Here is a 54,810-nt window from a genome sequence, read left to right as displayed (position 1 = left end):
CAACAAAACGCAGACGATTTGCGGTTCCTTGGCCCAAGCGTCCAACTGATCGCGCAGGGCGCCAATCATCGGTAGGGACAGGGCGTTCAGCGACTTTTCGGCATCCAGCGTGGCGACGCCGATGCGGGCGCCGTCGGTGCCGGTGAGTTCTTCGAAGTGCAGATTCATCGTGACCTCGATCGGGAATTTGAGGGTTAAGTATGATCGCTGTGTGGGAAAGTGCCGGATCTGCGTCAGATCAATTGACAAGCGTTGTGGGCTTTCCTAGGGTTCGCCCCATTGATTTTTCCGGGTATGACCATGACTGCTGACGACCGTATCAAACTCGAACCGAGCTGGAAGGAGGCACTGCGTGCCGAATTCGACCAGCCCTACATGGCGGAGTTGCGAAACTTCCTGCAAGAGGAGCGGGCGGCCGGCAAGGAGATCTATCCACCAGGCCCAATGATCTTCAACGCACTCAACTCGACGCCGCTGGACAAGGTCAAGGTCGTCATCCTCGGTCAGGACCCGTATCACGGCCCGGGCCAGGCCCATGGCTTGTGCTTCTCGGTACAACCGGGCGTGCCGGCGCCACCGTCGTTGGTGAACATCTATAAAGAACTGAAGCGCGACCTGAACATCGACATCCCCAATCATGGTTATTTGCAGAGCTGGGCGGATCAGGGCGTGTTGATGCTTAACACCACCATGACGGTCGAGCGTGCCAATGCCAACGCGCACAAGGACAAGGGCTGGCAGTTTTTCACCGATCGGATCATTGAAGTGGTCAGCCAGCAGCAGCCGCATCTGGTGTTCATGCTGTGGGGCGCCCATGCCCAGAGCAAGCAGAAATTGATCGATGCGACCAAGCATCTGGTGCTGACCTCTGTACACCCGTCGCCACTGTCGGCCTATCGCGGCTTCCTTGGTTGCGGGCACTTCAGCCGGACCAACAAGTTTCTGGAACAGAATGGCGAAACGCCGATCGAGTGGCGATTGCCGCCGGTTTGAAGGTGGGGATAGGGGCTTTTGTGGCGAGGGAGCTTGCTCCCGCTGGGCTGCGAAGCAGCCCCAAATCCTGTTACCTGATTTCTTCTGACAGACCGCGCACATAGGTTTTACGACTGCTGCGCAGTCGAGCGGGAGCAAGCTCCCTCGCCACCGGTCTAACTGTCTGAATCGGGATTTCGGTTCCAATACTTGAACAACGGCTCCGCCAGAAACAACACAAACAACAGCCGCATCACCTGCATCGCCGTCACCAACGGCACCGACAATTGCAGGGTCTCTGCCGTCAGGCTCATCTCCGCAATCCCGCCGGGCATCATGCCCAGCGTCAGCGAGCGCAGATCCAGATGGGTTAACGCACTCAACCCTAATGCCGCCGCCGAGGCGATCAGCATGGTCAACACCGTGCCGATCAACGTCCGCCCCATGAACGAAGGCGCACGCCGGAAAAACTGCCGGTTGAAGTGACAGCCCAACCCGCTGCCGATCAGCCATTGGCCGATCTGGCTGCCTCCGTTGGGCAACCCGATATGCAGATCCCAACCGATACTCACCGCTGCACTGAGCAGCAATGGTCCAAACAGCCAAGGATTGGGCTGACGCAATCGCTCCCAGATCCACGCCGCCAAAGCACCAGCGGGGAACAGCAGAGCCAGCCAGCGCCAGTCCACAGCAGTGGCATGCAGCACCGGCGCACCGTCGCCCAACAAATACTTGAACGCCGCCGGCACGCAGAGCACCACCACCAACACCCGCAAACTCTGCCCCGCCGCCACACGGCTGAGCACCGCACCATTGCGGGCGCCGAGGTTGACCATCTCCCCGGAACCGCCGGGCATGCTGGAGAAAAACGCAGTGGCGCGATCCTCCCCGGTGCGGCGCATCAACCAGACCCCGACCACAGCGGACAAGCTGGTGACCAACGCACCAAAGAAAATCAAACCGAAATGACTCAGAACCTGTTCCATCACCACCGGGGTGAAGTGCAGGCCGATGCCGATCCCGACAACCCACTGGCCGCATTTGCGGCCGCCAGGGATTTCCGCCAGTTGCCAGGGTGTCAGGCAGCGAACGAGGATTATCGCCAACAACGAGCCGACCATCCACGGCAAAGGCCAGCCGACCTGGCTGGCGAGGAAACCGCCCAGCAGGCCGACCAGCGGGGTGCCCCACCAGGCTTTGAACGGTGTTCGATCAGACATCGGCAATTGCGCGTTGCGCGGCCGAGCGTTTGCGCCAGATGCGCACGACCGGCACCAGCAGCATGACCACGATCAACGCCCAGACACCGACGGTGATCCCGCTGGACCAGAGGATGTCCAGCGAGCCGTTGGAGATCGACAGCGCCCGGCGCAGGTTCTGTTCCATCAAGCCGCCCAGGATGAAACCCAGCAGCACCGGCGACAACGGGAAGTCCAGCTTGCGCAGGATGTAGCCGAAGATGCCGATACCGATCATCAGGAACAGGTCGAACGTGGTGGCATGCACCGCGTACACGCCGATCGCAGTGATGATCGCGATCATAGGCACCAGTGCCCAGTTCGGTACGGCAAGGATTATGGTAAAGATGCGGATCATCGGGATATTGAGGATCACCAGCATGATGTTGGCGATGAATAACGACGCGATCAGGCCCCAGACGATGTCCGGTTGCTGTTGAAACAGCAGCGGACCTGGCGTGATGTTGTACAGCGACAGTGCGCCGATCATCACCGCCGTGGTGCCAGAACCTGGAACGCCGAGGGTCAGCATCGGCACCAGCGCGCCGCAGGCTTCGGCACCGATGGCGGTTTCCGGGGCTGCGAGGCCGCGCTTGTCGCCCTGGCCGAATTTACCGCTTGGGCCGGCAATACGTTTCTCGGTCATGTAAGCCACGGCACTGGCCAGCGTCGCACCGGCTCCCGGCAGTACGCCCATGATGAAGCCGAGCACACCACAACGCATGTTCACCCAGAACACCGAAGCGGCTTCCTTGAAGTTGAACAGCATGCGCCCGGTGGCCTGGAAGGCTTCCTGGCCACGGTGGGTTTTTTCCAGCAGCAGAAGGATTTCGCTGATGGAAAACAGGCCCAGCACCAGCACCACGAATTGAATGCCGTCGGTGAGGTGGATGTTGTCGCCGGTGAAGCGGTACACACCGCTGTTGGCATCAATGCCGACCGTCGACAGGAACAGCCCGATCAGTGCGGCGATAAAGGTCTTGAGCGGACGATCGCCGGCCATTCCGCCCAGACAGACAATCGCAAACACCATCAGCACGAAGTATTCCGCCGGGCCAAAGGCAATTGCCCATTTCGCCAGTATCGGCGCGAACACCACCATGCCGCAGGTGGCGATGAACGCGCCGATGAACGAACTCCAGGCCGACAGCGACAGCGCCACACCGGCCAGGCCTTGACGGGCCATCGGGTAGCCGTCGAGCGTCGTCATCACGGTGGAGGCTTCGCCGGGAATGTTCAGCAGGATCGAACTGATGCGGCCGCCGTATTCGCAACCCAGGTACACCGCCGCCAGCAGGATCAGCGCCGACTCCGGTGGCAGGCCCAGTGCGAAGGCAATCGGGATCAGCAACGCCACGCCGTTGATCGGCCCCAGCCCCGGCAGCAGGCCGACGACGGTACCGATCAATGTGCCGCTGAGCGCGGTCACCAGGTTGTAAGGGGTCAGTGCGACGCCGAAGCCGTGACTCAAATAACCAAGGGTATCCATATCAGTTCTCCAGAACGTCGAGCAGGCCCAGAGGCAGTGGCACGTCCATGACTTTGTCGAACAGCAGGTACAGGCCGACGCTCATCAGGCTGATGATCACGACGCCCGGCAACCAGCGCCCGCCGTACAGGCGCGCCATCGGAATGCCAACCAGCATGCTGCTGAGGATGAAGCCCAGCGGTTCGAACAGCCCGGCAAAAACCAGCAACAACAGGACGCACACACCGATTTTGGTCAGGGTTTCACGATCCATCGGTGGATCTTCATCGGTGTGCTTGATCGGCGAAGGGCGAAACACCATGTACACCAGCGCGAGGCCCATCAGCCCCAGCATCAACAGGGGAAAGGCACGCGGGCCGATAGGTTCGTAGGAAAAAGGCGCCTGGTAAGGTATGGCCATCGCCACCAGGCTGAGGCAGGCCAGCAACAGCACCGAAGCAAAAATGCGTTGTAAGAGCATGAGGAACTCCTGTGCCGCGACCCCGCCAAACGGAGCCGCAGCCGCTAGACAGAGGCGATCACTGGATCAGGCCGAACTCTTTGGCCAGCACTTTGTAGTCCGCAACCTGCTTCTTCACGTAGGTGTCCAGTTCCGGGCCGGTCATGGCGAACGGGAACAGCTCACGCTGATCACGCAGCTTGGCGAACTCAGGCGAAGCCAGCAGTTTGTCGAAGGAGTCTTTCCACCAGGCGTAGTCTTCATCGCTGACTTTCGGCCCGAGGTAGAAACCGCGAACCACTGGCCAGACGATGTCGTAGCCTTGCTCTTTGGCGGTCGGGATGTCTTTCATTTCCGGCTCGTCCAGACGCTTCTCGGAGAACACCGCCAGCAGGCGCATGTCGCCGCTCTGGATGTGCGGCATGGAGTCGGAAATGTCGGTGCTGCCAACCTGAATGTGGCCGCCGAGCAGGGCCGTGGCGATTTCGCCGCCGCCTTCGAGTGCGACGTAACGCAGGTCACGCGGGTTGATCCCGGCGGCCTTGGCGATCAGGGCGGTTTGCATCCAGTCCTGGCTGCCGACGGTGCCGCCGGAACCGATCACCACTTTGCTCGGATCTTTCTTCAACGCCTGTACCAGATCGTCGAGGGTCTTGTAGGGCGAATCGCTTTTCACTGCGATGGCGCCGTAGCTGGTCCCGACGGCAGCGAGCCAGCGCACGTTGGTTTCATCGAAGCGACCGAACTTGCCTTGGGCCAGGTTCAGCAGCGAACCGCTGGACCAGGCCACCAGCGTGCCAGCATCGGCCGGACGCTGGGCGACCACCGCGTTGTAGGCCACGGCGCCAACACCGCCGGGCATATAGGTCACGCGCATCGGCTTGGTCAGCAGTTTTTCGTTGAGCAGCGCGCTTTGCGCCAGCTTGCAGGTCAGGTCGAAACCACCACCCGGGGAGGCCGGTGCGATGCATTCCGGGCGTTTAGGCTCGGCCATCAGTTGGCCGGCAAACAGCATGCAGCTGGCGGCGAGGGCGAAACGGCGCAGTGATCGATTCATTTTTTTCTCCACGGGAGTTGTTGTTATAGGGGATGTTTCAGGTGCGGCGGTTTCGCTTCGCGCAGCCGATAACGGCGCCGGCAAGCGTAAACGATGGGGAGCGGGAAAAGTGGCGGGGCGGGCAAATCTGGGGCTGGGTGGACAGCATGACGAAGTACCTCGTTATTGTTCTTATTGGCGAAAACGCATCGAGGCGTTTTTCGGGAGCTACATTTCAAAGCAGGATCGATGGCTGCGATTGAAACCATCCGTGCATCGACTCTAACGGTCGAACCTTTCGCTAACCTTTCATCGGGCTTTCACGGTTTTTCGGGCTTCACAGCAACGGATGCCGCTGTAAACTCCGCGCCAAAGAATGGCGTCGACCATCCCTGAATGAGGTAAAGATCCATGCGTGTCCTGCTCGTCGAAGACCATCTGCAGCTCGCTGAAAGCGTCGCCCAGGCGCTCAAGAGCACCGGCCTGACCGTGGATGTGCTGCACGACGGCGTGGCCGCCGACCTGGCGCTGGGCAGCGAGGAATACGCCATGGCGATCCTCGATGTGGGCCTGCCGCGCATGGATGGTTTCGAAGTGCTGGCGCGCTTGCGCGCACGGGGCAAAAACCTGCCGGTGTTGATGTTGACCGCGCGCAGTGACGTCAAGGATCGGGTCCATGGCCTGAACCTCGGCGCCGACGATTACCTGGCCAAGCCGTTCGAACTCACCGAACTCGAAGCCCGGGTGAAAGCCTTGCTGCGCCGCAGCGTGTTGGGCGGTGAACGCATGCAGCGCTGTGGCGTGCTGGCCTATGACCTGGACACTCGGCGCTTCACCCTCGGCGAAGAATTGCTGACCCTGACCTCCCGCGAGCAGGCCGTGCTCGAAGCGTTGATCGCCCGTCCAGGTCGGGTGATGAGCAAGGAACAACTGGCCTCCCAGGTCTTCGGCCTCGACGAAGAAGCCAGCCCCGATGCCATCGAAATCTACGTGCACCGCTTGCGCAAGAAACTCGACGGTCAACCTGTCGCCATCGTGACCTTCCGCGGCCTCGGCTACTTGCTGGAAAGCCGCGATGCATAAGCCCAGCAGCCTGCGCTGGCGGTTGCTATGGAACCTCGCGCTGTTGCTGGTGGTGCTGATGCTGGCGAGTGGTTTGAGCGCGTACTGGAACGGTCGCGAAGCGGCTGACACGGCCTATGACCGAACTTTGCTCGCTTCGGCGCGGACCATCGCGGCGGGCCTTTCCGAACGCGACGGCAGCCTCAGCCTCGACGTGCCCTACGTGGCCCTCGATACCTTCGCCTACGACAGCGCCGGGCGGATTTTTTACCTGGTCAATGATATCAACCAGAAGCTGATTTCGGGATACGAAAACCTGCCGGGCCCACCCCCGGGGACGCCGCGCACTGATGATTATCCGGCGCTGGCGCGGTTCTATAACGCGACTTATCGGGGGCAGAACGTCCGCGTGGTCAGTCTGCTCAAAGCGGTCAGCGAACCGAACATGAACGGCATGGCGGAAATCCGCGTGGCGGAGACCGATGAGGCGCGCGTCAGCATGGCCCGCAGCCTGGCAGCAGATACGTTGTTGCGACTGGGCATGCTGGCGGTCGGGGCACTGATGATGGTGTGGTTTGCGGTCAGCGCGGCACTGCGCCCATTGGAGCGCTTGCGCACAGCGGTGGAAGAACGTCAGCCGGATGACCTGCGGCCATTGCCCTTGGTGGAAGTGCAGCACGAATTATGGCCGCTGGTAAGCGCGCTCAATCACTTTACCGAACGCCTGCGCGGGCAGTTCGAGCGTCAGGCGCAATTCATCGCCGATGCGGCCCACGAACTGCGCACTCCGTTGGCCGCGCTCAAGGCGCGTCTCGAACTGGGCTTGCGCTCAACCGAACCGCAAACCTGGCGCGACACGCTGGAAACCGCCGCCCAAGGCACCGATCGCTTGACTCATCTGGCCAATCAATTGCTCTCGCTCGCGCGTGTCGAAAATGGCGCCCGGGCGATTGCCGAGGGCGGCGCTCAATTGCTCGATCTGAGTCAACTGGCGCGGGAATTGGGCATGGCCATGGCGCCGCTGGCCTATAAGCGCGGCGTGGCGTTGGCGCTGGAAGCGGATGAACCGGTGTGGATGCGCGGCGAGCCGACCTTGCTCAACGAACTGCTGAGCAATCTGGTGGACAACGCACTGGCCCATACGCCTCCGGGCGGCAACGTCATTCTGCGGGTCTCGGCACCGGCGGTGCTGGAGGTCGAGGACGATGGTCCGGGGATTCCAGTTGATGAGCGTGATCGGGTGTTCGAACGCTTCTACCGGCGCAACCAGCAAGTGGCCGGAACCGGTTTGGGGCTGGCGATTGTCGGCGAGATTTGCCGCGCGCACCTGGCGCAGATCAGCCTGCATGACGGCGAACATGCGGGGTTGAAGGTGCGGGTGAGTTTTATTGCCGGGGAGTGATCAGCGCTTTTTGTGGCAAGGGAGCTTGCTCCCGCGGGGCTGCGAAGCGGCCCCGACTCATGCTCTCGGTATGCCAGATAAAACTCATGCGGCAATGTTGCGACTGCTGCGCAGCCGAGCGGGAGCAAGCTCCCTCGCCACAGGGATTGGCTCAGGCTCAGTAAAACATCGACCGGGTTTCTTCCAGATCGGCACACATCGCCTTGTTGTCAGGATCGATTCCAAGCTTTTTGAAGGACGGCACGCTGAAAGGGTCAATGCGTGAAATCGGGTGGTCGGTGTCTTTATGGCAGTACAGGCTGGCCACTTGCACCAGATCAACATAGTCGACCTGCGCGGACTCTCGCTTGAAGTTCAGGTACAGCCGCGGCACCTGCACCAGCAGGTCCGGAAACTCCCAGACCCTGAGCAGTTTGTCGCCGAGGATCGGGTGAATCTGATCGATCACGTGATTGAGACTGACCGGGTCGGACAGCAGCTCATAGTGGTCTTCGGCATAGGTCAGGATCGGTAGTACGCCAATCTGATGCACCAACCCGCCGAGCGCCGCTTGATCGGGCTTGAGTTGGGTGTAGTTGCGGCAGAGCGCATAACTGACGCCGGCGATCTCGAGGCTTTTGCGCCAGACTTCGCGCATTTTCTGTTCAACCACTTCGGAACGGGCATGGAAGATTTGTTCCATGACCAGGCCGATCGCCAGGTTGCTGCTGTAGTTGATGCCCAGGCGGGTGATTGCTGTGTGCAGTTCGGTCACTTCCTGAGTCGCGCGCAGCAAGGGGCTGTTGACCACTTTGATCAGGCGCGCCGACAGCGCGGCATCGCGGCCGATCACTTTGCTCAGGGTGCTGATACTGATTTCCGGATCTTCAGCGGCCTTGCGAATCTGCAAAGCCACTTCCGGTAATGTGGGCAGAACCAGGTCATCGTTATCGATGGCCTCAACCAAATCCTGTTGGACCTTTTCCGCCAGCTCACTCATTTAATTTCTCTAGGTGTCGCAAAAATGTACTGCTGTCAGCGCTGGATCTCGCGGTCGCGGTCCAATTGGTAAGGCAGGTCGAGCAAGTGCAGGGCAGGGCCGTCGAGCGCGCCGACGTGAATGTCGCCTGCCTCTGCAGCTTCGGCTTGCAATACGGCCAGCAGTTCAATGTTTTGCTCGGCGCGGGCGGCCAGTACCACCTCACCGATTGAGCTGCCGTGGCTCGGGGAAAACAGCTGAGTGCCGGGTTCAGGCAGTTCGCTGGCATCCAGTTGCAGGCGATACAAACGACGCTTGAGTTTGCCCAGGTACTGCATCCGCGCGACGATTTCCTGGCCGGTGTAGCAGCCTTTTTTGAAACTCACGCCACCCACGGCTTGCAGGTTGAGCATCTGCGGGATGAACAGCTCGCGAGTGTTCGGCATGACCTGGCCGATCCCTGCGCGGATCTGACCCAGCAGCCATTGATTCAGATCGCCTTCGGCCAACAGGGCGGACAGCTTGCCCTTGATGTCTGCGGCCTGATCGGCAGTGACCCACAGCTCGGCGCGATCAGGCGAAACACGAACAGCGATCAGCCTGTCGTTGCGCACTACGCTGTCGATTTCTGCCGGCAGATCCAGGCCGAGGCTGTTCAGCGCAGCGTCACCATGGTCGATGCCGAAGCGGACCCAGGCAGTGCTTTCATCGGTCAGTTTGGACTTGGAGAACACGGCGTATTTTTTCAGGTCTGCCAGCTGCGGTTCCAGCAGCTCGCTGGCCATGGCCATGAGCACGCCATCGCCTTCGAGCAGAATGCGGAAGCTCGACTGCATCCGGCCCTTCTGTGTGCAGCGCGCGCCGAGGCTGGCCTGGGTATCGCTCAGGTAATTGAGGTTGCAGGTCAACTGGCCTTGCAGGAACTTGCCGGCGTCCGCACCGCGGACCGCCAGAACACCTTCATGAGACAGCGTGCAGAAAAAAGCAGAATCGGCCATGGGTCATCGCAGGGTAAAGAGTCTGGCGGACATGATAAGGGTGTGCCCTTGAAATGGGTAGTTCACAAAGGATCACATGTGCCCGACCAAAGCCGACTGTTCGACGAGGCGCGGGGCTGTATACTTGCGGCCTATTTGAGGAGCGCTCCATGGTCGAAGATGTTGAACTGAACCGCCTCTACTGGCACAGCCGCCGCGGCATGCTTGAGCTTGACGTGTTGCTGGTGCCGTTTGTGAAAGAGGTCTACCCGCACCTCAACCAGCTTGATCGCGACTTATACGTCCGATTGCTCGAATGCGAAGATCAGGACATGTTCGGCTGGTTCATGGAACGTGCCGAATCGGAAGATCCGGAACTTCAACGCATGGTTCGCATGATTCTGGATCGTGTCCAGCCCAAGTGAGGGTTGCGAATACCGCTGGCATGCCTCACGGCAGTTGCTGGCGGCGTATCTGCTGGCCCAGCTGTTCGCGCTGGGTGCGCTGTTTCTTCTATCCATACCGCTTTGGGCCAGTCTGCTCGGCGCTGGTTGCTGCCTGCTGCATGGCGTTTGGGCGGTGCCTCGTCAGATCATGCTGACGCACCCGCAGGCGTTTTGCGGTTTGCGCCGCGACACCGATGGCTGGCAGTTATGGAGTCGGGCTGGGGGATGGCAACCGGCGCAGTTGCGCCCTGACAGCCTGGCGCTGCCATTGATCGTGGTGCTGCGTTTTCGTTTGCGTGGCGAGCGTCGGGTCAGGGCCATTTGCGTGCCCCGGGATTCGCAGGCGGCGGATGTTCACCGACGCATGCGGGTCCGGCTCAAGTTCAGTCGGCGTAGGTGGACGGCACCAGAATAGTGTCCAGGGCTACCGGCAGCATTTTCGGATAATCGAGGGTGTAATGCAGGCCACGACTCTCCTTGCGCTCCATCGCTGAGCGGATCATCAACTCGGCCACTTGAGCCAGGTTGCGCAGTTCGATCAAATCCCGGCTGACCTTGTAGTTACTGTAGAACTCGTCGATTTCGTCGAGCAACAAGCGCACTCGGTGCTGGGCTCGTTGCAGGCGCTTGTTGGTGCGCACGATACCCACGTAGTCCCACATGAAGCGGCGCAGTTCATCCCAGTTGTGCGCAATGATCACGTCTTCATCGGAGTCGGTCACCTGGCTCGCATCCCAGACGGGCAGGTCGACAGGCGCTGAAACCTGTGGCAATTGCTCCACGATGTCCGCCGCCGCCGAGCGCGCGTAAACGAAGCACTCCAGCAATGAGTTGCTGGCCATGCGGTTGGCGCCGTGCAGGCCGGTGAAGCTGGTTTCACCGATGGCGTACAGCCCCGGCACGTCGGTGCGACCCTGCTGATCGACCATCACGCCGCCACAGGTGTAGTGCGCCGCCGGAACCACCGGGATCGGCTGCTTGGTGATGTCGATGGAAAACTCGAGGCAGCGTTCATACACCGTCGGGAAGTGCGTCTTGATGAACTCTTCGGATTTGTGGCTGATGTCCAGATAGACGCAATCGACGCCCAGTCGCTTCATTTCATGGTCGATGGCGCGGGCGACGATGTCCCGGGGGGCCAGTTCTGCCCTCGGGTCGAAGCGCTGCATGAAGCGCTCGCCATTGGGCAGCTTCAGGTGTGCACCTTCGCCGCGCAGGGCTTCGGTAATCAGGAAGCTCTTGGCTTGCGGGTGATACAGGCAGGTGGGGTGAAACTGGTTGAACTCCAGGTTCGCCACCCGGCAACCCGAACGCCAGGCCATGGCGATGCCGTCACCGCAGGCGCCATCCGGGTTGCTGGTATAGAGGTAGACCTTGGCCGCGCCGCCGGACGCAAGAATCACAAAGCGGGCGCCGTAGGTATCGACTTCGCCGGTGCCGCGATTGAGTACATAGGCGCCGAGGCAGCGATCGCCTTCCAGCCCCAAGCGCTTTTCGGTAATCAGGTCGACCGCGACTCGCTGTTCCAGCAGCTCGATGTTCGGCCGCAGTTTGGCCTGATCGAGCAGCGTTCTGAAAATAGCAGCGCCGGTGGCATCGGCGGCATGGATGATGCGGCGATGGCTGTGACCGCCCTCGCGGGTCAGGTGAAACTCGAATCCACCGTCTTCGGTGCCGGACTGTTCATCGCGGGTAAACGGAACGCCCTGGTCGATCAGCCACTGAATCGCCTCTTTACTGTGCTCTACGGTAAAGCGCACCGCGTCTTCGTGGCACAGGCCGCCGCCGGCATTGAGGGTGTCATCGACGTGGGATTCGACGGTGTCGGTGTCATCCAGGACGGCAGCGACACCGCCCTGGGCCCAGAAAGTCGAGCCGTTGGCGAGGTCGCCTTTGCTCAATACGGCGATACGCAAATGACCGGGCAAGGTCAGCGCAAGGCTCAAGCCTGCAGCGCCGCTGCCGATTACCAGAACATCGTGTTGAAACTGTTGGCTCATTTCAGGATTCCGCTCAAAGCGACCCGGGTCGGGGTAGGCGCCAGACATCTGGACAGGGCGAGTCCGGCAACCGCACAGCCCACTAGTATATAGAGGGGGGGAGCGGCACAATACCCGAGCCCATATGGCATTGTGAAACTACCGTGACAGAAAACATCTGACGCTTCGTCGGATGTTTTTTCGGCCGTTTCGGTGACCAGGAGACTGTATCGTGGATTTAACAGTCTTTTTCTATTCAAGGTTGCACAATGTCGGTTTCAGGCAGCTATAAATATTTGGAACTTTTGCCAAAGGCCCAAGATCAATAGACGGTTGCCTGAGTCAAGGAACAGTGTCGGGTTCAGGCAGGATCTGCGGTTGGATCCTATCAGCGAATCTGATGACAAGATTATTCGCGCAGCCGAGTCATCTCGCGCTGCGCTTTTCGTGCGTGCCGAATCAGAGCCCGCAGGAAACTTGCCTGGAGGGGGAGAACTTTTGCGAAAAGCCCGAGTCTATGTTTGCAAGTCCGGTCGTTTAGTTATGCAAGCCTCCTCCGAGCTTATCGAGGAGTGTTCATGCTAACCCAGGAAGAGGATCAGCAACTGGTCGAACGCGTGCAGCGCGGCGACAAGCGTGCTTTCGATCTGCTAGTGCTGAAATACCAGCACAAAATTCTCGGGTTGATCGTGCGTTTCGTGCACGACACCCATGAAGCCCAGGACGTGGCGCAGGAAGCCTTTATCAAGGCGTACCGCGCGCTTGGAAATTTTCGCGGAGACAGCGCGTTTTATACGTGGCTTTACCGTATCGCCATCAACACGGCGAAAAACTATCTGGTTTCACGCGGCCGTCGGCCGCCGGATAGCGATGTCAGTTCCGAGGATGCAGAGTTCTACGATGGCGATCATGGCCTCAAGGATCTCGAGTCGCCAGAACGAGCTTTGCTGCGGGATGAGATCGAAGGCACCGTCCATCGAACCATTCAGCAACTGCCAGAAGATTTGCGTACGGCGTTAACTTTACGTGAATTCGATGGTCTGAGTTACGAGGACATTGCGAGCGTCATGCAATGTCCGGTTGGCACCGTGCGCTCCCGGATCTTCCGCGCCCGGGAGGCCATCGATAAAGCCCTGCAGCCGTTGTTGCAGGAAAACTAGAGACAGCGGCGACAGCCAAGAGAGGAACGCCATGAGTCGTGAAGCCCTGCAGGAATCGCTGTCCGCAGTGATGGATAACGAAGCGGACGAATTGGAACTGCGTCGGGTACTGAGTGCCTGCGACGATGTTGAAACCCGTGAAACCTGGGCTCGTTATCAAATCGCTCGGGCAGTGATGCACAAGGATCTGTTGCTTCCACGTCTGGATATCGCAGCGGCAGTCTCTGCGGCTCTGGCTGACGAAGCTGTGCCGGCAAAAGTCTCCCGTGGTCCATGGCGTAGCTTGGGTCGTCTGGCGGTGGCTGCTTCGGTAACGGTTGCCGTACTGGCAGGTGTTCGTCTGTACAACCAGGACGAGATCGCTGGTGTCGAATTGGCACAGCAATCCAGCCAACAAAATCTGGCGGCTCCTCAAGTTAAAGGCCCGGCTGTTTTGGCAGGCTACAATGAGAGTTCGGAAGCCACTGGTCCTATGGCCAACGGCGTTTTGCAAGGTCAGCCAGGCTGGCACGATCAGCGTCTGCCAGGTTACTTGCGCCAACATGCTCAACAGGCTGCACTGAAAGGTACTGAGAGCGCTCTGCCTTACGCTCGTGCAGCAAGCCTGGAAAACCGTTAAGGAGGATCATGCGCGCCATACCTCTACTTACGCTTCTGCTCAGTGGCTGGTTCGTTGTTCCAGCCCACGCCGACGAAGCCCAGGACTGGTTGACCCGTCTGGGCAAGGCCGAGCAACAGCAAAGCTTTTTTGGTACCTTCGTCTACGAGCGTAACGGTAGTTTTTCTACCCATAACATCTGGCACCGTGTCCAGGATGGCAAGGTCCGCGAGCGTTTACTCCAGCTCGATGGCTCAGCACAGGAAGTCGTACGCGTTGATGGGCATACTCAATGCGTCAGCGGCATTCTGATCGCGGGGCTTGGCGATTCTCCCAGCTCCTCGGCACGTGCACTTGATCCGCAAAAGCTCAAGAATTGGTATGACCTTGCCGTTATTGGCAAGTCGCGTGTGGCTGGTCGACCTGCAGTGATCGTTTCGCTAACCCCTCGTGACCAACACCGCTACGGGTTTGAGCTGCATCTGGATAAAGAAACCGGCCTGCCTCTCAAGTCGTTGCTGCTGAATGACAAAGGGCAATTGCTGGAGCGATTCCAGTTCACGCAACTGGATACCGCAAACGTTCCTTCTGATGCCAGCTTGCAGCCCGGCGCCGATTGCAAGGCGGTCAACCTAGAAAGTGACAAGGCTTCTGCGGTCAAAACCGCTCAGGTTTGGCATTCGGACTGGCTCCCACCCGGTTTCGAGCTGACCAGCAGTACGGCACGCAAGGATCCAGAGACCAAAACCCAGGTCAACAGCTTGATGTATGACGATGGTCTGGCTCGGTTTTCGGTGTTCCTGGAGCCTTTGAACGGTGCCTCCGTCACCGATACCCGCACTCAGTTGGGGCCAACCGTAGCTGTCTCCCGGCGCTTGACCACACCGCAAGGTGAAATGATGGTCACGGTGGTCGGCGAAATTCCGGCAGGCACCGCTGAACGAATTGCGCTCTCCATGCGTAATAATGCCGCTGCAACCACGCAGTGAGCTCCAGTCGAAATGTTTCGTGAGCATTTCAGTTTGCAAAAATCCCCAAAATTTTTTATAGGTCAGAGCCCCTCGGCTCTGGCCTTGTTTGTTGTTCCCGGAACAAAAATACCGGCGTATCTTTCCCGGTGTTCCTTGATCCATATCGCTTAACCATGCTCGTCGTAACGGGAGCCGTATGTCGATACCACGCTTGAAATCTTACCTCTCCATTCTTGCCACCGTGTTCGTGCTCGGTCAGGCGGTCGCTGTTCAAGCGGTCGAATTGCCTGACTTCACTCAGTTGGTCGAGCAGGCATCGCCTGCGGTGGTCAACATCAGTACCACGCAAAAACTGCCGGACCGTAAAGTCAGCGAGCAGATGCCTGATCTCGAAGGTTTGCCGCCGATGCTGCGCGAGTTCTTCGAACGGGGCATGCCGCCGCAACAACGCTCGCCTCGCGGTGATCGTCAGCGTGAAGCAACCTCCCTGGGTTCAGGTTTCATCATCTCGTCTGATGGCTACATCTTGACCAATAACCATGTGATCGCCGATGCCGACGAAATTCTCGTGCGTCTGGCCGATCGCAGCGAAATGAAAGCGAAGCTGGTGGGCACCGACCCGCGTTCCGACGTCGCACTGCTGAAAATCGAAGGCAAGGATCTACCGGTGTTGAAGCTCGGCAAATCCCAGGATCTGAAAGCTGGCCAGTGGGTCGTAGCAATCGGGTCGCCATTCGGCTTTGACCACACGGTGACCCAAGGCATCGTCAGTGCCGTCGGTCGCAGCCTGCCGAACGAAAACTATGTGCCGTTCATCCAGACCGACGTGCCGATTAACCCGGGCAACTCCGGCGGTCCGCTGTTTAACCTGAATGGCGAAGTGGTGGGGATCAACTCGCAGATCTACACCCGTTCCGGTGGTTTCATGGGCGTATCGTTCGCGATTCCTATCGACGTGGCCATGGACGTTTCCAATCAGCTGAAAAGTGGTGGAAAAGTCAGCCGTGGCTGGTTGGGTGTCGTGATCCAGGAAGTTAACAAGGATCTGGCCGAGTCGTTCGGTCTGGAAAAACCGGCGGGCGCGCTGGTCGCGCAGATCCAGGATGACGGTCCGGCTGCCAAGGGCGGGCTGCAAGTCGGTGACGTGATTCTGACCATGAACGGTCAACCGATCGTCATGTCCGCTGACCTGCCGCACCTTGTGGGCGCATTGAAGGCTGGCTCGAAAGCCAATCTGGAAGTGATTCGTGAAGGTAAACGTCAGAATGTCGAGCTGACGGTCGGCGCTATTCCGGAAGAAGGCAAAGAGCTGGACTCCTTGCCAAAATCCAGTGCCGAGCGCAGCAGCAATCGCCTGGGTGTTTCCGTGGCGGAGCTGACCGAAGAGCAAAAGAAAACCTACGACCTCAAAGGTGGCGTGGTGATCAAGGAAGTTCAGGACGGTCCTGCTTCGATGATCGGCTTGCAGCCTGGTGATGTGATCACTCACCTGAACAATCAGGCGATCGAATCCACCAAACAATTCACGGATATCGCCAAGTCGTTGCCGAAGAATCGCTCGGTGTCGATGCGAGTATTGCGTCAAGGCCGTGCCAGCTTCATCACCTTCAAACTGGCCGAATAGTCCGGTTGTTGGCTAAATAAAAAACCGCCTCGAAAGAGGCGGTTTTTTTATGTCTGCTTTTTGTTTGAGGAGCCGATCAGCCCATCATGTCCTTGATCATGCGCTCCTGCTCCATCAGCTCTCGCTGGCGGGCATCGATACGTGACGACAACGGGAAGTTGCTGCCCGCCTTGCGCTTGGCAAAATCCAGTTGCTGGATGGCCTGACGATAGTCGCCCACCAGCGCGAAATATTCGGCGCGCGCCTGATGCAAGCCGATGATGTTGCCCGACAGGCCGCGAGTTTCTGCGACCTGATACCAAACGTCCGGATCGTCCGGGCGTGATTTGAGCAAGCCTTCGAGGGCCTTTTCAGCATCGGCGGCGCGATTCTGTTTCAGCAACAGGTCGACACGCACCTGGTTCAGCGGGTAGTTGCCGGGGTACTGGGTCAGCATCCGGTCAACACGGGCTTGTGCGTCCGGCAGCCGGTTGTTGGTAATGTCGAGATCGACCTGCGCGAGGTTGTAGATGATCTCGTTTGGCGCCTTGGCCAGCAGCAACTTGAGGTTTTCCCGTGCTTCGTTCAGTTGGCCGCCCTTGATCTGGGCGATCGCCAGGCCATAGCGAGCAACATCGCTTTTCGGGTTTTCATCCAGTAGGGCGCGGAAACGTTTGGCGCCCAGCCCAGGCGTTTCTTCATAGATCAGTTGGACCCGTGCGCGAATCAGCTGATAGCGCAGGGTGTCTTCGATGCCACCCTGTGGGGCCTGTTCGGCTCGGTTGCGGGTGTCAGCAATACGCGATTCGGTGACCGGGTGAGTCAGCAGGAATTCCGGTGGCTTGGCATCAAAGCGGTATTGACGCCCCAAACGTTCAAACATGGTGGGCATCGAGCGCGGGTCGTAACCGGCCTTTTCCAGGTTGACGATGCCGATGCGGTCGGCTTCTTGTTCATTCTGGCGGGAGAACCGTCGCTGTTCCTGAATGGCCGCTGCCTGCGTACCCGCAATGGCGGCGATCCCGGCATCGCCACCACCGGCCGCTGCAATCACGATCCCGGCCAGTAGCGCGGCCATCATTGGCACTTGCATGCGCTGTTGGGCTTCAACGCCACGGGCAAAGTGACGTTGCGACAAGTGAGCCAATTCGTGCGCCAGTACCGAGGCATATTCGCCTTCGGTCTGGGCGTTAAGGAACAGACCACCGTTAACCCCGACAATCCCGCCCGGTGCCGCAAAGGCGTTGAGTTGCGGGCTGTTGATCAGGATGAACTCCAGGCGCCGGTCGTTGACCTGACTGGTTTCTACCAGTCGATAAACGCTGGATTCGACATAGTCCTTGAGCTGCGGATCGTTGAGCTGCGCTACCTGGCTGCGCAACAGCGCCAGCCATGCGCGGCCCAATTGATATTCCTGTTGCGGCGAGACAATGGCAGAGCTGGCGTCGCCGAGTGACGGCAGGTCGTCGGCAAAGCCCGGTGAGGCGAGCAGGCAAGCGAGCGTCAGCAGGGTAGGGCGCAAAAATGTCATGCACAAAGCCTTAGTCGACAAAGACCTTACTGTAGCCGGACACCAGCGCTGCGACCAGATATTCTAAGCAACTCAGCCACCCGCCCCGGAGTTATGCAATGACCGACGCTTTAGCCCATGACGTTGAACTGGACGCCAGCGGCCTGAATTGTCCGTTGCCGTTGCTCAAGGCAAAAATGGAACTCAATCGCCTGGCCAGTGGTGCGGTGCTCAAGGTCATCGCAACGGATGCGGGTTCGCAGCGTGACTTCCGCACCTTTGCCCGATTGGCGGGTCATACGCTGCTTCGCGAAGAAGATGAGGCGGGCGTTTACCGTTACTGGTTGAAAAAAGCCTGAAACCTGCTGCGTTTGTTCATAAGGATTATTGATGTTCAAAGTGTTACGCGACTGGATTCAGCGCTACTTCTCTGATGAAGAAGCCGTGGTTCTGGCAGTCCTGCTGTTCCTGGCGTTCACGGCCGTGTTGACGCTGGGCGGCATGCTTGCGCCGGTGTTGGCAGGGATGGTGCTGGCGTATCTGATGCAGGGGCTGGTAGTGACCCTTGAACGCATGCGGGTGCCGGGTGGGGCGGCGGTGGGGCTGGTCTTTGCCCTGTTCATGGGGTTGTTGCTGGTGTTCATCGTGGTCGTGGTGCCGTTGCTCTGGCATCAATTGATCACGCTGTTCAACGAATTGCCGGGCATGCTCGCCAAGTGGCAGTCGCTGCTGCTGTTATTACCTGAACGCTATCCGCATCTGGTTTCCGATGAGCAGGTGCTGCAGGCCATTGAAGTGGCGCGGGGCGAGATCGGCAAGTTCGGCCAATGGGCGCTGACGTTCTCGCTGTCGAGTTTGCCGCTGCTGGTGAACATCATGATTTATCTGGTGTTGGTGCCGATCCTGGTGTTTTTCTTCCTCAAGGATCGGCAAATGATCGGGGAATGGGTGCGCGGATATTTGCCCCGTGAGCGGGCGCTGATCACCCGCGTCGCCCATGAAATGAACCGGCAGATCGCCAATTACATTCGCGGCAAGGTCATCGAGATTTTCATCTGCGGTGGCGTGACGTATATCGCTTTCGTCGTGTTGGAACTCAACTACGCGGCGCTACTGGCGTTGCTGGTCGGGGTGTCGGTGGTGGTGCCCTACGTCGGGGCCGTGGTGGTGACCGTACCGGTGCTCCTGATTGCGCTGTTTCAGTGGGGCTGGAGCGATCAGTTCATCTATTTGATGGCGGTTTACGGGATCATTCAGACGCTGGACGGCAACGTGTTGGTGCCGCTGTTGTTCTCGGAAGCGGTCAACCTGCATCCGGTGGCGATTATTTGTGCGGTGCTGTTGTTTGGCGGGTTGTGGGGCTTTTGGGGGGTGTTTTTTGCGATTCCCCTGGCGACGCTATTCAAGGCTGTGCTCGATGCTTGGCCGCGCAAGGAACCGATAGTGGCGCCGCTGCTTTAGAGTGTAAAAAGATCACAGCCTTCTGCAGGAGCTGCCGAAGGCTGCGATCTTTTAAGGCTCAGGCTTTATTCAAGGCCTGGGCCGCCGCCAAAACAGTGTCAACATGTCCCGGCACTTTCACACCACGCCATTCCTGGCGCAGCACGCCATCCTTGTCGATCAGGAACGTGCTGCGATCAACGCCCATGTATTCCTTGCCATAAAGCTTCTTCAGCTTGATCACATCGAACAATTGGCAAAGGGCTTCTTCCTTGTCGCTGATCAGCTCGAAGGTAAATGCCTGCTTGGCCTTGAAGTTCTCGTGGGATTTCAGGCTGTCACGCGACACACCGAAGACTTCAGTGTTTGCCACTTTGAAAGCTTCCAGCTGATCGCGAAAGCCCTGACCCTGTGTCGTGCAACCCGGCGTACTGTCCTTCGGATAGAAGTAGATCACCACTTGCTTGCCTTTGAGGCTCGCGAGGCTAACGGTTTGCCCGCTGGTGGCGGGTGCTTCGAAATCGACAACCGGTTGATCGATGGCAACGGCCATGAAAGCTTCCTTACATTGGGTTCTGTGGGCGCCATGGTTCGATCAGGGCATCCAGGTTCAACGCATCGGCGAAGTCCAGGAACTGATCGCGCAACCAGCTGATTTGCACGCCGGCAGGCAAGGTCACGGTGAACGTGGCGTTGAGCATGGTGCCGCCGGTTTGGGGAGCCTGATAGGTATCGCAGGTCAGGTTTTCCAGCTCGACGTTGTGGTCCATGAAGAACTGACACAGCTCGTTGATGATGTCCGAGCGGTAGGCCGAGCTGACATAGGCAACATAAGGCAGAGCCTGAGGACGGTTCTCCAGCGCGGCGCTGCGCACCACGTTGACAGTGAATGCGTGCCGTTTGGCCAGCACGGGCAGGCTGCCTTCCAGACGCGCCAGGGCGTCCCAGCTGCCGGAAATTTCGAGGACCAACGCACTGCACTCGCCATGACGCGTCAGGCGAGAAGTAACCACGGCGCAGCGATTTTCATGGCTGGCGCGGCACAGGACGTTAGTCAGCTCCATGGGGTTGGCGCCGAGGGCACTGATGACAAGGAATTGTTCGCGAACTGTGGGGGTGGACATGCAGCATTCCTAAAGCGATGAGCGGTCGATACTTCTGTCGGCCAGTTTAGCCGGGGGCGAGCCTGCGGATGCGAATTCAGAAAACCCGAGGCGCAGGTTGCGACGTGCTCCACAATGGCAGGAGCGAGGGGTGGCAACGCTGGATCGGGGCTTGTGATGCCGAAAATGGAGGCTGAAACCCGACGTACGAGCTTGTCAGTACCGATCAAAGTCTGAAGGGTAGCGAAAAGCAGCGCCAAGGGGAATGGCGGCAGCGCAGTACTTCGCTTGTACAAGCATCTTGGCGCCAGTACCATTACGGCTCTCTTTTTCCGGCAGGAGCGGTTGCATGATTGCGGGCAGTATGGTGGCACTGGTCACACCTATGGATGCACAGGGTCGTCTCGACTGGGACAGCCTGAGCAAACTGGTGGACTTTCACCTGCAAAACGGCACCCACGCCATCGTGGCGGTCGGCACTACAGGTGAATCGGCGACTCTTGATGTGAGCGAACACATCGAAGTCATCCGTCGCGTAGTGAAACAGGTCAATGGTCGCATTCCGGTGATCGCCGGTACCGGCGCCAACTCGACCCGCGAAGCCATCGAACTGACCACCAACGCGAAGACCGCCGGCGCCGATGCCTGCCTGCTGGTCACGCCGTACTACAACAAGCCGACCCAGGAAGGCTTGTACCAGCACTTCAAGACAATCGCCGAAGCTGTCGACATTCCGCAGATCCTCTACAACGTGCCAGGTCGCACCGCTTGCGACATGCAGGCCGAGACCGTGATCCGTCTGTCGACCGTTAAAAACATCATCGGTATCAAGGAAGCCACCGGCGACCTGAGCCGTGCCAAGGCCATCATCGATGGCGTCAGCAAGGATTTCCTGGTGCTTTCCGGGGACGACGCCACGGCTGTCGAGCTGATCCTGCTGGGTGGCAAAGGCAACATCTCGGTCACCGCCAACGTCGCTCCGCGCGAAATGGCAGACCTCTGCATCGCTGCGCTGAATGGTGAAGCCGACAAGGCCCGTGCCATTCACGAAAAGCTGATGCCGCTCAATAAAACCCTGTTTATCGAATCCAACCCTATTCCCGTGAAATGGGCGCTGCATGAAATGGGCTTGATGCCGGACGGTATCCGTCTGCCGCTCACCTGGCTCAGCGCCGAATGTCACGAACCGCTGCGACAGGCCATGCGCCAGTCCGGCGTCCTGGTTTAATTGAGGAAGTACAACGCATGAAGCGAATGGCCGGACTTTCCGCACTTGCCTTGATTATCTCCAGCACCAGTGGCTGCGGATGGATCTGGGGCCCGGAAGGTTATTTCCGTGACCGCGGTAGCGATTACCTGGAAGCGCAACAGACTGCACCGATGCAACTGCCACCGGATATCACCACTGCCAAGCGTCTGGATCCGCTGCTGCCGATTCCGCGCAACGTGGCTGATGACACCGCCAAGGGCGAATACGTCGTTCCGCGGCCGCTGCCGTTGACGGCTACCGCAGATGCGAGCCCATACACCCTGCAGAAAAGTGGCGATTCGCGCTCGATTCTGGCGCAGAACCCACCGGCCGAAGCCTGGCCAGTGGCCGTTCAGTTCTTCCAGGACAACGGCTTCCGTCTGGACGAGCAGCGCCCGCAAACCGGCGAGTTCACCACGACCTGGCAGCATTCCGACGAACTGTCCGCAGCGATGACCAAGCGCCTGAGCGCGGCCGGTGTCGCCTCTGACGGCGAAATCCGTGCTCGGGTACGTGTCGAGCCGGGCGTGCAGCGCAATACCAGTGAGATTTACGTGGTCACCGCCGAGCGTCCTGCCGGCAGCACCGCTGACGTCGCTTTCACCAATCGTTCGGTCAACACTGGCCTGGACGCTGCGCTGGTTGACGACATGCTCGCAAGCATGAGCCGCATCTCGGAGAAGGGCGGTTCGGTCTCCATGCTGGCTTCCCGTGATTTCGATACGCCAAACCGTGTCAGCCTGAGCGAAGACGGCAGCGGCAACCCTGTGCTGAACGTCGGTTCGGACCTGGATCGTGCCTGGTCGAGCGTCGGTCGTGCGCTGGAACAGGGCGAATGGCGCGTTGAAGATATCAACCGCAGCCTGGGCCTGTACTACATCAACCTGGCGGAAAAAGCCGAGAAGAAGGACGACAAGCCAGGTTTCTTCAGCAGCCTGTTTGGCAGTGCGCCGAACAAGGAAGAAGTTGAAGCCCGTGCCGAGCGTTATCAGGTCCGCCTGAGCAAGGTAGGCGAGAGCGTTCAGGTCACCGTCGAGAAAAACATCAACACCGTGGCGCCGGCTGACGTGGCGCGCAAAGTGTTGAGCGTGATTCAGGACAACCTGGGCTGATCACATGCGTTTTGCCGTTCTCGGCAGCGGTAGCCAAGGGAACGGCACGCTGATAGCCAGCGCTGATACGTATGTGCTGGTGGATTGTGGTTTCTCCCTGCGGGAAACCGAAAAACGCCTGCTGCGCCTGGGTGTAAACCCTGCGCAGTTGAGCGCGATACTCGTGACCCACGAACATGCCGACCACGTGCATGGCGTGGGTTTGCTGTCTCGGCGCTACAATCTGCCTGTCTACCTCAGTCGCGGCACCCTGCGCGGGATGCGCAAACCGATCGAACCCGCAGGCTTTCTGGCCGGCGGCGAGCAACTGCAAGTCGGCAACTTGAGCATCGGTGTCATTGCCGTGGCCCACGACGCACAGGAGCCGACGCAATATGTCTTCAGTGACGGTGAACGGCGTTTCGGCCTGTTGACCGACCTGGGTTCGTATTGCAACAAGGTGCTGGATGGCTATCGGGATCTCGATGCATTGATGATCGAAGCCAACCATTGCCGTGACATGCTGGCTCGCGGTCGCTACCCGTACTTCCTGAAGCAGCGGGTAGGCGGTGAACTGGGACATTTGAACAACCACCAGGCGGCATTCCTGGTGTCCGAGTTAGGCTGGCAAGGCCTGCAACATTTGGTCCTGGCCCATCTGAGCAGCAAGAACAACCTGCCGCAGCTGGCCCGGCAATGTTTTGTCGACACCCTCGGGTGCGACCCGGACTGGCTGCAACTGGCCGATCAAGATTCAGGGCTCGACTGGCGACACATCGCCTAGCCCATCTACTTAGCAAGCGGAGCCCATCATGGAAAAACGTGAAGAACTCTATCGCGGCAAAGCCAAGTCGGTTTACAAGACCGACGACGCTAACCGTTTGATCCTGCTGTTTCGCAACGACACCTCGGCGTTCGACGGCAAGCGCATCGAACAGCTCGATCGCAAAGGCATGGTGAACAACAAGTTCAACGCCTTCATCATGCAGAAACTCGAAGCGGCCGGCGTGCCGACCCAATTCGACAAGCTGCTGGGCGACAACGAGTGCCTGGTCAAGAAGCTGGACATGATCCCGGTTGAATGCGTCGTGCGTAACTACGCCGCCGGCAGCCTGGTCAAGCGTCTGGGTGTTGAAGAGGGCATGAAGCTCAACCCTTACACCTTCGAACTGTTCCTGAAGGACGACGCCAAGGGCGACCCGTTCATCAACGAATCCCACGTCGTGGCATTCGGTTGGGGCACCGCCGAGCAACTGGTTCGTATGAAAGAACTGTCGCTCAAGGTCAACGAAGTGCTGAGCAAACTGTTCGATGACGCCGGCCTGTTGCTGGTCGACTTCAAACTGGAATTCGGCGTGTTCCACGACGGCTCTATCGTCCTGGGCGACGAATTCAGCCCGGACGGCTGCCGTCTGTGGGACAAGGCCACCAAGAAGAAAATGGACAAGGACCGCTTCCGTCAGGGCCTCGGTGACGTCATCGAAGCCTACGAAGAAGTCGCGAATCGTCTGGGCGTACCGCTTTAATCGACGCAAGCATCTGAAAGCACGGAAAAATTTCGCTTAGGGGGTTCGCTTCCGGCAAAAGTGTTGTTATGATGCGCGCCGTTGGAGAGATGCCAGAGTGGCCGAATGGGACGGATTCGAAATCCGTTGTACCTTCACCGGTACCTAGGGTTCGAATCCCTATCTCTCCGCCATACAAATGAAAGCCCCGTAGATCAAGGTCTGCGGGGCTTTTTTGTTTTCCGATTGTACTACTCTGTTGTACTACTCAAGTCATGCTGTTTTGCGGTATTTAGACGCTCATTTCTTCGCATGTCTGTCAGCCAGTTGCTGGGCAACGTCTAACGCAAATTTCAGGACGTTTGCAGCCTCTGTGAAAGCTTCTGGATCATTCGTCCCGGCGCCAAAGCGAGCAGGAAACTGCCCGCATGGGTTATGCCTATGGCGACCACAGCAAGAAGTGAAACGCTGTTAAGCAGCAACCGTCAGGAAGTTAATTTCCACCCATTTCCAGAGGGCGATGGTCGTACTGATTGCACCCAGTACCAGCGGAGCAACATGGTCAGTGAACCAAGGCGTCACAAAGGCACCTTTGACAATGGCAAAGGATTTCGCCGTCCATGTCAGGACAGCACTAGGTTGGTACTCTCCGTAGCTTGCAGTGGCGCTGAAAGGAGTCCACTCCCCCTTTGAGGTGTACTTGTAATTTGCCCAAAGGTGCATTTTGGTGCGGCCTTCGCGGGTTATCTGATGTAACTCTGGCGCTTCATCCCCGTGGTATCGCTGATCCTCAGCAACAGAACTACGCCCCGTGGCGTGGCCACCGTACGATAATAATTTCATTTGCTCGCCCGGCTCATGCTTCGACTTGAACTGCTCGTCTGCACAACGTCTGAGCGCTGGCCGTTTGACCCTCACCGCCAACCACACCAGTGCAGCGTCGTAGAGATCGTGCATAGGCTCATCAAAGTACAAACCGAGATGGGGCATACGTTGCCAGCAGCGGAACCAGAGGTATGCGTTCAGAAACGCAAGCACCAACCAAATGCTTTCTTTGTGATGTTCCAGTGTCAGGCTCACACCAAGCAGATTGAACGATTTCAGCTCTGCCTTGAAAAACCACATCGCCAGCAGAAAGGCGGAATACGTCAACAGAAAACCACGCGCTTTCTTGAAATCCCCTTCATCATCCATCAGGCCAACTCCATCACTTGATGTAAAAATGCTATCACGCCTTCAGCGACAGTCGGTGCAACGTGGACATGTGAAAAATCAAGATATGCCACGACATGAACCTTTTCTGGAAAAAGGCACCGCTATACTCGTTAAATAACCGAAAAGCATGGGGGTGCTGGTCTGTGGCAAATTTAGGGAAGCTCTGGGCAGGAAGAGCCTTCGGGACGAATACCGGGAATCTGTCCATCACTTTCGAAAAGGATGGGGAGGAACTGGATGGCATTATCAGGTTCCATGACGATGAATATGGGTTGGTCACCTATAAAGTCAATGGCACATATGACGATGAAATAAAGCTGACAGGCAATGCGATAACACAAGCGGAGGGGGTTGAGTACGGCCAGCTTTTAGTGAAAGCGGCACTAACTCCCGAGGGCAGCATAAAAGGAGAATGGTCAACTTCGATAGGTTCAGGAGGGCCATTCACTGCCCACCCACACGGTGCGGGAGCTGCGAACACCGAAAAGACAGACCTTGAAATCGAACAGTTCTATACCCAGTCGTACACCCTAGGTGCGTTGAGGCTTGCAAAAGACGATGTGATGTCGCTTATGGAAGCAGTTAAGAAGGACTTTAATGCGGAAGCGAAACCGATTGTAACTTATCGATGCGGCGGAGCTGAGGTGACACAGCATGGTAAAGACTTCATTGCACAGATGGGTAAGCATAAAAACTTGACATACCTGAAAGTGTACTTGCAAGAGCCTGATGAGTTTGGTGTTAATAAGTTTGCGTTTGCTGAACTGGCGGAGCATGGTTTCAATAGAGTTGTTGTACAGGGTGTGCGAGAGATCTGGGTGGAAGGTAAAGCACAAATGATACGTAGCGAGTTGGCAAAAAATGAAAAAAGCCTTGCCACCAACTTCAAGCGGTTCGGGCTCAATCTAAATCAACTTGCACTGTTCATGATGATAGTAGCAATGACCTATGTGTCAGAGTTCTGGATGAAGATCTTGATTGGTATTTTGGTCTTCGGCTTGATCAAGCTTGTAGGCTGGCTACATATGGCATTCATTCCAAATGCATACATTCGTCTTGCTGATACTAAGGATACTTGGACGGCACGATGGGGGGCATCTATCTTGTCTTGGGTGTCGGCGCTAACGACCACCGTAATTGGTGGTTATATAATCTACATGTTGACGAAGACGACATGATGGCTGGAGATGCATATGAGCAGTGAAATTACTTGCAGTAAATGTGGCTCCATCTACAAGCTCACAGGAGAAAAATTCCCTGTGCGAGATCCGGGCTCAATAGATTGCAGCGTCTGCGGTGAAGAGTTGAAACGCTGGAGCGGGTCTACAGACTGGACTGCGAAACTCATTGAAAAGCAAGAGAAGCACTTGCAGAAGTAACCAAGACAGCAGGGAGAGCAAAGCGTGAAGGAAACAATTTACAGCTTCTACTTGATTGCAGACGCACAAGAAAGGGTAGGGTTTCTCGGACATATACGCTACGAAGTTGATGGCACGGATGAAGACAAACTTGCGTACCTGAAAACTTCGGTAGAGCGGGATTATCAAAAGGCAGCACTAACGAAAGCTCCAGTAGGTTTGACAATCGGTGCATATACTGCACGCTGTCGCTTGGGTACAGCGCTTGAACTATTCGAGCATGTATTTGAGTCGCACGAAACACGGACACCACTCTATGGAATCACAATAATTCTCGACGGAAAGCCCTCGATAAATTATGTCTCAGATCACGCTCCGCTAGATATGGATGACGTGAATCAGGAGATGGGAGAAAAAAGCGTCATGGATGATTGGCTGGCAAAATATACAAGAGACAATACATTTCACTATGCCGATCTTATTAACGACGATTTTTTGTTGGCCTACAAACTCCTTTTCAATAACAAGCACTATGCATCTGCTGCCAAGCTATTCATGTCCTGTATCGACAGCATTGCACATGTTGAATATGGTTACGACAAGAAACCATCAGAGCGTGCCGTGTTTAGCAGATGGCTTGACGCTTATGTTGACTTGAAGCCTATAGGCGTCACCGCTGACGAGCTTTGGGAGATGAGAAATGGAATGTTGCATATGTCGAATCTTGATTCAAACAAGGTATTAAAGAAAAAGGCTCGACGAATTTCAATATCGATAGGAAACGTACCAGAGGAAGCGCAAGGTGTAGGCGACACCTATTATTTCAATCTCCATCCATTCTATCTTGCTGTATGCGAAGGGATAGGCAAGTGGCTTCAAACATATGCGAATGACTACAATAAGTTTCTGATATTCATTGAGCGATGGGATAGAACGATATCTGATTCAAGGATGGCGCTCTACGATCCAAACAGATAGGGCGAGGGGCGTTTCTGGAAAATATCCAAGCACTCGCGAAAAATAATGATGCGCCTCGGTACTCGTTGGGATTTTCCGATTGAAAAATAATCTGTAAGTTTTGTCCGAGGTAGTAAACCCAGTGCGATGGTGGCAGGCTCACGATTAAGTGTCGGGATATGGGCGAATTACCCAGCCGCCCAAATTTTTATGGGCACTTTCAGCAAGAAGGGGTGGGGTCATTCTGGAAAAAGTAATCCAGTCGCACCACTAGAGGTGCTCAGCAAGAAACGACGGGCTTAAATAGAAAGCTGCGGAAAACCAAAATAACCCTGAGCCCCACAGAGGCTCTATGAGCGGTGTTGTATCAAACCTTGATGGCGACCTTCATTGCACGTTGAACAGACGACACGGATACACCAAGAGCTTTGGCAGCGTCCCTGTAACTCAGCTTGTCCACTGTGATTGCTTTGTGAATGTCGTCATTGGATACGGCCTTGGTGCGTCCCTTGTAAATCCCTTTGGCCTTAGCTTTGGCGATGCCTTCACGTTGGCGCTCTTTGATCATTGAGCGTTCGAATTCAGCTACAGCACCAATCATGGACAACATCAGGTGTTGGGTTGCGTCGTGCTTGTCGCCAGTGAAGAGCAGGTTCTCTTTGTGGAACTTCACAGCCACACCTTTGGCGTTGATCTGTTCTACCAGCTTCAGCAAGTCTTGAAGGCTGCGAGCGAGGCGGTCAATCGAATGCACATGGACAACATCACCTTCACGCACATACCCAATCATATCTTGAAGGGCTGGACGTTCTGTTGTGGCGCCGCTCACCTTGTCCGTGAATGTCTTGGTGAATGTCAGTCCGTCCAACTGGCGGTCAACATTCTGGTCAACGGATGAAACTCGAATGTACGCAACGTCAACCATCTTGTGGGCTCCTGTGTGCATAGGGTCTAGAGGCTTTCAGAATGCCTGTGTATCAGACTGAAAGCAACCCTATGAATACACCTAATCCGTATTCACCGACGACCGGTCATGGGGTGTACCCATTTGAATACAGCCTAATGCTTAGCTCTTCTCGTCAGGCAGAACAATGGCTCGCGATGAGATGCTCCCTGCCTCAATCTCTTCTCTAGGCACGGTGAACGGACCTATTTTCGCTTCCAAAAAGTCATGCCAGCTACGCCCCAACTCGGTTATGAACCCAGAAAGTGAATCTGGAGCTCGGTCGCTGTACGTCGCCATCCAGAGCAGTCGCGGCACATCACTCCCATCGACCTCCACGTAACGATTCACGGTGACATAAAGAAAGCAGTCAATTGAAGAGTAAGAGTTGGTCAGGATGCTACACGCTAGGGCATGAACGAAATGTGGCTCAAGTGCAGTGAACCCATCATTTACAAACACCAACACACCTGTTGGATCAACGATCTTGAAATGTTCCTTCGTTGCTTTGATCTGATTGTTGGCCTTCTTGATAATTCGCGAGACTGGAGGTCGGAAGAGGCGGATTACCTCACTAGAGAACCACTTTGGATACTCGCCCGTGCCCCCCAAAAGCTGAGGGCGCCAATCAGGGTCCTCGTCCATTAATCGCTGCAATAGCGACAAGTATCCTTTCACGAAGGCATCCGACTTCTCGAACTCTGTCTTGATCTCCTTGAGCTCTGCCACCACCGGAACAGTGGAAAAGAGAAAATCCGCATTCTCAAATGTTCTGGGGTGGGGCACGAGGTCTTCAATAACGTGGCCGCCAACTGACCGTACAAACTCTTGCCAAGTGGCTTCGACATCGACGGGATCGTGAGGGCCGATATCCCAAAAGCCGGGGATCATAGTCATTTCTGTTTAACGTCCTCTGTCATCAAATGTTTATTCAGAACAGGTCACCGATTGATCCCAGCCTTGTCGAACAGCTTGGAAAGGTCATGTGGTTTCTGTTTTTCGATTGCCCATGACATTCATGATCGTAGGAAAGACTTTGTTCGCCATCTCTCCCAGGTCTTCGATTCTCTTGGTCGTGATTATTGGCGGAGCTTAAGAATTCCAGAGCAGATGGCAGAAGCGTTCGCATCGAGAGTCCGCAATGCGGTGACGGCGTTCTCATGGGCTTCGCTTGTACCACTGGCTTTAGCCCACAAGGCAACTTCTTCAATTGCTGCAGCCAAGGCGTGCTGGTTGTGTAGTAAGAGGGTTAGCACGTCCGCTGTGGCTACATGGGCTTCTGTGTTATCTGGCACGGCTCATTCCTTGAGTTTGTGTTTGGAGGTCGTCAGAGCCCTTGTAGCAGCTCTGACAAGGTCAATCCCAGTCCATCAGCAAGCACCTTGGCCGCGTCTAGGCTGGGGTTGGCTGTGCCCGTCTCAATTCGTGACATGTACGTTCGAACGAACCCACACCGATCAGCGAAAGCCTCCTGACTGAAGCCCTGACTGGTGCGTAGCTCTCGAATTCGTTGGCCGAAGCCCTTTCTCAGATTCTGATTTGGTTGCATCTACAAATGATGGTCGGATGTATTCCAATCGTGAACACACCATCTGATGACACACCAACTGATACATTGGTATCCTCGTTGCTCACCCAGCTCGCACCTGACAGGGATGCCCATGAACGAAAAACTGTTTGTACTGACCAGCCAGAAGAAGAACACGAACCACGTCTTGCACGTGATCATGACCGTCCTGACTGGAGGTCTTTGGTTGGTCGTGTGGGGGCTGACCATGCGAAGCAATGACAGCCACAACAAGAATCTGGACAAGCAGATCAATCAGATCATGCACTACAAGTCTCAAGGCTTGAGCGACACTGACACCTACAAACAGATCAAGGTGGACAAGGCCAACTCTGACGTAATCCAAGGTCGAGTGATTTTTGTCGTTCTGGTTGTCGTGTTCCTCTACTTCTACCTGCGGTAGCCAGGGCGCTCACTGGGCTGCAAATTGCGTAGACAGGAGACAGCAGTTAACGCTGCTGCCTCCTTCTTCAATAGTTAGTGCTGGTACTTGAATGTCGGAACACCTTGGTCAGCGTTTGATCGAAGCATGTCGGCATACCTGATCAATGCACGTACAACACGCAAGTCCGGCGCCACTTCTTGCAAGTAATTATGAAGATGATCATCGACAGTATCAGCTTTCATCCTTTGCCAATCACAGTGCGCCTCAAGGGCATCCTTTCTGCTCTCGTAATCGGTGAGAACTCCTTTGTGCATAATGCTGGCGTACCACAGGCCGGCAAACGCTTTAACGCCGGGGAAACCCGATTTCGGCATTTTCCTCCTCCACCTCACAGTCTGATTGATATACGCCGGGACAAAGACGCATGTGTCAGGACTGTAAAGTCTGTTACCCGGTTGCAGGATATCCTTGTCCAGTTGGTAGCCTGCAATGTGGTTGACATCAAACCACCTCTTGAAATCCGAGTATAGGTGCCAACAAAGGTCAACAGAGCAGCCATCATACGTTGGGTATGGGTTAGTGGGGTCTTTGGGGTACACCCGCTTCATCATCGCAAGCCAAGAAGTGTGAGCGGCATCCTCAGAACCCTCTGGAGAATCATCAATGCCTACACCGTAATCCAAGGCAGTGTCTGGTATTGCCGACATTGGTAATGCTGGCGCTATGGGTTCTGGTGTTGGCACTGTTGGTGATGGCGCTCGTTTCAAGAAGCTCGGTATTTTGAGCGGAGCATATGGTGTTACTGCGGTTCGGGAGCCTCTGCCAAATTGAGAAAGGGTTTCAACTCCGTCAGTGTCGATGTAGGTCATGCTAAAATCTCCTTGTGTGTTGGTTAGGAATTTTCCTCAGTAGGTGGTGCCATTGGCGGTTGTTCCAGTTGTCACATTGTTAAAGTTTGAACGTTATGCACAGCCCAAAAGCTTTAGCACTGGATGTTACACAGCGGTAGCTGTAGGCCTGACTTGCCCTTACATGGAGCCACAATTACTTTGGTGACTTTACCTTCATAATTTTCAATAAGTACTATGGAAGAGAAGCTACTAGGTAAGTGCGGGTCAGCTTCAGCTTTCGGCTTACGCCTCCCGCTGTGCTGTGCTAACCTTTTTCTTGGTATATCTATCTTTATAAATTATTCTTGTTATATCTTTCTTATTCTATCTATCTTAATAGTGGTGCAATTTGAGCTATGCCGGCAGCTCAATTTGATCTATGCGGTGGTTCAATTTGAGCTATCTGGGGAAGTTCAATTTGAGCTTTGCGGTAGCTCATTCTGAGCTGTTGCTATCCCCAATTCGGAGGATCACTGTCGTTCGATGGGGGGCGGTATGCCAACCCGATAACAGGTGGTGCTTCTGGACTCGTGATTGTGGCTACTGTCGATGTTGGCGCGATTGCTACCACGATTGGAGCTGCTTCCGGTGTCGCGTCTGGCGCCGTCGGCGTAGCGCCCCCTGCCATTGCAGCCTTGCTCTCCGTGCGAACAATTCCAACAAGGTCTTGGACGACGGTGTAGCTATTAGAGAATGCGCATCCCCAAACCTTTTTCTTCGATGCCTTGAGATATCCGTGCTTTGTCAGGTCGGCAAGGAATCGCTTCACGGTGCTAATGTTGCTGCCAGTAGCTGCGGCAATCGCTTCCTGATTATCAAACCACCCGTTGCCCAAGCTGGCGAAGAAGTCGAAGCGATCCTTGATGTGAAGCCAAAGAATCTTGTTCGATGGGGTGAATTGGATTTCCTCACCAGTGGTCAGGCTGATCCAGTGCGTAGCAGCCATCAAAGCTTTGGGGAATTTGACGAAGGCGTCTTGATGCTTGTCTTGCGTTTTGTGTCTGTGCTGCATTCTTTCATCTCCTGTTCAGTTCAATTTCATAGGCATTCCTCTCGGGTATTGCCGGTTGTTTTGGTAAATGACGCCCACAAAAAAGCCTCTTCTAAATCACTGCAATAACAGTGGTCGTGAGAGGCTATTCGAGATGTCGGTCTGTCCGTCGAGACAGGCGAGTATAATGCACTTTTATACTGCTCTTGTCAACCCAGCTGTTGACGTGGCATGAAACAGTTGATCTAGAAATGGTTGTCTGGGTGCTTCTGTGCGCTCCACCTTTTCTGCGAGAGCAACGCTGTAAAAACTGGTTTCCGGCGGGAGAGAAAGCGTTCTGCTTAGTCCAGACTGCCACGAAGCCCGTAAACATAGGGAATAACGGGAGCTGGTGAATGGAGCTAGATGAAATGGGTGCAGGTTCACTGGGGCTTATCGAGAGTTTTCGATGGTTTCTGTAACTGTAACGCGGCCTCGAAACCCAAGCGATTGATGCTTGGCTTAAGGGAGCATGGGGAGCATGGGGAGCATGGATATCGCTTCCAGCTTCTGTGCTGCACTTGCACCCTGACTGTACACATCGAATGTCACTGTTCCAGTTTCGTGACCCATCAGTTCAGCAATCAGTGGCCCTTGTACGCCAGCCCTGTACAGTTGAGTGATAACCGTCTTGCGGATCGAATGGAACACGTGTTGGGCGCCGTAGCCATGCGCTTCTTTGAGTCTGCCAAATGCCTTTGAGAGCGCGTCAGACCGTATGCCGTACTTGTTCTTGCTGACAGATGGGATCAGGTAGCCATCCTTGGAGTCGTTCTTCAGGCGCTCGACAATTCGGGTTAGGGCAGGGTGTACAGGCACGACCCGGATACCCGCTGCGGTTTTCGAATCAACAATATCGAAGCTTTCAATGCCGTCCGGCTTAATCACGTGCTCGACTCTCAATTGGCAAAGCTCTTCGATGCGAGCGCCTGTATAAGCTCCCAAGAGGATCAAGTCAGCTAGCGTCGTGTGGTCAGCAGCTAAGGCAGCAGCGTGAAGCTCCGTAATATCTTTCGGCTGGAAGTCCTTTCGCTGACGGTCTGCACGTTCCTTACCACGGGTTTGCGGCAACTCGTGGTGCTCAAACGGGTTGGCCTTGTCCTTGAAGTCTTCACGCCAACGAATGTCGTGCTTCATCGCCCACTTCCAGAAGACGTTACCTGCCAGCAAGTATTGGGTGAGGGTCTTGCTTGCCAGCTTGAGGGAGTCAAGCCACGCTGACACGGTATCGAAGTCGAGCGGCTTACCTTCTTTGGCTAAGTAGGCTGACAGCTTTTCTAGCTTCGACTGCTGCTGATCCATCGTCTTGGTTGCGACATTTCGCGTTTCACGATACTGGCGGAACGTGGCGATACGCTGCTTCGTGATCGGTGAGGTTGGTTTGTAACTGGAAGGGTTGCCGGTCAAGGCACCCAGTTCTGTCTGTTGTGTTGCGGTTAACTGGTAGTTTTTTGCGAGCTGGGCAGGAACCAACCGTTTGAACAGGTTGGCAAGGTTGTCCTCAAATCGGATTTGGCCCGCCAGACCATTTTTCATTTTGTCGGTAACCAATTTGGTGGCGAGCGCGACCATCTTGGGATCAGCCTTCATTTTCTCCAGCATTTCAGGGTCAGCCTGTGGAAGGTCCGGCACTGTCTCCCCAATCAGTTTGCGTTTCTGTTCAAGTGCAATCTGATCAAATTGCTCCAATTGGGAAATGACACCTGCTTGCCAGTCTTCTGGTAGTGCTCGTTTCTCTCGCGCTGCTCCAATCGTTGCTTTCCAGCCAGCCAAAATGCTCAGGCGTCGAGTCATGGCTTCAGACCGTAACCCAGTCTTCAATGACTGAATCAGAACGGATTTCCCGCCCAAAGCTTTTCGCACATCAACAGGCACTGCCAGTCGCACATACCATGTGGATTCGCCAGCTTTCTGAATCAGGTTATCTGCCATTGGAGCGCCGTGAAGTGGGGAGTGGTACAGCGGATTGTACTACTCATTTGTACTACTACGCACGCTGAACGCCCATGAATACTGGCCTTGTTGGTCGAAACTCTTCGTTATGGTGAGTCCCTATCTCTCCGCCATTACATAGAAAAAGCCCCGTAGCTGAATAAGCTGCGGGGCTTTTTTGTTTGTTCGGGTTTTACCAGTGGGTGGGTGTGCGTCAGATATAGCCGCGACCCGCGGTGCGAAAAGTTTGTCTGTTCATGGGAAAAGTTACTCCTCCCAGTCGCTCAATTTACCTCACCCCGAATTCATTGCTCCGCCCGCGATTCAAGGCCTTTTCCCTGAAATATTCCCTGACACTCGATTACATCTCCCCGAAAAAACCTCATCTACTCTGGCTATCGCAGGTCACTGATCTGCCGTATTCAGCCATCGCAAGGAGCGAGCAATGTATTTTGAGATTTACAGGCAAACCCGTGGCACCGTTCTGACCGGCAAAGGCCAATGGAGATGGCGTTTGCGGGCGGGAAATCATGAAACGGTTGCCAGCGGAGAGGCATACGTCAACAAGTCTGACTGCGTGCATGCCATCAGCCTGATCAAGGGGACGTGCGATCAGACCCCGGTCAAGGAGATCTAGGCTTCGGGTCAGCAGCTTTGTTCCAATCGGACGATTAATGCAGAGTGTTGCGGCTATTCGCTCGGGTTGCATAGACGCCGATTGGGACACCTCCCTAAACTGTCAGAAGGATTGGGGACTGGGGGCGGTGGATGAATCGCAACGAACTACGCAAGGCTGACATCAACCTGATGGTGGTGTTTGAAACGCTGATGCTGGAGCGCAATGTCACCAAGGTGGCAAAGAAGTTGTTTCTCGGTCAGCCGACCATCAGTTCGGCGCTCAACCGTTTGCGCACGATGTTTGATGATCCGCTGTTCATTCGCGTCGGTCATCGCATGGAACCGACTGCAAGGGCCGAAGAGATCTTTCGCTACCTGTCACCGGCACTGGATTCGTTGTCGGTGGCATTGAGCCTGACCCACGATTTCGACCCAAGCAACAGCACCATGACCTTCCGTATCGGTATGTCGGACGATGTCGAATATGGGTTGTTGCCCCCGCTGTTGCGCGCGTTGCGCGAGGAAGCGCCGAAAGTAGTGTTCGTGGTGCAGAACGTCGATTACTGGCGGATTCCCGATTTGCTGGCGTCTGGCGACATAACGGTCGGCATCAGTCAGACTCGCGGTCTGCCGGCCAATGCCAAGCGCAAGTTGCTGCGGCACATCTACCCCAGTGTGTTGCGAGCCGATGCTTCCGATACGCCGTTGACGGTCGATGAATATTGCTCGCGCCCGCATGTGCTGGTGTCGCACATCGCCAACGTCAGTGGTTTTGCTGATGAGTGGCTGGCGCAAATCGGTCGTTCGCGGCAGGTGGTGCTCTCGGTGCCGCAGTACAGTTCGCTGCCGGCATTGCTGGCCGGGACCGATCTGATTGCCAGCCTGCCGGATTACACCGCCCAGGCGATGGCAGCATCGGGTCAGCTGTTCATGGAGCCGTTTCCGTTCAAGACCCAGACACTGGAACTGTCGATGGTGTGGCTCAGCCACGCCGACAGCGACCCCGCCGAACGCTGGTTGCGTTCACGAATTGAAACGTTCATGGGAGAGCGCAATCTGTTGTCTCTGCCCCAATAATGTATGTACGAATTTTTCCGCCGACCTACAGGAGTTACGCCATGCCTCACCTGCATTTGGAATACACCGTCAACCTGCCTGATCTGAATGCCGATGTGGCGTTGCTGCGACTCAATAATGCGCTGGTGGGCTCCGGCCAGTTCGGTGCTGAATCCGACATCAAGAGTCGTGCGGTGAAGGTCGAAACGTTCAAGGTCGGTACCGCTTTGGTGGAGCGGGGGTTTGTGCATGTGAAGCTGGCAGTGTTGAGCGGGCGCTCGTCGCAGATCAAAAAGCAGCTGTCGGAAAGCCTGCTGGCGGTGGTGCAGGATCTCTGTGCATGGCCGGCAGGCGTTGAAGTCCAGTTGTGTGTGGAGATCCTCGACATTGATCGAGAGTCTTACGCCAAGACCGCCATCGGCGTCTGAGTTTCAGATTTCCGGCTCGGCGCAGGCTTTGAGTACTTGTTCGCGCAACCAGGTGTTGGCGCTGTCCTGATCTTGGCTCCATTGCATGTCGAGGGTGAATCCCGGCAGGCCTTTGGGCGCTTCGCGGTGATCGAAGACTGCCTCATTGGCCAGCAATCGCTGGATGCGCCGGGGCAGGGTGAGGGCGAAGTCGGTGCCGGTGATCAATTTGAGTGCCGCACTGTAGCTGTTGGCTCGCGCGACGATCTGCCGTTGCCGGGCTTGTTGCGCCAACCAGCCGTCGACCATGTTGGTGTTGGATGTCCAGGGCGTCGGGAACACATGCCGGCGCTCGGTAAAGGTTTGCAGGCTCAAGCGCGGTTCTCGCGGTGTGGCGCGTTTGTCAAAGACGCAGACCAGATCATCTTCAAGTAGTATTCGCGAGTTGAAGTCGCCATGGCTGCGATGAAAGTTGGGACCGAAGCCGATCACGAGGTCGAAGCTGCCATCACGTAGTGCTTCAGCCGGGATGTCGGTTTCCAGCTTGTGCACATTGATCATCACCGGCAGGTCGGCTAACGCGAAGTTCTTCAAAATTCGCGGCAGGACTAACTGCTCGAAGTATTCCGGTGCGCAAATGTTGAATTTTGCCGGCTGTAAGGTCGGATCGAACGCGGGTGTGCCGGCGTGGCACAGGTTGATGCTTTCGAGAATCTTCAGCACATGAGGGTACATGCTGCCGGCCTTGTAAGTGGGGCGCATTCCGGTGCGGGTGTTGATGAAAAGTTCGTCTTCGAAGCCGCTGCGCAGTTTTTTCAGGCAGTAGCTTACGGTGGACTGGCTGACGCACAGCGTCTCTGAGACCCCGGTGACACTGTTTTGCTCATACACGGCTACGAACACCATGAGGTCCTGCATATCCAGTTTTCTTAGCGTGTTGCTGTTCAGCATCCATTCCGTCTCGCGGTGCCCGTTGCGCTGACCGTGCGCAATCTTGTGCGAATGATCCTAGTCGAATGCAGGGACGAGGTGAACATAGCGTGTAATTCAGCGTCGTTCCGAGCATGAGCCAAAAGGATATCAACAACGCAACGTGCCGACTCCGACAGGGCTCCGGATCAGTGAATGTGCCGGGCGTAGTGCCGAGGATTGAAACGCAACGCTATGAGCAGCATCAGGACCATCACGCCGGTGAGTGACCACCAGGCCCATTCGAAGCTGCCGAGTTGGTCGCGGATCATCCCGGCGATCAACGGCGAGAGACCGGCGATCATGTAACCGATGCCCTGGACGAAGGCGGTCAGGCCACCGGCGCGGTGGGGATCATCCACGTGATCCAGCGACACGATCAGACTCATTGGAAACAGGCCGCCAATTCCCAGGCCCAACAGGCTCGGCCAGAGCAGACTCAGATGTTGCGGAGTGAGCGTCAACCCGCAGAAGCCGGCGATGATCAGCGCCAGCAATACCACCAACACCAGGCGTCGGTCTCGGCTGCGGTTGGCGATGGCGGGAGTTACCAGTCCTGACAATACTTCCATGGCCGTCAAGAAACCCAGCAGCAAACCGGCGTGTTGTTCGCTCCAGCCTTTTTCCACGTAATACGGTGCCAGCCAGGCCAGCACACAGGTGTAGGAAGCCGTGCCCAGACCAAAGAAGAGAGCGAGCAACCAGGCCCGGGAGTTGGCGAAGAAGAATGGGGTGCTGGAAGACTTCGGGCCCTGCGGCGTCACTGCGCGATGGGTGCACCAGAACAGCAATGCCAAAACCGCAAGCATTGCCCAGATTGCCAGCCCCACGCGCCAGCTGCCGGTGCGGGCCATCACTAACGGTGCGAATGAGGCGGCGATGGCTGCGCCGCCCATGATCGATGTAACGTAGAGTCCCATGCACAGGGCAACATTGTCGCTGAAGCGGGATTTAATCAGCACAGGCGTCAACGCCTGGATCAGCGCGATACCGATACCAGCGAGTACGGCGCTGAGGATCAGTTCGGCCGCCGAATCAACAAACAGTCGCGATACTGTGGCGATACCGATGATCAACAGAGAAAGCATGACGGTGCGTTGTGAGCCGAGGCGCTGACTGATTGCAAGCCCGAAGAACATCGCCAGCCCCATGGCCATTATCGGCAGCATGGTCAGCAATGAGGCCAGGCTAAAGCTCAGCGGGATGTCGCCACGAATCGCGGACAGCAAAGGTCCGACCGCAGCCATGGAGGGGCGCAAGTTCAAAGCAACGAGAACGATGCTAAGCATGAGCCAGAGGGCAGGGCGGGAGGTTGCGCGAATGTTTTCCATTTACGGTCCTTGAAAAGTAGGGTGCCGATTAGGCGCCCCGGGGTTGGAGGCGGCAAATCAGAAAATCTGTGGGGTTATCTAGAAATTAAATACGACTCGACAGCCCTTCTGCAGGGGGGCACAAATGGGCGCTGGGCTGAACCACAACTGAATCATTCTCAAATAAGTTAAAAGTTTCATGTTGATATAAGAGGCCAACTAATCGTTGGCTTCTTTTTCACAAAAAATTGATGGTTGGCTGCCTAAAGTTAGTGCTGTCGCGGTAAATGAAATTTTCACATTTGCCGGCGGCACTTCTTTCCAGGAACAGCCGCTCATCATGTTGAAGATCAAAGCCGTGCGCCCCGAGTGGGTGACATTGATTGCCAGTGCCTTTTTATTAATCGCGTTCAATTTGGTGCTGTGGCAACACCTGTTCGAGATTACAGCGGGTGACGGTAAAGGCATCGTCATGCGCGTGGCATTCGGGGTGATGATCCTCGCGGCCTTCAACATTGTACTGACCCTGCTGGCGTTCCGGCCGCTCTTGAAGCCGGTCTTGACGCTGCTGTTCATGATCAGTGCGGGCGTGGCGTACTTCATGAGCCAGTATGGTGTTTTGATCGATGCTGGCATGTTGCGTAATTTTGCGGAAACCAACGTCACAGAAGTTCGTGATTTACTGTCGATAAAGTTGCTTATTTATATTGTGCTGCTCGGTATTTTGCCGTCGTTGGTTTTGTGGAAGACCTCGATTAACTATCGTCGCTGGCATCGTGAGTTAGTAAGTAAAGTATTGGTGAGTGTTGCATCGGTTGCGGTCATTGGCGGGGTGGCGCTGGTTAATTATCAAGGCCTGTCTTCGTTGTTTCGCAATCACCATGAGTTACGCCTTATGGTAGTGCCGAGCAACTACATTGGTGCTTCGTTGGGCTACCTGCGCGAGCAAGTGGCGTCGGCACGACAGCCTTTTGTCGCAGTCGGCGTAGATGCCGAGAGAAACCCGGTCTGGCAAGCACACGGTCGTAAATCCCTGACCGTTCTGGTGGTGGGTGAAAGTGCCCGGGCGGAAAACTTCGGCATCCTCGGTTACGACCGCGACACCACGCCAAATCTCGATAAACAGCCCGGTCTGATCGCGTTCACCGATGTGCACTCCTGCGGCACTGAAACCGCAGTGTCGGTGCCTTGCATGTTCTCCAACATGGGCCGCAAGGATTACAACGCCAGCAAAGCGAAGAACGAAGAGGGGCTGCTGGACGTGCTCAAGCGTGCCGGTCTCGATGTTATCTGGCGTGACAACCAGTCAGGCTGCAAAGGCACTTGCGACCGGGTCACGCTCCAGGATGTCAGCAATCTAAAAGATCCGGTGCTGTGTGCCAACAATGAATGCCGAGATGAAATCCTTCTGCAAGGTTTGCAGCACTTCATCGATACCCTGGATAAAGACACGGTCCTGGTGTTGCACCAGATGGGTAGCCACGGTCCGGAGTATTACAAGCGATATCCGAAAGAGTACGAACGCTTTACCCCTGTTTGTGAAAGTAATGCGCTGAACAACTGCAGTCGCGAAAGTATCGTCAACGGCTATGACAATACGTTGGTCTATACCGACCATGTGTTGTCGACCCTGATCGATGTATTGCGCAGCAATCAGGACAAGGTCGACACCGCGATGCTGTATCTGTCGGATCACGGCGAGTCCCTGGGTGAATACAACCTGTTCCTCCATGGCACGCCCTACATGCTGGCGCCTGAGCAACAGAAGCATGTGGCGATGCTGGCCTGGTTCTCCGACAGCTATCAAAAGTCGTTCTCGGTGGACACCCATTGCCTGCAAATGAGCCGCGAAAAACCCTTGAGTCAGGACAACCTGTTCCATTCGATGCTGGGTTTGCTGGAGGTCAACAGCAAGGTCTACAACCAGGATCTGGATATGTTTGCCGGCTGCCGTGGCGCCGTGATCGACGGTGTACTGGCCAAAGAATGAATGCCCAACTCCCATCCGCCATTGAGCAAGAGTTTGCCCGGCGCTACGACCAGGAACACGCTCGCGTCTGTTTGCAGCCGCGCGCGCAAGGCCTGGCCAGGCGCCTGGGGTTCTGGCGTGACGAGCAACTGGTGCGCAATGCGCTCAATGCCGCCGGCGAACCAGGCCTGATTCTTGATGTGGCCTGCGGCGTAGGGCGCTTCTGGCCGGTGTTGGCCGAACATGCGAACCGGGTGATCCTGGCGACCGATCCGTCGCAGGAGATTCTCGATCATGCTCGCACCCATCATCCACAAGACCTGTTGAACCGCATCAGGACCTTTCAAAGCTCAGCTTTCACCATCGGCTTGCCAGAGAACGCAGTTGACTGCATTTTTTGCATGCAGCTGTTTCAACACATGGCCAGCCCTGATCTACGTCTGGCGATGTTGGAGGAGTTTTATCGTGTCAGCCGCGATACGGTGATCGTGGCCGTTCGGCTCGACGGTCGCTTCAAGGGGCGACGTGCCGATGCACAGGGCGTTGCGAGCCGACCGCTGGCCAGCAAGGCCGAGATTGAGGGCGAGTTCAAGCAGGCAGGCTTTCGTGTGCTGAGTCATCAGGATTTCCTTCCTGGATGCGCACCGAGGCGGGTTTACGTGCTGCGTAAGCCCGGATAGTCCGTGTTTGTCGGACTATTCTTCTTGTCAGGCAGGTATTTTCGCTAAAGCTCTTGTTCAGTGGATGCGCGGAAATCGCCGGGGGCGATATATACTGCGCGCCATTCTTCAAGGGAGAGCCGTGTGGCCATCGATATTCACTGGATTCGCGACAACGATAGCCTCGGCCGGTTTTGCGCCGAGTGGCAGCATCTGCCCTACGTTGCCCTCGACACCGAATTCATGCGGGTCGACACCTTCTATCCGATTGCCGGCCTGCTGCAGGTGGGCGATGGCGTACGTGCTTACCTGATTGATCCGCTGACCATCGACAACTGGCAGCCGCTGGCCGCGTTGCTGGAAAACACGGCGGTGGTCAAAGTCGTGCATGCCTGCAGCGAAGACCTCGAAGTCCTGCTGCGCTTGACCGGCAGCCTGCCGGCGCCGCTGTTCGACACGCAATTGGCCGCCGCTTACCTGAACCTCGGCTTCTCCATGGGTTATTCGCGTCTGGTGCAAGAGGTGCTCGGCATCGATCTGCCCAAGGGCGAAACCCGTTCCGACTGGTTGCAGCGTCCGCTTTCCGAGACCCAGATCAGCTACGCCGCCGAAGATGCCGTGCATCTGGCGGAAGTGTTCGTGAAGCTGCGTCCGAAGCTGTCTGACGACAAATACGCCTGGGTTCTGGAAGACGGTGCCGAGCTGGTGGCCAACCTGCGCCGCGAGATCGACCCGAATGAGGTCTATCGCGACGCCAAGCTGGCCTGGAAACTCTCCCGCGCGCAACTTGCCGTCCTGCGTGAACTTTGCGCCTGGCGCGAGACAGAGGCCCGCGCCCGCGACCTGCCGCGCAACCGCATCATTCGCGAGCATTCGCTGTGGCCGCTGGCGCGGACTCAGCCTGACAACCTCGGTGCGTTGGCGAAAATCGAAGACATGCACCCGCGTACCGTGCGTCAGGACGGCGAATTTCTGCTTGATCTGATCAAGCGCTCTGGCAGTGTGTCGCCAGATCAATGGCCGCCAGCCGTGCCGGAGCCATTGCCGGTGGACGCTGCCGTACTGCTCAAACAGATGAAAGCCATCGGCCAGGCCGAAGCCGAGCGCCTGGACATCGCGCCGGAGCTGATGCTGCGCAAGAAAACCCTGGAAGCGCTGTTGAAAAGCGGCTTCCCCAAGGGTCCCTACCAATTGCCTGATTCGCTGCGTGGCTGGCGCCGCGAATTGATGGGCCAGGCGCTGCTCGACAGCCTGGCCACCGCCGGAGAACAGCCTTGAAACGTATTTGCTCCATCTACCGCAGTTCGAAGAGAAACGAAATGTACCTGTATGTGCTCAAGAGCGATGCTCTGGAGCGGGTACCCGAGCCTCTGATGCTCGCCTTCGGCAAAGCCATCCACGCCTTCGACCTGGTGCTGTCCCCCGAGCGCAAGCTGTCACGCGAGGACATCACTGTCGTGCTGGAGAACCTTGATAAGCAGGGCTACCACCTGCAAATGCCACCGGCCGAAGACGAGTACATCGAGCACTTGCCGGAAGAGTTGCTGCGCCGCAACGATCCGATGTAGTCGCTGGACAGGCTCTGTTCAGAGCTATTGTGAAACACTGGAATGATTTGGCGATGGCCGCGACGACAGAGCAATACTCTGTCGGTGGCTGTCTGCACTGTTTTTCGAAAGGTTTGTAGCATGCGCGTTCTGATTGCTGAGCACGACCACCCTGTGTACGCCCAACTGTTGCGCGAAGTAGCGCCGGATCTGGAAGTGCTGACCAGCGGTGACTCCGCCGAACTGGCCCGACAGGCCGCTGATTGCCCGGTGTGGCTGGGACAACCCGACCTGCTGGCGACCTTGCTGCGTCAGGGTCACCAGCCGCAATGGCTGCAATCGACCTGGGCGGGCATCACGCCGCTGCTGGCCGACGGCTTGCCACGACACTATCGGCTGACCCGCGCGGTGGGGATTTTCGGTCAGGTCATGGCTGAATACGTGCTCACCTACATGCTCGGTCACGAGCGGGAAGTGCTGGCGCGGCTGGTCAGCCAGGTCGAGCGCAAGTGGGACAGTCGTCATGGCCAAAGCCTGGCGGGGCGCAAGGTGTTGATCGTGGGCACCGGTGACATTGGCCAGACCGTCGCGCAATTTCTGGTGCCGTTCGGCGTCGAGTTGTACGGCATCGCCAGTTCGGCCCGCGAGCAGGCGCCATTTGTCGAAGTTGGCTCGCTGGAGGACTTGCCTCGCTTGGTGGGGGAAGTGGATTACGTGGTCAACTTGCTGCCAAATACACCGAACACCCACGATATCTACGATGCGGCGTTGTTCAAGCAATTCAAACCGACCGGGTTGTTCATTAACGTCGGACGCGGTGTCGCGGTGGTTGATGCGGACCTGGTGGAAGCCTTGAAGGAAGGGCACCTGGTGGGCGCGGTGATCGACGTCTGCCGTCAGGAGCCACTGCCGCAACGTCATCCATTCTGGACGGCCTGGGGCCTGTTGCTGACCGGGCATAGTTCGGCACCGACATCGCCGTCGCTGATGGTGAAGCTGTTTGTCGAGAACCTGCGGGCGTATCAGGCGGGTGAAGCGTTGCGCGGGGAAGTGGATTTCGATCGCGGGTACTGAGGCGAAACAAAAAGATCGCAGCCTTCGGCAGCGCCTACAGGTGTTACATAATCCTGTAGGCGCTGCCGAAGGCTGCGATCTTTTGCATTTTAGAGGGTGAAATCGCCTTCAGCAGCGAGTTCGCTCAACGGCCGACGCGGGCTCGGCTCTTCACGGGCTTGCAGGTAGTCCGCCAGTGTCGACTTGTCGCCCAGTTTGCCGATCGCCACGGCGGCGTGCAGCGCATAGCCTTCAGGAATGTTCAGCTCCTTGCGGGTCAGTTCCTGATCGAAACCGGCCATGCCGTGAGTGTGCCAGCCGCTGATGCTGGCTTGCAGCGCCAGATGGCCCCAAGCCGAACCGGTGTCAAAGGTGTGCCACAAGGCTGGAGTTTCTTCGGTAGCGCCAGGTGCCGCGAAGGTGGTTTTCGACACCACGATCACCAGGGCCGAGGCGTGTTGCGCCCAGCTGCGGTTGAATTCGTTCAGCAGACCGAGGTAACGCTCCCAGTTCGGCGTATCGCGACGCGCGTAGAGAAAGCGCCAAGGTTGCGAGTTGTACGCGGACGGCGCCCAGCGCGCGGCTTCAAAGAAACTCAGCAGGGTCTCGACCGGAATGTCTTCGCCGGTGAAGGCGCGGGGCGACCAGCGATCGGTGAACTGTGGATGGATGGCGTAATCGGCAACGCGTGGGTTTGCACTCATCAAGAGATTCCTTGCTACGTATGAAAGTGAGAAACGTCTGAAACCTGCGGGCGCAGTTGAGCTGAGCGGTGAGGTCTGTCGAGAGCCGTGGCGGTTCACCGGAATGCAACGCGGTTGAGCGTTAATGGCACGCAGGTCTGGCTCCTTGCGACTGGCAAAGCTACTTGGCGGCGCCACAACTGACAAGTCCCGCTCTACCGGCAGTCGCCAATGCTTGGCCCTCGGGGTCTGGCGCACTAGACTGGCGGCCTTTTCACCACCTGATGTTGATGCTCGAGCCATGGCCGCCAAAGTCGAACCGTTCTGGATACGCAAAACCCTCGATCAACTCGATCCGGAGGAATGGGAGTCGCTGTGCGACGGTTGTGGCCTGTGCTGCCTGCAAAAGCTCGAGGATGAAGACGACAACAGCGTCTATTACACGCGTATCGCCTGCAAACTGCTGGACCTGAAAACCTGTCAGTGCACCGATTACCCTAATCGTCGCGACTTCGTACCGGACTGCATCCAGCTCACGCCGGGCAAGGCTGATGAGTTCAAGTGGCTGCCACCGACCTGCGGTTATCGTCTGGTCAGTGAGGGCAAGGATCTGCCGCTGTGGCATCACCTGGTCTGCGGTGACCGCGATGCGGTGCATCACGAACGCATTTCCCAGTCCGGGCGCATGCTCGCCGAAGGCAGCGTGCCGGAAGATGATTGGGAAGATCATCTGATTTTCCGGGCGGGTTAATTTCCAGCGCTATCTTATAGGTGGCGAGGGAGCTTGCTCCCGCTTGAGTGCGCAGCACTCAAAAAATAGGGCGTGACTAAAAGAATTTGAGGCTGCTTCGCAGCCCGGCGCGAGCAAGCTCGCTCGCCACACTAGGAGTGTGTATGGCTGTGGGATGGCGGCTGGCGTTGGTTATAGGGTGTTTTGCCTTTAGTTCGCCCATATGGGCTGCGAAGAAGGTCGATCTGGATTACCACGTGCGCCTGTTGCCGCAAAGCGATCAGGCTGAGGTTCGCCTGACCCTGGCCCAGGGCTCGGCGGTCCGCAGCCTGGACTTCGACCTCGGCGACGGCAGCCATTACAGCGATTTCAAGGCCGATGGCGATTGGCAACCGGCACCGGGCAAGCCAGCCCGCGGTGTATGGCGACCAGCCGCCGACAAGGCCAGCCTGACTTACCGCGTGCGCATCAGCCAGGGGCGCAAGAGTGGCAGCTTCGACACCCGCATGACCCCCAGTTGGGCGCTGATGCGTGGCGAAGACCTGGTGCCGCCAGCCAGACTCGATCAGCAGGACGGCATCGAACTGGTATCACGCCTCGAATTCGAATTGCCCAGCGGCTGGAAAAGCGTCGAAACCGCCTGGCCGCGAATCGGCAAGAACAAGTTCCGCATCGACAACGTTTCTCGACTGTTCGACCGACCCACGGGCTGGATGCTCGCCGGGCATTTGGGCAGCCGTCGAACACGCTTGGGCGAGACCGAAGTCACCGTCGCTTCGCCGCGCGGTCAGGGCATGCGGCGCATGGACGTGCTGACGCTGCTGACCTTTGTCTGGCCGCAGGTACAAGCGGTGTTTCCTCGTCATCCGACCAAGTTGCTGATTGTCGGTGCCAACGATCCGATGTGGCGTGGCAGCCTGGCGTCGCGGGAGTCGATCTACCTGAACACGCGTCTGCCGCTGGTCAGCGAAAGCGGCAGCAGTGCGCTGGTGCGGGAGTTGGCTCAAGTGTTCGGGCGGATCAACGATACGCATCGAAGCGACTGGATCAGCGAAGGGTTTGCCGAGTATTACGCCATCGAACTGGTGCGCCGTGCCGGTGGTATGAGTGACGAGCGCTATGAGAGTTTGCAGACTCGGTTGGCGAAGGACAGTCAGAAAGTCACGACCCTGCGCGGTGAGCAGGTCAGCCCGGCACAGGTTTCGAAAGCGGTGGTGTTGTTGCAGGAGCTGGATCGCGAGATTCGCCTGAAGACGCGAAACAAGCGTTCGCTGGATGACGTGTTGCGTGGGGCGATGCATCTGGGGAGTGTTGATACCAAGGAATTCGTGCAGCTGAGTGAGAGCGTGATTGGCGAGTCTTCCAAAGTCCTTGATACCGAGTTGCTTCAGTAAAGGTAAAGATCAAAAGATCGCAGCCTTCGGCAGCTCCTACAGGTCTCGTGTCGTTCACAAATCTTGCGATCACCACGAAACCTGTGGGAGCTGGCTTGCCAGCGATGAGGCCTTACGCCTCAACATATCTTTCGGATCAAACCCCGGTTTTCGGCGATTTCAACGAATCATTGCCGGTCACGGTTGCGGTGTTGGTCGCCGCCTCGGCATTGGCCTTCAATCGGCCCAACTCTTCACCTGCCCGCTGAATCTTCGCCCGCACGTTGTCCATGTCCTGACGGCTTTTTTCCAGCAGGCTTTTCGCCGAGCTATGCCCGGTGATGCCGCGTGCCAGGGCAACGCCGCCGATCGCCACCTGAATCAATCCGAAAATGCCACCGCGACGCAGGCCTTTGCCCACCATCACCACGCCACCGGCCAGGGAGCCGATGCGCTCCCAGCCTTGAACATTTTGATCGCTATGAGTCTGGAACGGGGTGGATTCGATGCGCTCTACGCGTTTGAGTTCGCTCATGATCTGTCTCCAGGCAGGAAGGGCTGCTTCAGTGTCGATAGTTAAGCTGACTGCCGAGGCGGCCGGCTTGTTCCATCGGATGTGCGACGTTTCAGCGGAATTTCGGCCCCGAGCGGGTGTTCAGGCCCTTGGCCATGCGGTCGTAGAGCACGACGTTGACCGTGGCGGCCAGGTTCATGCAGCCGGTGGTGGGGATGTAAACCACGTCTTCGCACCAGTCGCGAATCTCTTTGTCCAGCGAACCGTCTTCCGGGCCGAAGATGTACAAAGCGCGGTCCGGATGAGTGTACTCGGGCAGCGGGCGCGCACCTTCCACCAGTTCGACGGCGACGGGAACGCAATTGAGCGGCAGGATTTTCTTCAGGTCGTCAATGCCGATCAGCGGGATGTCGTAGTGAACGCGCTTGGTATCGGTGACGAAATCGGCGGCGCGCTCATAGCGCTTACCGGTGTAGAACACCGACGCCACGCCATAACAGCCAGCGGCGCGCATCACCGAACCGACGTTCTCCGGTGATTTGGGGTTATACAAACCAATGCAGCTGTACCGTTTGTCTGCCACGAGCGAAGCGCCTTTCAGGAAAAAAGCGCGATTATACGGGGTTTGCGGGCGGGCCGCAGATTCGGCGACCAGGTCACTGCGTCGCCGGCGTGAGGGCCTTGATCCGGTCCACCAGGGCAGTCCCGGCGTTGTTGATCTTGTCGTTTTCCGGGTTTTTGCTGGCGTCCGGGTCGGTTACGACGCCGGCCAGAATTTCAGCCAGGTTATGGAAATGGCCGGATTTCTTTTCAGTGGAGTCCTTGCTGCCATTGGCGAACTGATCCAGCGCATCTTGCAGCGTCATGTGCTGGGACAACCACTGCGGTGTGTTTTTTTCTTCCGGGCTCATGTTTTCGAGAAAGTTCATCGCCGCCTTGGCCCGACCGACCGGGTCATTGGCGAACGGGTCTTTCCAGTTGTTCTTCTGATCGTCGGGGCCGCTGTAGTAGCCCGACGCCAGACGAGCCTGCTGCCGCATCAGTGCTTTTGCTGCGTCCTGTTCATCCTTGGAGAACAGTCCGCCTTCATTGGTCGCGACGGCGTTGAGCGAGCGTCGATCCAGGTCACCCATCAGCGCATTGCGGTCTTCGACACTGCCGCTGTAAGGCTTATCGCCGGCCTTCATCTGCGCGTATTTTTCATCCATCCGTTTGCGCGCATCCGTGGCCACTTCGGCAAAGGTTTTGCCCGCTGAGCTGGAGACCGCGCCCGGCTGGGTAACACCCAGCACCAGGGCATCGGCGCTCATGCCTGGACGTACCGGGAAAAAAGGCGCGTTGCCGGCAATCGAACCGCTGTAGTCAGCGGCTGTTTTGGAGAGGCTGAGTGAATCGTCGTTTTTGCTTTTGCCAGCCGTCTGCTCGGTTTCGCTGGCCGCGGGTTTAGCCTTGGCCTCGGCGGAGTTGTAATAGGCCAGGATGGCGGCGCTGTTGAAGGATGAGTTGACGTTCATGACTCGAGCCTGTCCATGTGCGATGCGGTTTAGGGACGACATGAGCGGTCAAGACTTTGACTGGCTCAGTGTATTGACGTTGATACATGGCAAGAACAGTGCCATCAGGGAGAGTGGCGGGCGAGGCGGGGCTCTGTAACGGTCAGGACACTTTTTAACGCGCGTGAAGAGGGGAGCTGTTTGCCGATGGCGGCAGATTGTCGCCGTCCGGTGTCAGTACTTGCCGCACCAAATGCTGTAGGAGCAAGCTTGCTCGCGATAGCGGACTGTCAGGCAACACAGAGGTTGCCTGTGTAATCGCCATCGCGAGCAAGCTTGCTCCTACAGGTCCGGTGGGGATTCAGTCTTCTTTTTTCATCAGCCCGGCCAACGCGGCAAACGGGTTGTGCGTCGCCTTGGCGATTTTCGGGGTGCTCAGCGAGCCTTCGCCGAAATACTGCTGGTCGGTGTAACGCGAGTGTTCGTTGTCGTGGCAATACAGGCACAACAGTTCCCAGTTCGAACCGTCCTGCGGATTGTTGTCGTGGTTGTGATCGCGGTGGTGCACGGTCAGTTCGCTCAGGCGCTTGCCGGAGAATTCACGGGCGCAGCGGCCGCACACATGCGGGTACATTTTCAGGGCTTTGTCGCGGTAGCCCATTTCCTTGTCGCGCTGATTGTCGGCGAGGATGCGGTCCAGCTTCGAGGTGTTGGTCGGGGTGGACGAACTCATGGGTTCACCTTTGTAAAAAGACTAATGACGGTTATGCAGTGAGTTTAGCTCAGCCCTTGAGCTTCTCGGCAATCCAGATGGTGTGGCGGGTGCCCTTGTTGCCGTGGGCGAAGACTTGCACTTCCTCGGCCTTGAACCCGGCTTTTTTCAGTTTGTCGGAAAACTGCCGGTCCGCGCTGGCCGACCAGACCGCCAGCACGCCTTTCGGTCGCAGGGCTTTGGCGCAAGCACTCAGGCCACCGGCGGAGTAGAGCCAGCTGTTGGCCCGCTGAGTCAGGCCTTCGGGGCCGTTGTCGACGTCGAGCATGATCGCATCGAAACCCTGCGGCTCGGCTTGCAGAACCTTGGCCACGTCATCCATGCGAATCACGGTACGCGGGTCGAGCAGCGGGTTGCCGGACTTTTCGCCTAACGGTCCACGGTTCCACTCCACCACGCCTGGCACCAGTTCGGCGACCACCACTTCAGCGGTCTTGCCCAGGTGCTTGAGCGCGGAGGCGAGGGTGAATCCCATGCCCAGGCCGCCGATCAATACCCGTGAGTTCGGGCGACCGGCGACCTTGCGGCAGGGGATCTCGGCCAAGGCGTCTTCGGAGCCGTGCATGCGTGTGTTCATCAGCTGCCCGCCGTCGCCGCCCTGGATCTTGATGACGAAATCCTCACCGTATTCGAACAGGCACAGGGCACCGCCGTTCTCGGGAATTGGGGCGGTGTCGAGCAGAACGAAACGTTTCATGGGACTCACTTGAAGAAAAATTGGCAGCAGAGGGGAAGGCAAACGGACGCAGTTGGGAGTAGCCTGCAACAGACAACAAGGCCAACGGAGCCATTGATGAAGCGCACCATTCTAACGGTCATTGCCTGGGCCGCGCTCTCGATAACTGCAGCGCAGGCCCAACAGTTACAAAGCATTCCCGTAAGCCCCGCGCTGACGCCAGGCTCGCCTGGCACCGCGACGCCAACGCCGTACCCGCAAATCAGCCCCGCCCCATTGCCCAGAGTCGGCCCCGGCAGTGGCGGTCCGCCGTTGGTGCCGATCGAGCGACCAAGCCCGCCCACCAAGGATCAACCGGTGCCGGGCATCGAGCAGAATCCACCAAAAGTTAAATCGCCCGGCGGTTAAACCTGCTGCGCGAGCAATTGCCCGTCGGCCATGCGCAAGCGTTTGGACAGCGAAACGGCGAGTGCGCGGATAATCTTTGCGGCGATTTTCGGGGCATCGTTGAGCATCTTTTCCAGCGAATCCTTGCCCAGGTTGAGCAGTTGGCAGTTGCTCGCGGCGACGCAACTGGCCGAGCGGCGTTCGCCATCGAGCACGGCCATTTCGCCGAACGAGCGGCCACTGCGCAACGTGGCGATGGTCACCCGTTGCCCGTCGCTGGTGGTTTTTTGCACCGCCACCTGGCCGGTGTGGATGATGCACATGAAGCTGCCGGCATCACCCTCGTGGAAAATTTCTTCGCCCTGGGCGATGGTGCTGATGCTGAAGTAGCCCGAAGCGGCGGCAAAGTCGGCCGGCAGCAGCTGATTGAACAGGCCGCAGTCCATCAGCCAGTCGCGGATTTCGTTGTTCAGGAAGGTCGGTTCTGACATGTCGTGCGGTCTTTTTGTTGTCTGGTTCTGATCCGGATTTACCGCAAACCCCTGTAGGAGCTGCCGAAGGCTGCGATCTTTTGACTTTAATTTTCAAGATCAAAAGATCGCAGCCTGCGGCGACTCCTACAGGGTGCAGCGTTGTATCGGCCACTGGTGTCCGGAGTTAAGACCGGAGGACCAAGCCAAGTTCCTCAGGCAACGCCCAATACCTTGAACAAAAATGCATATTCGAGTGCTACGTCACGCAATCCTTGATATCGGCCACTCATACCGCCATGCCCGGCGCCCAGTTCGGTCTTGAGCAGCAGGGGGTTGGTGTCGGTTTTGGTCGCGCGCAATTTGGCCACCCATTTTGCCGCTTCCCAATATTGCACGCGGCTGTCGTTGTAGCCGGCGATCACCAAGGTCGCCGGATAGGCTTGTGCGGTGACGTTTTCGTACGGTGCGTAGGCCTTGATCCGATCATAGACATCCGGCTCTTCAGGGTTGCCCCACTCGTCGTATTCGGTGACGGTCAGCGGCAGGTCCGGGTCGAGCATGGTGTTGAGTACGTCGACGAACGGCACTTCGGCAATCGCCGCGCCGAACAGCTCCGGCCGCTGGTTAAGCACCGCACCGATCAGCAGGCCGCCGGCACTGCCGCCGCTAATCGCCAGTTGTGTCGCGCTGGTGAAACCGTTGGTGATCAGGTGTTCGGCGCAGGCAATGAAATCGCTGAAGGTGTTGTGTTTGTGCTCCTGCTTGCCGGCGCGATACCAGGCTTCGCCCAGTTCTCCGCCGCCACGCACGTGCGCGATGGCGAACGCCATGCCGCGATCCAGCAGGCTGAGGCGTGCATGGGAGAACCAAGGGTCGAGGCTTTCGCCATAGGCGCCATAACCGTACAGATAGAGTGGCGTTGGCTTACCGAGAGCTTCGCGTTTGACCACAAGGCTAATCGGCACCTGCGTGCCGTCGGGCGCCGTCGCCCACAGACGTTGGCTGACATAGGCATCGGCGTCGAACGGGCCGAGTACCGGGGTTTCCTTGAGGACTTTCTGTTCGCCGTTGGTCAGCAGCAATTGGCGGATTTGCGCCGGACGGTTCAACGCTTCGTAGCGCAGGCGAATCCTGTCGCTGACGAACTCCAGGCTGTTTTGCACGTGCAGGCTATACGCTGCATCCGGTAGCTGTACCCGGTAGCTCGGCAGGTCTTGCGGATGGACTTCGATGATCGGCAGACCACCTTCCCGCAGGCTCAGGGTCATGGCGCCGGCATTCAGGCTCATGCCGTCGATCATCACCGTGTCGCTGTGGGGGATCAGGTTCTGCCACTCTGCCTCGATTGGCGCCACGCCGGTATCGACTGCGGTGTACAGGGCAAAGTTGATACCGTCGCGGTTGGTGCGAATGAACCAGGTCCACTCGCCGTCGAGCGCGCCGTGGTCGACGTCGTACTCATGGTCCTCGACCCGTGGCGCGATGCAGGTAAAGGCTTGTTGCGGCTGGTTGGCGTCGAGCACCCAGACTTCGCTGGTGGTCTTGCTGCCCAGGGATAGCAGCAGTTGCTGCTCGGAACTTGAGCGGTAGCAATGCATGAAGAAGCGGCCGTCAGTCTCATGGAACACTTCTTCGGCCGCCGTGCCATCGAGGCGATAGCGGTACAGCTTGTGCGGGCGATGGGTGTCGTCCAGCTCGCCGAAAAACAGGGTCAGGCTGTCATTGGCCCAGGTCATGCTGCCGTCACAGTCCTGGAATTCCAGTTCGCTGATACGACCGTCGGACAATTCCTTCACGAACAGCGTGTAAATCTCATCGCCCGAGGAGTCGATGCTGTAGGCCAGGCGCTGGTGGTCCGGGCTGATGCTGAACGCACCAAGTGAGAAGAAACCGCCGTTGGCCAGCGCGTTCGGGTCCAGCAGCAGTTGTTCGCGGCTTTCATCGAGGGTCAGGCTGTCGTCTGCCGGACGTGGGCAGCGGTAGTGACGAGCGTATTCGTCACCCGCCGTGGTGCGCGTGTAATACAGATAGGGCCCCCACGGCGAGGGCAGGGACAGGTCGGTTTCGAGAATCCGGCCCTTGATCTCTTCGAACAGGGTTTCGCGCAATTCGGCCTGATCGGCGGTTTGCGCCTCCTGATAGCTGTTTTCAGCCTTCAGGTAGTCGAGCACCGCAGCGGTGTCGCGCTCCTGAAGCCAGGCATACGGGTCGCAGCCTTCGGCCTTGTGGGCGATTGGGGCGTCGGAAACGTTGGCGGATAGGGACATGGAGGGCTCTCGAACAATGTACGGAATAGGGGGCTTCGCAGACCGCTGGCCTGTGCAGAGCCTGTAGGAGCAAGCTTGCTCGCGATGGCGGCCCGACTGTCAACATTGATGCTGAATGTGCCGACCTCATCGCGAGCAAGCTTGCTCCTACAGGGCTGCGTCTTGACCGATGCCATTGGGCAAGCCTGACGTGCGAAAAGTCGTTACTATAAGCGTCTCTTTGCCTGCCTTGCCATGGACACCATGACCGAGAACGACTATCTGATCGCTTGGGGCCTCTACGCCTTTGCCGCTTTGGGCTGCCTGTTGGTGTGGATGCGTATCACCCGCTGGATGTGGCGTTGGCTGCGTGAGCCACTGCGTTTGCTGGTGGCGGTGCTGCTGTTTTCGCCGACCATCATTGACCCTGTGAAAGAAAAGGTCGCCCCGGCCATTGCCATCACCGCCCTCGACCTGTTGTTCAAGGTTGGCAACAACGCATGGCGGGCGATTTCCGATCTGTTCATGTACGGCATGATCGCTTTCGGCATTTACCTGGTGTTCGTGGCGATCCGCTTTCCGATCGAGCGCAAAGCCAATGCGCGCAAGGAACAGGCGGCCGCCGCCAAGGCCGCAGCCCGTGCCGAAGAAGCGGAGGAAGAAGAACACCTTTTCGGTGGGGCCGGTGATGATCGTTACGGTCGTCCGCCTGTGCCGAGCAATCCCCAGCGTATGCGCGTCGAACCGCGTTTGTAACGTTGCCCCTGGCTTGAAGCGAGATTCCGAGCATGTGTGAGTTATTGGGCATGAGCGCCAATGTGCCGACCGACATCGTGTTCAGCTTCACCGGGCTGATGCAGCGCGGCGGCCGTACCGGTCCGCACCGTGATGGTTGGGGCATTGCCTTCTATGAGGGCCGTGGCCTGCGTCTGTTCCAGGACCCGGCGGCAAGCTGCGAGTCGGAAGTCGCCAACCTGGTGCAGCGCTATCCGATCAAGAGTGAAGTGGTGATCGGGCACATTCGCCAGGCCAACGTCGGCAAAGTCTGTCTCTCCAACACCCATCCGTTCGTGCGCGAGCTGTGGGGCCGTAACTGGTGTTTCGCCCATAACGGTCAATTGGCGGACTTTCAACCGACCGCCAGTTTCTATCGCCCCGTTGGCGATACCGATAGCGAAGCGGCGTTCTGCGACTTGCTCAACCGCGTGCGCGCGGCCTTCCCCGAGCCGGTCGAGGTCGAAGAACTGCTGCCGGACCTGGTGGCCGCCTGCGCCGAATACCGCAGCAAGGGCGTGTTCAACTGCCTGCTCAGCGACGGCGACTGGCTGTTCTGCTACTGCTCGACCAAACTGGCGCAGATCACCCGCCGC

Annotated in this window: 60 protein-coding genes and 1 tRNA gene (2 of these 61 only partly in view); 32 read left to right on the top strand and 29 right to left on the bottom strand. The window is 57.3% G+C overall.

Going from position 1 to position 54,810, the window contains the following annotated elements; all coding sequences use genetic code 11:
• On the bottom strand, positions 1-168 hold the start of the coding sequence (locus NL64_RS21560) for an enoyl-CoA hydratase/isomerase family protein (RefSeq protein WP_034150075.1). The gene continues 945 nt to the left of window position 1, outside the view; the window shows 168 of its 1,113 coding nt (coding positions 1-168); the start codon lies at positions 166-168; the stop codon falls past the left edge of the window.
• A gap of 132 nt (positions 169-300) precedes the next feature.
• Between NL64_RS21560 and ung the strand changes: the two genes are divergently transcribed.
• Positions 301-993, top strand: coding sequence for a uracil-DNA glycosylase (gene ung, locus NL64_RS21555; protein WP_034150131.1), 693 nt, complete (start codon positions 301-303; stop codon positions 991-993).
• A 155-nt stretch (positions 994-1,148) separates the two neighbouring features.
• Here the strand turns inward: ung and NL64_RS21550 are convergent, their stop codons facing one another.
• From NL64_RS21550 to NL64_RS21535, 4 genes are read right to left on the bottom strand one after another with little or no spacing between them, the layout of a single operon-like run.
• Entirely contained in the window at positions 1,149-2,192 is a 1,044-nt protein-coding gene (locus tag NL64_RS21550; protein ID WP_034150074.1) for an AbrB family transcriptional regulator, read from the bottom strand.
• Positions 2,185-3,699: a tripartite tricarboxylate transporter permease gene (locus NL64_RS21545; protein WP_034150073.1), complete on the bottom strand. Its 1,515-nt coding sequence runs from the start codon at positions 3,697-3,699 to the stop codon at positions 2,185-2,187. The genes NL64_RS21550 and NL64_RS21545 overlap by 8 nt, the downstream gene beginning before the upstream one ends.
• Position 3,700: 1 nt before the next feature.
• Positions 3,701-4,159: a tripartite tricarboxylate transporter TctB family protein gene (locus tag NL64_RS21540; protein ID WP_034150072.1), complete on the bottom strand. Its 459-nt coding sequence runs from the start codon at positions 4,157-4,159 to the stop codon at positions 3,701-3,703.
• A 58-nt stretch (positions 4,160-4,217) separates the two neighbouring features.
• Positions 4,218-5,195 carry a Bug family tripartite tricarboxylate transporter substrate binding protein gene (locus tag NL64_RS21535; protein WP_034150071.1) on the bottom strand — a complete coding sequence of 326 codons (978 nt, stop codon included), beginning with the start codon at positions 5,193-5,195 and terminating at the stop codon, positions 4,218-4,220.
• 390 nt (positions 5,196-5,585) lie between these two features.
• Here NL64_RS21535 and NL64_RS21525 point away from each other — a divergent pair, with 390 nt between their 5' ends.
• On the top strand, positions 5,586-6,257 hold the full coding sequence (locus NL64_RS21525) for a response regulator (RefSeq protein ID WP_034150069.1): 672 nt from the start codon (positions 5,586-5,588) through the stop codon (positions 6,255-6,257).
• Positions 6,250-7,638, top strand: coding sequence for a sensor histidine kinase (locus tag NL64_RS21520; RefSeq protein WP_034150068.1), 1,389 nt, complete (start codon positions 6,250-6,252; stop codon positions 7,636-7,638). The genes NL64_RS21525 and NL64_RS21520 overlap by 8 nt, the downstream gene beginning before the upstream one ends.
• A gap of 157 nt (positions 7,639-7,795) precedes the next feature.
• Here NL64_RS21520 and NL64_RS21515 read toward each other — a convergent pair whose 3' ends face one another.
• On the bottom strand, positions 7,796-8,617 hold the full coding sequence (locus tag NL64_RS21515; RefSeq protein WP_034150067.1) for an HDOD domain-containing protein: 822 nt from the start codon (positions 8,615-8,617) through the stop codon (positions 7,796-7,798).
• Positions 8,618-8,652: 35 nt separating this feature from the next.
• Positions 8,653-9,594, bottom strand: a complete 942-nt coding sequence (gene ygfZ, locus NL64_RS21510) for a CAF17-like 4Fe-4S cluster assembly/insertion protein YgfZ (protein ID WP_034150066.1) — start codon at positions 9,592-9,594, stop codon at positions 8,653-8,655.
• A 149-nt stretch (positions 9,595-9,743) separates the two neighbouring features.
• Here ygfZ and NL64_RS21505 point away from each other — a divergent pair, with 149 nt between their 5' ends.
• The gene (locus tag NL64_RS21505) at positions 9,744-9,998 is read left to right on the top strand and encodes a succinate dehydrogenase assembly factor 2 (protein ID WP_034150065.1); all 255 of its coding nucleotides are present in this window, start codon (positions 9,744-9,746) and stop codon (positions 9,996-9,998) included.
• Complete coding sequence (locus NL64_RS21500; protein ID WP_034150064.1) at positions 9,982-10,434, top strand: protein YgfX; 453 nt, start codon at positions 9,982-9,984, stop codon at positions 10,432-10,434. The genes NL64_RS21505 and NL64_RS21500 overlap by 17 nt, the downstream gene beginning before the upstream one ends.
• On the opposite strand, the gene nadB is transcribed toward NL64_RS21500, so the two are convergent.
• Complete coding sequence (gene nadB / locus NL64_RS21495) at positions 10,403-12,019, bottom strand: L-aspartate oxidase (protein ID WP_034150063.1); 1,617 nt, start codon at positions 12,017-12,019, stop codon at positions 10,403-10,405. The genes NL64_RS21500 and nadB overlap by 32 nt on opposite strands.
• A 557-nt stretch (positions 12,020-12,576) precedes the next feature.
• Here nadB and rpoE point away from each other — a divergent pair.
• The 4 genes from rpoE (at position 12,577) to NL64_RS21475 (ending at position 16,351) form a co-directional block, all read left to right on the top strand.
• The gene (gene rpoE, locus NL64_RS21490) at positions 12,577-13,158 is read left to right on the top strand and encodes an RNA polymerase sigma factor RpoE (protein ID WP_003172477.1); all 582 of its coding nucleotides are present in this window, start codon (positions 12,577-12,579) and stop codon (positions 13,156-13,158) included.
• 31 nt (positions 13,159-13,189) lie between these two features.
• Positions 13,190-13,777, top strand: a complete 588-nt coding sequence (locus NL64_RS21485; RefSeq protein ID WP_034150062.1) for a sigma-E factor negative regulatory protein — start codon at positions 13,190-13,192, stop codon at positions 13,775-13,777.
• Positions 13,778-13,785: 8 nt separating this feature from the next.
• Entirely contained in the window at positions 13,786-14,745 is a 960-nt protein-coding gene (locus tag NL64_RS21480; protein WP_034150061.1) for a MucB/RseB C-terminal domain-containing protein, read from the top strand.
• Positions 14,746-14,923: 178 nt separating this feature from the next.
• Positions 14,924-16,351: a DegQ family serine endoprotease gene (locus NL64_RS21475; RefSeq protein WP_034150060.1), complete on the top strand. Its 1,428-nt coding sequence runs from the start codon at positions 14,924-14,926 to the stop codon at positions 16,349-16,351.
• Positions 16,352-16,427: 76 nt separating this feature from the next.
• Here the strand turns inward: NL64_RS21475 and NL64_RS21470 are convergent, their stop codons facing one another.
• Positions 16,428-17,861, bottom strand: a complete 1,434-nt coding sequence (locus NL64_RS21470) for a M48 family metalloprotease (protein ID WP_034150059.1) — start codon at positions 17,859-17,861, stop codon at positions 16,428-16,430.
• 98 nt (positions 17,862-17,959) lie between these two features.
• On the opposite strand from NL64_RS21470, the gene NL64_RS21465 reads away from it, so the two are divergent.
• Positions 17,960-18,199, top strand: a complete 240-nt coding sequence (locus NL64_RS21465) for a sulfurtransferase TusA family protein (protein WP_034150058.1) — start codon at positions 17,960-17,962, stop codon at positions 18,197-18,199.
• 31 nt (positions 18,200-18,230) lie between these two features.
• Positions 18,231-19,301, top strand: coding sequence for an AI-2E family transporter (locus tag NL64_RS21460; protein WP_034150057.1), 1,071 nt, complete (start codon positions 18,231-18,233; stop codon positions 19,299-19,301).
• A gap of 58 nt (positions 19,302-19,359) precedes the next feature.
• On the opposite strand, the gene NL64_RS21455 is transcribed toward NL64_RS21460, so the two are convergent.
• Both NL64_RS21455 and NL64_RS21450 read right to left on the bottom strand, forming a co-directional pair.
• Positions 19,360-19,833: a peroxiredoxin gene (locus tag NL64_RS21455; RefSeq protein ID WP_034150056.1), complete on the bottom strand. Its 474-nt coding sequence runs from the start codon at positions 19,831-19,833 to the stop codon at positions 19,360-19,362.
• Between the two features lie 10 nt (positions 19,834-19,843).
• Entirely contained in the window at positions 19,844-20,404 is a 561-nt protein-coding gene (locus tag NL64_RS21450; protein ID WP_007979776.1) for a glycine cleavage system protein R, read from the bottom strand.
• Positions 20,405-20,732: 328 nt separating this feature from the next.
• Here NL64_RS21450 and dapA point away from each other — a divergent pair, with 328 nt between their 5' ends.
• The 5 genes from dapA (at position 20,733) to NL64_RS21425 (ending at position 24,422) form a co-directional block, all read left to right on the top strand.
• Positions 20,733-21,611 (top strand): 4-hydroxy-tetrahydrodipicolinate synthase, encoded by an 879-nt coding sequence (dapA, locus tag NL64_RS21445; protein ID WP_034150055.1) that lies wholly within the window; start codon positions 20,733-20,735, stop codon positions 21,609-21,611.
• A gap of 17 nt (positions 21,612-21,628) precedes the next feature.
• Entirely contained in the window at positions 21,629-22,744 is a 1,116-nt protein-coding gene (gene bamC, locus NL64_RS21440) for an outer membrane protein assembly factor BamC (RefSeq protein ID WP_034150054.1), read from the top strand.
• 4 nt (positions 22,745-22,748) lie between these two features.
• Complete coding sequence (locus tag NL64_RS21435; RefSeq protein ID WP_034150053.1) at positions 22,749-23,507, top strand: MBL fold metallo-hydrolase; 759 nt, start codon at positions 22,749-22,751, stop codon at positions 23,505-23,507.
• Between the two features lie 28 nt (positions 23,508-23,535).
• Positions 23,536-24,249 (top strand): phosphoribosylaminoimidazolesuccinocarboxamide synthase, encoded by a 714-nt coding sequence (gene purC / locus NL64_RS21430; RefSeq protein ID WP_034150052.1) that lies wholly within the window; start codon positions 23,536-23,538, stop codon positions 24,247-24,249.
• Positions 24,250-24,332: 83 nt separating this feature from the next.
• Positions 24,333-24,422: transfer RNA gene (locus tag NL64_RS21425), tRNA-Ser, on the top strand.
• 277 nt (positions 24,423-24,699) lie between these two features.
• Here the strand turns inward: NL64_RS21425 and NL64_RS21420 are convergent.
• Positions 24,700-25,422, bottom strand: coding sequence for a hypothetical protein (locus NL64_RS21420; RefSeq protein ID WP_034150051.1), 723 nt, complete (start codon positions 25,420-25,422; stop codon positions 24,700-24,702).
• Between the two features lie 95 nt (positions 25,423-25,517).
• Here NL64_RS21420 and NL64_RS21415 point away from each other — a divergent pair, with 95 nt between their 5' ends.
• A complete protein-coding gene (locus NL64_RS21415; RefSeq protein WP_034150050.1) occupies positions 25,518-26,621 on the top strand; it encodes a hypothetical protein in 1,104 nt (367 codons plus the stop codon).
• Between the two features lie 225 nt (positions 26,622-26,846).
• Positions 26,847-27,779, top strand: a complete 933-nt coding sequence (locus NL64_RS21405; protein WP_034150048.1) for a hypothetical protein — start codon at positions 26,847-26,849, stop codon at positions 27,777-27,779.
• A 346-nt stretch (positions 27,780-28,125) separates the two neighbouring features.
• Here NL64_RS21405 and NL64_RS21400 read toward each other — a convergent pair whose 3' ends face one another.
• The 4 genes from NL64_RS21400 to NL64_RS21385 all read right to left on the bottom strand — a co-directional run bounded on the left by NL64_RS21400 (position 28,126) and on the right by NL64_RS21385 (position 30,250).
• Positions 28,126-28,683 (bottom strand): recombinase family protein, encoded by a 558-nt coding sequence (locus tag NL64_RS21400; protein ID WP_034150047.1) that lies wholly within the window; start codon positions 28,681-28,683, stop codon positions 28,126-28,128.
• 141 nt (positions 28,684-28,824) lie between these two features.
• Positions 28,825-29,598 carry a hypothetical protein gene (locus NL64_RS21395; protein ID WP_034150046.1) on the bottom strand — a complete coding sequence of 258 codons (774 nt, stop codon included), beginning with the start codon at positions 29,596-29,598 and terminating at the stop codon, positions 28,825-28,827.
• A 182-nt stretch (positions 29,599-29,780) separates the two neighbouring features.
• The gene (locus NL64_RS30670) at positions 29,781-29,996 is read right to left on the bottom strand and encodes a hypothetical protein (protein WP_034150045.1); all 216 of its coding nucleotides are present in this window, start codon (positions 29,994-29,996) and stop codon (positions 29,781-29,783) included.
• A 32-nt stretch (positions 29,997-30,028) separates the two neighbouring features.
• Complete coding sequence (locus NL64_RS21385; protein ID WP_034150044.1) at positions 30,029-30,250, bottom strand: helix-turn-helix domain-containing protein; 222 nt, start codon at positions 30,248-30,250, stop codon at positions 30,029-30,031.
• 112 nt (positions 30,251-30,362) lie between these two features.
• Between NL64_RS21385 and NL64_RS21380 the strand changes: the two genes are divergently transcribed.
• On the top strand, positions 30,363-30,671 hold the full coding sequence (locus NL64_RS21380) for a hypothetical protein (RefSeq protein WP_034150043.1): 309 nt from the start codon (positions 30,363-30,365) through the stop codon (positions 30,669-30,671).
• A 74-nt stretch (positions 30,672-30,745) separates the two neighbouring features.
• Here NL64_RS21380 and NL64_RS29205 read toward each other — a convergent pair whose 3' ends face one another.
• The 3 genes from NL64_RS29205 to NL64_RS21365 form a co-directional block, all read right to left on the bottom strand.
• Entirely contained in the window at positions 30,746-31,522 is a 777-nt protein-coding gene (locus tag NL64_RS29205) for a hypothetical protein (protein WP_155292773.1), read from the bottom strand.
• Positions 31,523-31,994: 472 nt separating this feature from the next.
• Positions 31,995-32,555 (bottom strand): DUF6945 domain-containing protein, encoded by a 561-nt coding sequence (locus NL64_RS29200; protein ID WP_052321277.1) that lies wholly within the window; start codon positions 32,553-32,555, stop codon positions 31,995-31,997.
• Between the two features lie 480 nt (positions 32,556-33,035).
• Positions 33,036-34,505, bottom strand: a complete 1,470-nt coding sequence (locus NL64_RS21365) for a tyrosine-type recombinase/integrase (protein ID WP_034150042.1) — start codon at positions 34,503-34,505, stop codon at positions 33,036-33,038.
• A gap of 445 nt (positions 34,506-34,950) precedes the next feature.
• On the opposite strand from NL64_RS21365, the gene NL64_RS21360 reads away from it, so the two are divergent.
• The 3 genes from NL64_RS21360 to NL64_RS21350 all read left to right on the top strand — a co-directional run bounded on the left by NL64_RS21360 (position 34,951) and on the right by NL64_RS21350 (position 36,607).
• Positions 34,951-35,142, top strand: a complete 192-nt coding sequence (locus NL64_RS21360; RefSeq protein WP_034150041.1) for a YegP family protein — start codon at positions 34,951-34,953, stop codon at positions 35,140-35,142.
• Positions 35,143-35,273: 131 nt separating this feature from the next.
• Positions 35,274-36,200, top strand: a complete 927-nt coding sequence (locus NL64_RS21355) for a LysR substrate-binding domain-containing protein (protein WP_034150040.1) — start codon at positions 35,274-35,276, stop codon at positions 36,198-36,200.
• 41 nt (positions 36,201-36,241) lie between these two features.
• Positions 36,242-36,607, top strand: a complete 366-nt coding sequence (locus tag NL64_RS21350) for a 5-carboxymethyl-2-hydroxymuconate Delta-isomerase (protein ID WP_034150039.1) — start codon at positions 36,242-36,244, stop codon at positions 36,605-36,607.
• 3 nt (positions 36,608-36,610) lie between these two features.
• On the opposite strand, the gene NL64_RS21345 is transcribed toward NL64_RS21350, so the two are convergent.
• Positions 36,611-37,537, bottom strand: coding sequence for a LysR family transcriptional regulator (locus tag NL64_RS21345; RefSeq protein ID WP_034150038.1), 927 nt, complete (start codon positions 37,535-37,537; stop codon positions 36,611-36,613).
• Positions 37,538-37,704: 167 nt separating this feature from the next.
• Positions 37,705-38,886: a cyanate transporter gene (locus tag NL64_RS21340; protein ID WP_034150037.1), complete on the bottom strand. Its 1,182-nt coding sequence runs from the start codon at positions 38,884-38,886 to the stop codon at positions 37,705-37,707.
• A gap of 319 nt (positions 38,887-39,205) precedes the next feature.
• Between NL64_RS21340 and NL64_RS21335 the strand changes: the two genes are divergently transcribed.
• From NL64_RS21335 to NL64_RS21315, 5 genes are all read left to right on the top strand, one after another.
• Complete coding sequence (locus NL64_RS21335; RefSeq protein WP_034150036.1) at positions 39,206-40,855, top strand: phosphoethanolamine transferase; 1,650 nt, start codon at positions 39,206-39,208, stop codon at positions 40,853-40,855.
• Complete coding sequence (locus tag NL64_RS21330) at positions 40,852-41,514, top strand: class I SAM-dependent methyltransferase (protein ID WP_034150035.1); 663 nt, start codon at positions 40,852-40,854, stop codon at positions 41,512-41,514. Before NL64_RS21335 ends, NL64_RS21330 begins: the two co-directional genes overlap by 4 nt.
• 123 nt (positions 41,515-41,637) lie before the next feature.
• Complete coding sequence (rnd, locus tag NL64_RS21325; RefSeq protein WP_034150034.1) at positions 41,638-42,771, top strand: ribonuclease D; 1,134 nt, start codon at positions 41,638-41,640, stop codon at positions 42,769-42,771.
• Positions 42,768-43,061, top strand: a complete 294-nt coding sequence (locus NL64_RS21320) for a YcgL domain-containing protein (RefSeq protein ID WP_034150033.1) — start codon at positions 42,768-42,770, stop codon at positions 43,059-43,061. Before rnd ends, NL64_RS21320 begins: the two co-directional genes overlap by 4 nt.
• A 120-nt stretch (positions 43,062-43,181) precedes the next feature.
• Positions 43,182-44,114, top strand: a complete 933-nt coding sequence (locus NL64_RS21315; RefSeq protein WP_034150032.1) for a D-2-hydroxyacid dehydrogenase — start codon at positions 43,182-43,184, stop codon at positions 44,112-44,114.
• 89 nt (positions 44,115-44,203) lie between these two features.
• On the opposite strand, the gene NL64_RS21310 is transcribed toward NL64_RS21315, so the two are convergent.
• Complete coding sequence (locus NL64_RS21310; RefSeq protein ID WP_034150031.1) at positions 44,204-44,797, bottom strand: nitroreductase family protein; 594 nt, start codon at positions 44,795-44,797, stop codon at positions 44,204-44,206.
• A 280-nt stretch (positions 44,798-45,077) separates the two neighbouring features.
• Between NL64_RS21310 and NL64_RS21305 the strand changes: the two genes are divergently transcribed.
• Both NL64_RS21305 and NL64_RS21300 read left to right on the top strand, forming a co-directional pair.
• Complete coding sequence (locus tag NL64_RS21305; protein ID WP_034150030.1) at positions 45,078-45,527, top strand: YcgN family cysteine cluster protein; 450 nt, start codon at positions 45,078-45,080, stop codon at positions 45,525-45,527.
• A 143-nt stretch (positions 45,528-45,670) separates the two neighbouring features.
• Positions 45,671-46,900, top strand: coding sequence for a hypothetical protein (locus tag NL64_RS21300; RefSeq protein WP_034150029.1), 1,230 nt, complete (start codon positions 45,671-45,673; stop codon positions 46,898-46,900).
• A 136-nt stretch (positions 46,901-47,036) separates the two neighbouring features.
• On the opposite strand, the gene NL64_RS21295 is transcribed toward NL64_RS21300, so the two are convergent.
• The 5 genes from NL64_RS21295 to NL64_RS21275 form a co-directional block, all read right to left on the bottom strand.
• Positions 47,037-47,414 carry a YgaP family membrane protein gene (locus tag NL64_RS21295; RefSeq protein ID WP_034150028.1) on the bottom strand — a complete coding sequence of 126 codons (378 nt, stop codon included), beginning with the start codon at positions 47,412-47,414 and terminating at the stop codon, positions 47,037-47,039.
• Positions 47,415-47,505: 91 nt separating this feature from the next.
• On the bottom strand, positions 47,506-47,976 hold the full coding sequence (locus tag NL64_RS21290; protein ID WP_007911337.1) for an RNA methyltransferase: 471 nt from the start codon (positions 47,974-47,976) through the stop codon (positions 47,506-47,508).
• A gap of 73 nt (positions 47,977-48,049) precedes the next feature.
• A complete protein-coding gene (locus tag NL64_RS21285) occupies positions 48,050-48,907 on the bottom strand; it encodes a hypothetical protein (RefSeq protein WP_034150027.1) in 858 nt (285 codons plus the stop codon).
• Positions 48,908-49,247: 340 nt separating this feature from the next.
• Entirely contained in the window at positions 49,248-49,619 is a 372-nt protein-coding gene (locus NL64_RS21280; RefSeq protein WP_007944009.1) for a YajD family HNH nuclease, read from the bottom strand.
• A gap of 49 nt (positions 49,620-49,668) precedes the next feature.
• Positions 49,669-50,355, bottom strand: a complete 687-nt coding sequence (locus NL64_RS21275) for a spermidine synthase (protein ID WP_034150026.1) — start codon at positions 50,353-50,355, stop codon at positions 49,669-49,671.
• A 96-nt stretch (positions 50,356-50,451) separates the two neighbouring features.
• Between NL64_RS21275 and NL64_RS29765 the strand changes: the two genes are divergently transcribed.
• Positions 50,452-50,742, top strand: coding sequence for a hypothetical protein (locus tag NL64_RS29765; protein WP_080758060.1), 291 nt, complete (start codon positions 50,452-50,454; stop codon positions 50,740-50,742).
• Here NL64_RS29765 and NL64_RS21270 read toward each other — a convergent pair.
• On the bottom strand, positions 50,739-51,212 hold the full coding sequence (locus NL64_RS21270; protein ID WP_034150025.1) for a cyclic nucleotide-binding domain-containing protein: 474 nt from the start codon (positions 51,210-51,212) through the stop codon (positions 50,739-50,741). The genes NL64_RS29765 and NL64_RS21270 overlap by 4 nt on opposite strands.
• 194 nt (positions 51,213-51,406) lie before the next feature.
• Positions 51,407-53,461: a S9 family peptidase gene (locus tag NL64_RS21265; protein ID WP_034150024.1), complete on the bottom strand. Its 2,055-nt coding sequence runs from the start codon at positions 53,459-53,461 to the stop codon at positions 51,407-51,409.
• Between the two features lie 234 nt (positions 53,462-53,695).
• On the opposite strand from NL64_RS21265, the gene NL64_RS21260 reads away from it, so the two are divergent.
• Together NL64_RS21260 and NL64_RS21255 are read left to right on the top strand one after the other, a co-directional pair.
• Positions 53,696-54,196 (top strand): hypothetical protein, encoded by a 501-nt coding sequence (locus NL64_RS21260; RefSeq protein ID WP_034150023.1) that lies wholly within the window; start codon positions 53,696-53,698, stop codon positions 54,194-54,196.
• Between the two features lie 32 nt (positions 54,197-54,228).
• Positions 54,229-54,810, top strand: the 5' portion of a protein-coding gene (locus NL64_RS21255; RefSeq protein WP_034150022.1) for a class II glutamine amidotransferase. The gene runs 195 nt beyond the window's last position; only the first 582 of its 777 coding nucleotides appear in the window; its start codon is at positions 54,229-54,231; the stop codon falls past the right edge of the window.

Source organism: Pseudomonas fluorescens (genome assembly GCF_000802965.1).
Taxonomy (GTDB): domain Bacteria; phylum Pseudomonadota; class Gammaproteobacteria; order Pseudomonadales; family Pseudomonadaceae; genus Aquipseudomonas; species Aquipseudomonas fluorescens_A.
Note: the sequence above shows the minus strand (reverse complement) of the source record. Positions and strands in the feature narration are given on the sequence as shown.

Excerpts from the sequence above, each read along its gene's own strand:
- ung (WP_034150131.1), top strand. The coding sequence starts at position 301 with ATGACTGCTGACGACCGTATCAAACTCGAACCGAGCTGGAAGGAGGCA.
- NL64_RS21550 (WP_034150074.1), bottom strand. The coding sequence starts at position 2,192 with ATGTCTGATCGAACACCGTTCAAAGCCTGGTGGGGCACCCCGCTGGTC.
- NL64_RS21545 (WP_034150073.1), bottom strand. The coding sequence starts at position 3,699 with ATGGATACCCTTGGTTATTTGAGTCACGGCTTCGGCGTCGCACTGACC.
- NL64_RS21540 (WP_034150072.1), bottom strand. The coding sequence starts at position 4,159 with ATGCTCTTACAACGCATTTTTGCTTCGGTGCTGTTGCTGGCCTGCCTC.
- NL64_RS21535 (WP_034150071.1), bottom strand. The coding sequence starts at position 5,195 with ATGAATCGATCACTGCGCCGTTTCGCCCTCGCCGCCAGCTGCATGCTG.
- NL64_RS21525 (WP_034150069.1), top strand. The coding sequence starts at position 5,586 with ATGCGTGTCCTGCTCGTCGAAGACCATCTGCAGCTCGCTGAAAGCGTC.
- NL64_RS21520 (WP_034150068.1), top strand. The coding sequence starts at position 6,250 with ATGCATAAGCCCAGCAGCCTGCGCTGGCGGTTGCTATGGAACCTCGCG.
- NL64_RS21515 (WP_034150067.1), bottom strand. The coding sequence starts at position 8,617 with ATGAGTGAGCTGGCGGAAAAGGTCCAACAGGATTTGGTTGAGGCCATC.
- ygfZ (WP_034150066.1), bottom strand. The coding sequence starts at position 9,594 with ATGGCCGATTCTGCTTTTTTCTGCACGCTGTCTCATGAAGGTGTTCTG.
- NL64_RS21505 (WP_034150065.1), top strand. The coding sequence starts at position 9,744 with ATGGTCGAAGATGTTGAACTGAACCGCCTCTACTGGCACAGCCGCCGC.
- nadB (WP_034150063.1), bottom strand. The coding sequence starts at position 12,019 with ATGAGCCAACAGTTTCAACACGATGTTCTGGTAATCGGCAGCGGCGCT.
- rpoE (WP_003172477.1), top strand. The coding sequence starts at position 12,577 with ATGCTAACCCAGGAAGAGGATCAGCAACTGGTCGAACGCGTGCAGCGC.
- NL64_RS21485 (WP_034150062.1), top strand. The coding sequence starts at position 13,190 with ATGAGTCGTGAAGCCCTGCAGGAATCGCTGTCCGCAGTGATGGATAAC.
- NL64_RS21480 (WP_034150061.1), top strand. The coding sequence starts at position 13,786 with ATGCGCGCCATACCTCTACTTACGCTTCTGCTCAGTGGCTGGTTCGTT.
- NL64_RS21475 (WP_034150060.1), top strand. The coding sequence starts at position 14,924 with ATGTCGATACCACGCTTGAAATCTTACCTCTCCATTCTTGCCACCGTG.
- NL64_RS21470 (WP_034150059.1), bottom strand. The coding sequence starts at position 17,861 with ATGACATTTTTGCGCCCTACCCTGCTGACGCTCGCTTGCCTGCTCGCC.
- NL64_RS21465 (WP_034150058.1), top strand. The coding sequence starts at position 17,960 with ATGACCGACGCTTTAGCCCATGACGTTGAACTGGACGCCAGCGGCCTG.
- NL64_RS21460 (WP_034150057.1), top strand. The coding sequence starts at position 18,231 with ATGTTCAAAGTGTTACGCGACTGGATTCAGCGCTACTTCTCTGATGAA.
- NL64_RS21455 (WP_034150056.1), bottom strand. The coding sequence starts at position 19,833 with ATGGCCGTTGCCATCGATCAACCGGTTGTCGATTTCGAAGCACCCGCC.
- NL64_RS21450 (WP_007979776.1), bottom strand. The coding sequence starts at position 20,404 with ATGTCCACCCCCACAGTTCGCGAACAATTCCTTGTCATCAGTGCCCTC.
- dapA (WP_034150055.1), top strand. The coding sequence starts at position 20,733 with ATGATTGCGGGCAGTATGGTGGCACTGGTCACACCTATGGATGCACAG.
- bamC (WP_034150054.1), top strand. The coding sequence starts at position 21,629 with ATGAAGCGAATGGCCGGACTTTCCGCACTTGCCTTGATTATCTCCAGC.
- NL64_RS21435 (WP_034150053.1), top strand. The coding sequence starts at position 22,749 with ATGCGTTTTGCCGTTCTCGGCAGCGGTAGCCAAGGGAACGGCACGCTG.
- purC (WP_034150052.1), top strand. The coding sequence starts at position 23,536 with ATGGAAAAACGTGAAGAACTCTATCGCGGCAAAGCCAAGTCGGTTTAC.
- NL64_RS21420 (WP_034150051.1), bottom strand. The coding sequence starts at position 25,422 with ATGGATGATGAAGGGGATTTCAAGAAAGCGCGTGGTTTTCTGTTGACG.
- NL64_RS21415 (WP_034150050.1), top strand. The coding sequence starts at position 25,518 with ATGAACCTTTTCTGGAAAAAGGCACCGCTATACTCGTTAAATAACCGA.
- NL64_RS21400 (WP_034150047.1), bottom strand. The coding sequence starts at position 28,683 with ATGGTTGACGTTGCGTACATTCGAGTTTCATCCGTTGACCAGAATGTT.
- NL64_RS21395 (WP_034150046.1), bottom strand. The coding sequence starts at position 29,598 with ATGACTATGATCCCCGGCTTTTGGGATATCGGCCCTCACGATCCCGTC.
- NL64_RS21385 (WP_034150044.1), bottom strand. The coding sequence starts at position 30,250 with ATGCAACCAAATCAGAATCTGAGAAAGGGCTTCGGCCAACGAATTCGA.
- NL64_RS21380 (WP_034150043.1), top strand. The coding sequence starts at position 30,363 with ATGAACGAAAAACTGTTTGTACTGACCAGCCAGAAGAAGAACACGAAC.
- NL64_RS29205 (WP_155292773.1), bottom strand. The coding sequence starts at position 31,522 with ATGACCTACATCGACACTGACGGAGTTGAAACCCTTTCTCAATTTGGC.
- NL64_RS29200 (WP_052321277.1), bottom strand. The coding sequence starts at position 32,555 with ATGCAGCACAGACACAAAACGCAAGACAAGCATCAAGACGCCTTCGTC.
- NL64_RS21365 (WP_034150042.1), bottom strand. The coding sequence starts at position 34,505 with ATGGCAGATAACCTGATTCAGAAAGCTGGCGAATCCACATGGTATGTG.
- NL64_RS21360 (WP_034150041.1), top strand. The coding sequence starts at position 34,951 with ATGTATTTTGAGATTTACAGGCAAACCCGTGGCACCGTTCTGACCGGC.
- NL64_RS21355 (WP_034150040.1), top strand. The coding sequence starts at position 35,274 with ATGAATCGCAACGAACTACGCAAGGCTGACATCAACCTGATGGTGGTG.
- NL64_RS21350 (WP_034150039.1), top strand. The coding sequence starts at position 36,242 with ATGCCTCACCTGCATTTGGAATACACCGTCAACCTGCCTGATCTGAAT.
- NL64_RS21345 (WP_034150038.1), bottom strand. The coding sequence starts at position 37,537 with ATGCTGAACAGCAACACGCTAAGAAAACTGGATATGCAGGACCTCATG.
- NL64_RS21340 (WP_034150037.1), bottom strand. The coding sequence starts at position 38,886 with ATGGAAAACATTCGCGCAACCTCCCGCCCTGCCCTCTGGCTCATGCTT.
- NL64_RS21335 (WP_034150036.1), top strand. The coding sequence starts at position 39,206 with ATGTTGAAGATCAAAGCCGTGCGCCCCGAGTGGGTGACATTGATTGCC.
- NL64_RS21330 (WP_034150035.1), top strand. The coding sequence starts at position 40,852 with ATGAATGCCCAACTCCCATCCGCCATTGAGCAAGAGTTTGCCCGGCGC.
- NL64_RS21315 (WP_034150032.1), top strand. The coding sequence starts at position 43,182 with ATGCGCGTTCTGATTGCTGAGCACGACCACCCTGTGTACGCCCAACTG.
- NL64_RS21310 (WP_034150031.1), bottom strand. The coding sequence starts at position 44,797 with ATGAGTGCAAACCCACGCGTTGCCGATTACGCCATCCATCCACAGTTC.
- NL64_RS21305 (WP_034150030.1), top strand. The coding sequence starts at position 45,078 with ATGGCCGCCAAAGTCGAACCGTTCTGGATACGCAAAACCCTCGATCAA.
- NL64_RS21300 (WP_034150029.1), top strand. The coding sequence starts at position 45,671 with ATGGCTGTGGGATGGCGGCTGGCGTTGGTTATAGGGTGTTTTGCCTTT.
- NL64_RS21295 (WP_034150028.1), bottom strand. The coding sequence starts at position 47,414 with ATGAGCGAACTCAAACGCGTAGAGCGCATCGAATCCACCCCGTTCCAG.
- NL64_RS21285 (WP_034150027.1), bottom strand. The coding sequence starts at position 48,907 with ATGAACGTCAACTCATCCTTCAACAGCGCCGCCATCCTGGCCTATTAC.
- NL64_RS21280 (WP_007944009.1), bottom strand. The coding sequence starts at position 49,619 with ATGAGTTCGTCCACCCCGACCAACACCTCGAAGCTGGACCGCATCCTC.
- NL64_RS21275 (WP_034150026.1), bottom strand. The coding sequence starts at position 50,355 with ATGAAACGTTTCGTTCTGCTCGACACCGCCCCAATTCCCGAGAACGGC.
- NL64_RS29765 (WP_080758060.1), top strand. The coding sequence starts at position 50,452 with ATGAAGCGCACCATTCTAACGGTCATTGCCTGGGCCGCGCTCTCGATA.
- NL64_RS21270 (WP_034150025.1), bottom strand. The coding sequence starts at position 51,212 with ATGTCAGAACCGACCTTCCTGAACAACGAAATCCGCGACTGGCTGATG.
- NL64_RS21265 (WP_034150024.1), bottom strand. The coding sequence starts at position 53,461 with ATGTCCCTATCCGCCAACGTTTCCGACGCCCCAATCGCCCACAAGGCC.
- NL64_RS21260 (WP_034150023.1), top strand. The coding sequence starts at position 53,696 with ATGGACACCATGACCGAGAACGACTATCTGATCGCTTGGGGCCTCTAC.